Annotated in this window: 45 protein-coding genes and 2 pseudogenes (1 of these 47 running past the window's edge); 9 read left to right on the top strand and 38 right to left on the bottom strand. The window is 72.9% G+C overall.

Going from position 1 to position 57,671, the window contains the following annotated elements; genetic code table 11:
• Together dnaJ and hrcA are read right to left on the bottom strand one after the other, a co-directional pair.
• Positions 1–604, bottom strand: the 5' portion of a protein-coding gene (gene dnaJ / locus FSY66_RS10220; RefSeq protein WP_144794548.1) for a molecular chaperone DnaJ. The gene continues 557 nt to the left of window position 1, outside the view; only the first 604 of its 1,161 coding nucleotides appear in the window; it begins with the start codon at positions 602–604; its stop codon lies off the left edge, out of view.
• A gap of 83 nt (positions 605–687) precedes the next feature.
• Complete coding sequence (hrcA, locus tag FSY66_RS10215) at positions 688–1,701, bottom strand: heat-inducible transcriptional repressor HrcA (protein ID WP_144794546.1); 1,014 nt, start codon at positions 1,699–1,701, stop codon at positions 688–690.
• A 222-nt stretch (positions 1,702–1,923) separates the two neighbouring features.
• On the opposite strand from hrcA, the gene FSY66_RS10210 reads away from it, so the two are divergent.
• On the top strand, positions 1,924–2,790 hold the full coding sequence (locus FSY66_RS10210) for a DUF3097 domain-containing protein (protein ID WP_144794544.1): 867 nt from the start codon (positions 1,924–1,926) through the stop codon (positions 2,788–2,790).
• Between the two features lie 160 nt (positions 2,791–2,950).
• Positions 2,951–3,550 (top strand): magnetosome magnetite crystal formation protein family, encoded by a 600-nt coding sequence (locus FSY66_RS10205; RefSeq protein WP_260853640.1) that lies wholly within the window; start codon positions 2,951–2,953, stop codon positions 3,548–3,550.
• 46 nt (positions 3,551–3,596) lie between these two features.
• Here FSY66_RS10205 and hemW read toward each other — a convergent pair whose 3' ends face one another.
• From hemW to lepA, 3 genes are all read right to left on the bottom strand, one after another.
• Positions 3,597–4,841: a radical SAM family heme chaperone HemW gene (gene hemW / locus FSY66_RS10195; RefSeq protein ID WP_144794542.1), complete on the bottom strand. Its 1,245-nt coding sequence runs from the start codon at positions 4,839–4,841 to the stop codon at positions 3,597–3,599.
• 89 nt (positions 4,842–4,930) lie between these two features.
• Entirely contained in the window at positions 4,931–5,788 is an 858-nt protein-coding gene (locus tag FSY66_RS10190; protein WP_144794540.1) for a hypothetical protein, read from the bottom strand.
• Between the two features lie 2 nt (positions 5,789–5,790).
• On the bottom strand, positions 5,791–7,638 hold the full coding sequence (gene lepA, locus FSY66_RS10185; protein ID WP_144794538.1) for a translation elongation factor 4: 1,848 nt from the start codon (positions 7,636–7,638) through the stop codon (positions 5,791–5,793).
• A 126-nt stretch (positions 7,639–7,764) separates the two neighbouring features.
• Between lepA and FSY66_RS10180 the strand changes: the two genes are divergently transcribed.
• Together FSY66_RS10180 and rpsT are read left to right on the top strand one after the other, a co-directional pair.
• The gene (locus FSY66_RS10180; protein WP_144794536.1) at positions 7,765–8,346 is read left to right on the top strand and encodes a type II toxin-antitoxin system PemK/MazF family toxin; all 582 of its coding nucleotides are present in this window, start codon (positions 7,765–7,767) and stop codon (positions 8,344–8,346) included.
• 155 nt (positions 8,347–8,501) lie between these two features.
• Positions 8,502–8,765, top strand: a complete 264-nt coding sequence (gene rpsT, locus FSY66_RS10175; RefSeq protein ID WP_144794534.1) for a 30S ribosomal protein S20 — start codon at positions 8,502–8,504, stop codon at positions 8,763–8,765.
• Positions 8,766–8,883: 118 nt separating this feature from the next.
• Here the strand turns inward: rpsT and holA are convergent, their stop codons facing one another.
• Both holA and FSY66_RS10165 read right to left on the bottom strand, forming a co-directional pair.
• Positions 8,884–9,888 carry a DNA polymerase III subunit delta gene (holA, locus tag FSY66_RS10170; RefSeq protein WP_144794532.1) on the bottom strand — a complete coding sequence of 335 codons (1,005 nt, stop codon included), beginning with the start codon at positions 9,886–9,888 and terminating at the stop codon, positions 8,884–8,886.
• A gap of 133 nt (positions 9,889–10,021) precedes the next feature.
• Entirely contained in the window at positions 10,022–12,616 is a 2,595-nt protein-coding gene (locus FSY66_RS10165; protein WP_186304543.1) for a ComEC/Rec2 family competence protein, read from the bottom strand.
• A gap of 554 nt (positions 12,617–13,170) precedes the next feature.
• On the opposite strand from FSY66_RS10165, the pseudogene FSY66_RS10160 reads away from it, so the two are divergent.
• Together FSY66_RS10160 and FSY66_RS13185 are read left to right on the top strand one after the other, a co-directional pair.
• Positions 13,171–14,478, top strand: a pseudogene (locus FSY66_RS10160) (metallophosphoesterase N-terminal domain-containing protein); the annotation flags it as partial.
• A gap of 53 nt (positions 14,479–14,531) precedes the next feature.
• The gene (locus FSY66_RS13185; RefSeq protein ID WP_472650221.1) at positions 14,532–14,798 is read left to right on the top strand and encodes a calcineurin-like phosphoesterase C-terminal domain-containing protein; all 267 of its coding nucleotides are present in this window, start codon (positions 14,532–14,534) and stop codon (positions 14,796–14,798) included.
• A 75-nt stretch (positions 14,799–14,873) separates the two neighbouring features.
• Here the strand turns inward: FSY66_RS13185 and FSY66_RS10155 are convergent, their stop codons facing one another.
• A complete protein-coding gene (locus FSY66_RS10155) occupies positions 14,874–15,842 on the bottom strand; it encodes a ComEA family DNA-binding protein (RefSeq protein ID WP_144794528.1) in 969 nt (322 codons plus the stop codon).
• A gap of 173 nt (positions 15,843–16,015) precedes the next feature.
• Positions 16,016–18,529, bottom strand: a complete 2,514-nt coding sequence (gene leuS / locus FSY66_RS10150) for a leucine--tRNA ligase (protein WP_144794526.1) — start codon at positions 18,527–18,529, stop codon at positions 16,016–16,018.
• Positions 18,530–18,794: 265 nt separating this feature from the next.
• Here leuS and FSY66_RS10145 point away from each other — a divergent pair, with 265 nt between their 5' ends.
• A complete protein-coding gene (locus FSY66_RS10145) occupies positions 18,795–19,796 on the top strand; it encodes an alpha/beta fold hydrolase (protein WP_260853638.1) in 1,002 nt (333 codons plus the stop codon).
• Positions 19,793–20,917: a glycosyltransferase family 4 protein gene (locus tag FSY66_RS10140; RefSeq protein WP_186304542.1), complete on the top strand. Its 1,125-nt coding sequence runs from the start codon at positions 19,793–19,795 to the stop codon at positions 20,915–20,917. Before FSY66_RS10145 ends, FSY66_RS10140 begins: the two co-directional genes overlap by 4 nt.
• 108 nt (positions 20,918–21,025) lie before the next feature.
• On the opposite strand, the gene FSY66_RS10135 is transcribed toward FSY66_RS10140, so the two are convergent.
• From FSY66_RS10135 to FSY66_RS13130, 24 genes and pseudogenes are all read right to left on the bottom strand, one after another.
• Positions 21,026–23,386, bottom strand: coding sequence for a primosomal protein N' family DNA-binding protein (locus FSY66_RS10135; protein ID WP_260853637.1), 2,361 nt, complete (start codon positions 23,384–23,386; stop codon positions 21,026–21,028).
• Positions 23,387–23,412: 26 nt separating this feature from the next.
• Complete coding sequence (gene metK, locus FSY66_RS10130) at positions 23,413–24,597, bottom strand: methionine adenosyltransferase (RefSeq protein WP_144794614.1); 1,185 nt, start codon at positions 24,595–24,597, stop codon at positions 23,413–23,415.
• A 113-nt stretch (positions 24,598–24,710) separates the two neighbouring features.
• Entirely contained in the window at positions 24,711–25,994 is a 1,284-nt protein-coding gene (coaBC, locus tag FSY66_RS10125) for a bifunctional phosphopantothenoylcysteine decarboxylase/phosphopantothenate--cysteine ligase CoaBC (protein ID WP_144794524.1), read from the bottom strand.
• Positions 25,995–26,078: 84 nt separating this feature from the next.
• A complete protein-coding gene (rpoZ, locus tag FSY66_RS10120) occupies positions 26,079–26,549 on the bottom strand; it encodes a DNA-directed RNA polymerase subunit omega (protein WP_144794522.1) in 471 nt (156 codons plus the stop codon).
• Between the two features lie 131 nt (positions 26,550–26,680).
• Complete coding sequence (gmk, locus tag FSY66_RS10115) at positions 26,681–27,280, bottom strand: guanylate kinase (protein ID WP_186304541.1); 600 nt, start codon at positions 27,278–27,280, stop codon at positions 26,681–26,683.
• A 219-nt stretch (positions 27,281–27,499) separates the two neighbouring features.
• On the bottom strand, positions 27,500–27,814 hold the full coding sequence (mihF, locus tag FSY66_RS10110) for an integration host factor, actinobacterial type (RefSeq protein ID WP_144794520.1): 315 nt from the start codon (positions 27,812–27,814) through the stop codon (positions 27,500–27,502).
• A gap of 192 nt (positions 27,815–28,006) precedes the next feature.
• Positions 28,007–28,975 carry an orotidine-5'-phosphate decarboxylase gene (pyrF, locus tag FSY66_RS10105; RefSeq protein WP_144794518.1) on the bottom strand — a complete coding sequence of 323 codons (969 nt, stop codon included), beginning with the start codon at positions 28,973–28,975 and terminating at the stop codon, positions 28,007–28,009.
• Positions 28,968–32,300 carry a carbamoyl-phosphate synthase large subunit gene (gene carB / locus FSY66_RS10100; protein WP_144794516.1) on the bottom strand — a complete coding sequence of 1,111 codons (3,333 nt, stop codon included), beginning with the start codon at positions 32,298–32,300 and terminating at the stop codon, positions 28,968–28,970. The genes pyrF and carB overlap by 8 nt, the downstream gene beginning before the upstream one ends.
• On the bottom strand, positions 32,300–33,532 hold the full coding sequence (gene carA / locus FSY66_RS10095; RefSeq protein ID WP_144794514.1) for a glutamine-hydrolyzing carbamoyl-phosphate synthase small subunit: 1,233 nt from the start codon (positions 33,530–33,532) through the stop codon (positions 32,300–32,302). The genes carB and carA overlap by 1 nt, the downstream gene beginning before the upstream one ends.
• Entirely contained in the window at positions 33,529–34,095 is a 567-nt protein-coding gene (locus FSY66_RS10090) for a PH-like domain-containing protein (RefSeq protein ID WP_144794512.1), read from the bottom strand. Before FSY66_RS10090 ends, carA begins: the two co-directional genes overlap by 4 nt.
• 5 nt (positions 34,096–34,100) lie before the next feature.
• Positions 34,101–35,492 (bottom strand): dihydroorotase, encoded by a 1,392-nt coding sequence (locus tag FSY66_RS10085; RefSeq protein WP_260853636.1) that lies wholly within the window; start codon positions 35,490–35,492, stop codon positions 34,101–34,103.
• Positions 35,489–36,502: an aspartate carbamoyltransferase catalytic subunit gene (locus FSY66_RS10080; RefSeq protein ID WP_144794510.1), complete on the bottom strand. Its 1,014-nt coding sequence runs from the start codon at positions 36,500–36,502 to the stop codon at positions 35,489–35,491. Before FSY66_RS10080 ends, FSY66_RS10085 begins: the two co-directional genes overlap by 4 nt.
• On the bottom strand, positions 36,499–37,125 hold the full coding sequence (gene pyrR / locus FSY66_RS10075; protein WP_144794508.1) for a bifunctional pyr operon transcriptional regulator/uracil phosphoribosyltransferase PyrR: 627 nt from the start codon (positions 37,123–37,125) through the stop codon (positions 36,499–36,501). The genes FSY66_RS10080 and pyrR overlap by 4 nt, the downstream gene beginning before the upstream one ends.
• Before the next feature lie 357 nt (positions 37,126–37,482).
• Positions 37,483–37,887, bottom strand: a pseudogene (nusB, locus tag FSY66_RS10070) (transcription antitermination factor NusB); the annotation flags it as partial.
• Positions 37,884–38,447 carry an elongation factor P gene (gene efp / locus FSY66_RS10065; protein ID WP_144794504.1) on the bottom strand — a complete coding sequence of 188 codons (564 nt, stop codon included), beginning with the start codon at positions 38,445–38,447 and terminating at the stop codon, positions 37,884–37,886. The pseudogene nusB and the gene efp, both read right to left, overlap by 4 nt.
• 88 nt (positions 38,448–38,535) lie before the next feature.
• Positions 38,536–39,621, bottom strand: coding sequence for a 3-dehydroquinate synthase (gene aroB / locus FSY66_RS10060; RefSeq protein WP_144794502.1), 1,086 nt, complete (start codon positions 39,619–39,621; stop codon positions 38,536–38,538).
• 56 nt (positions 39,622–39,677) lie between these two features.
• Positions 39,678–40,256: a shikimate kinase gene (locus FSY66_RS10055; protein ID WP_144794500.1), complete on the bottom strand. Its 579-nt coding sequence runs from the start codon at positions 40,254–40,256 to the stop codon at positions 39,678–39,680.
• Positions 40,253–41,500, bottom strand: a complete 1,248-nt coding sequence (aroC, locus tag FSY66_RS10050) for a chorismate synthase (RefSeq protein ID WP_144794498.1) — start codon at positions 41,498–41,500, stop codon at positions 40,253–40,255. Before aroC ends, FSY66_RS10055 begins: the two co-directional genes overlap by 4 nt.
• Before the next feature lie 96 nt (positions 41,501–41,596).
• Positions 41,597–42,487, bottom strand: coding sequence for a shikimate dehydrogenase (locus FSY66_RS10045; RefSeq protein WP_144794496.1), 891 nt, complete (start codon positions 42,485–42,487; stop codon positions 41,597–41,599).
• Positions 42,484–43,695, bottom strand: coding sequence for an endolytic transglycosylase MltG (mltG, locus tag FSY66_RS10040; RefSeq protein ID WP_144794494.1), 1,212 nt, complete (start codon positions 43,693–43,695; stop codon positions 42,484–42,486). The genes FSY66_RS10045 and mltG overlap by 4 nt, the downstream gene beginning before the upstream one ends.
• The gene (ruvX, locus tag FSY66_RS10035) at positions 43,692–44,300 is read right to left on the bottom strand and encodes a Holliday junction resolvase RuvX (protein WP_144794492.1); all 609 of its coding nucleotides are present in this window, start codon (positions 44,298–44,300) and stop codon (positions 43,692–43,694) included. Before ruvX ends, mltG begins: the two co-directional genes overlap by 4 nt.
• A gap of 4 nt (positions 44,301–44,304) precedes the next feature.
• Positions 44,305–46,992 (bottom strand): alanine--tRNA ligase, encoded by a 2,688-nt coding sequence (gene alaS / locus FSY66_RS10030; protein WP_144794490.1) that lies wholly within the window; start codon positions 46,990–46,992, stop codon positions 44,305–44,307.
• 79 nt (positions 46,993–47,071) lie between these two features.
• Positions 47,072–47,536 (bottom strand): hypothetical protein, encoded by a 465-nt coding sequence (locus FSY66_RS10025; protein WP_144794488.1) that lies wholly within the window; start codon positions 47,534–47,536, stop codon positions 47,072–47,074.
• Positions 47,533–48,213 carry a DUF948 domain-containing protein gene (locus FSY66_RS13130; RefSeq protein WP_144794484.1) on the bottom strand — a complete coding sequence of 227 codons (681 nt, stop codon included), beginning with the start codon at positions 48,211–48,213 and terminating at the stop codon, positions 47,533–47,535. Before FSY66_RS13130 ends, FSY66_RS10025 begins: the two co-directional genes overlap by 4 nt.
• A gap of 300 nt (positions 48,214–48,513) precedes the next feature.
• On the opposite strand from FSY66_RS13130, the gene FSY66_RS10015 reads away from it, so the two are divergent.
• Positions 48,514–50,319: a S8 family peptidase gene (locus FSY66_RS10015; RefSeq protein WP_144794482.1), complete on the top strand. Its 1,806-nt coding sequence runs from the start codon at positions 48,514–48,516 to the stop codon at positions 50,317–50,319.
• A gap of 157 nt (positions 50,320–50,476) precedes the next feature.
• Here FSY66_RS10015 and rpsD read toward each other — a convergent pair whose 3' ends face one another.
• From rpsD to FSY66_RS09990, 5 genes are all read right to left on the bottom strand, one after another.
• Entirely contained in the window at positions 50,477–51,112 is a 636-nt protein-coding gene (rpsD, locus tag FSY66_RS10010; protein WP_144794480.1) for a 30S ribosomal protein S4, read from the bottom strand.
• Positions 51,113–51,405: 293 nt separating this feature from the next.
• Positions 51,406–53,217 (bottom strand): glycerol kinase GlpK, encoded by a 1,812-nt coding sequence (glpK, locus tag FSY66_RS10005; protein WP_260853635.1) that lies wholly within the window; start codon positions 53,215–53,217, stop codon positions 51,406–51,408.
• Between the two features lie 96 nt (positions 53,218–53,313).
• Positions 53,314–54,072: an MIP/aquaporin family protein gene (locus tag FSY66_RS10000; protein ID WP_144794605.1), complete on the bottom strand. Its 759-nt coding sequence runs from the start codon at positions 54,070–54,072 to the stop codon at positions 53,314–53,316.
• Positions 54,073–54,096: 24 nt separating this feature from the next.
• Positions 54,097–55,953 carry a glycerol-3-phosphate dehydrogenase/oxidase gene (locus tag FSY66_RS09995; protein ID WP_144794478.1) on the bottom strand — a complete coding sequence of 619 codons (1,857 nt, stop codon included), beginning with the start codon at positions 55,951–55,953 and terminating at the stop codon, positions 54,097–54,099.
• Positions 55,954–56,063: 110 nt separating this feature from the next.
• The gene (locus FSY66_RS09990; RefSeq protein ID WP_260853633.1) at positions 56,064–57,599 is read right to left on the bottom strand and encodes a replication-associated recombination protein A; all 1,536 of its coding nucleotides are present in this window, start codon (positions 57,597–57,599) and stop codon (positions 56,064–56,066) included.
• Positions 57,600–57,671: the final 72 nt, after the last annotated feature.

The following is a 57,671-nucleotide window of genomic DNA, read 5'->3' as shown; positions in this document are numbered from 1 at the left end:
GGCACGGGGTCTTGATGACGTCGCCGTAGCCGCGGCAGGTCGGGCACTCCGCCACGGTCATGACCGTGCCCAGGGGCGAGCGGATCGGCTGGCGCACCTGGCCCTGGCCGCCGCAGTCGGCGCACTGCTCCGGGTGAGTGCCCGGCTGGCAGCAGGTGCCCTGGCACTCCGGGCACACGACGGCGGTGTCCACCGTGATGCTCTTCTGCGTGCCGAAGACGGCCTCCTGCAGCGAGACGTCCACGGTGATCAGCGCGTCCTGGCCCTGTCGGGTGCGGGACTTGGGGCCCTGCGAGCCGCCGCCCTGGAAGAAGGCGTCGAAGATGTCGCCGAAGCCGCCGAAGCCCTGACCGCCGAAGCCGCCCCCGCCGAAGCCCCCGAAGCCCGACTCGCCGTTCTCGTTGCCCGTGGCGTCGTAGATGCGGCGCTTCTCGGGATCGGAGAGGACATCGTTGGCGTGGGACACGCGCTTGAACTCCTCGGCGGCATCCGGGGACGGGTTGACGTCCGGGTGCAGCTTGCGCGCCTTCTTGCGGTAGGCGCGCTTGATCTCCTCGGCGGACGCGTCCCGGGACACGCCCAGGGTCTCGTAGTGATCGCTCAAGAATCGTTCCGTTCTCGTTCGCGGTGGTTCGTGCTGGTTCGTGGTCTGCGCTCCGGCCCGGCCTGCGGCCCGTCCGGGGCCCGTCAGGTCGGCAGGGACCTGGAGAGGTAGCGGGCCACGGCGCGCACGGCGGCCATGGTCTGCGGGTAGTCCATGCGGGTGGGGCCGAGCACGCCGAGCTTCGCGCGCCGCTCCGGACCGTACCCCGTGGCGACGACGGACGTCTCCATCAGCGGATCCGAGGCGTCGTCGGCGCCGATGCGCACGGCGATGCCCCGCTCGTCCTGCTCCATCTCCGAGAGCAGCTGCAGCAGGGTCACCTGCTCCTCGAGGGCCTCGAGGACGGGGCCGATGCTGCGGCGGAAGTCGTCGGTGGACTGCGCGAGGTTCGCGGTGCCCGCCAGGAGCATGCGCTGGCCCGCGGCGCCGTCCAGCAGGGCGGACACCGACGAGGCCACGGCCTCGAGCAGCGGGCGCTCGGCCGGCGGCGCCTGCTGGGCGCCTGCTGCGATCGCCGCCCCGGCACCGGCCAGGGGGTGCCCGACGACGGCGCCCAGGACCCGGGAGCGGACGTCGAGCACGACCGATTCCGCCGTCGGCTCGGGCATCCGCAGCATGCGCTGGGACACGCGGCCGTCGGTGGGGATCACGACGAGCAGCACCTGGTGCTCGTCCATGCGCACGAGCTCGAGGTGGCGCAGCGAGGCCGAGCTGACCGACGGGTACTGCACCACGGCGACCTGGTGCGTCAGCTGCGCCAGCAGGCGCACCGTGCGCTCCATGACGTCGTCGATGTCCTCCGCGCCCTCCAGGAGGGTCTGGATGGCCCGGCGGCGCGCAGGGGTCAGGGGCTGGACGGCCGCGATCCGGTCGACGAACTCGCGATAGCCCTTGGCCGTGGGGATCCGGCCCGAGGAGGTGTGCGGGGCCATGATGAGCCCCTCGTCCTCGAGCACGCCCATGTCGTTGCGGACGGTCGCCGAGGAGACGCCCAGTGCGTGGCGCTCGACGAGAGCCTGGGAGCCGACCGGCTCCCTGGAGTGGACGTAGTCCTCCACGATCGCCTGCAGGATCTGCAGCCTCCGGGGATGGTCCATGGTCCGCTCCTTCCTGCCTCTCGTCGGTGCGCCCGCCCATTCTGGCACTCGTCGTCTCACACTGCTAAGCCAGTGTAGGCGGACTCACCCGCAGGGCTCCCGGGCTCGGGCCCTTGGTACGCTCACCGCTGATCCGCCCCGGGTCGGCGCGCGCCGGGGTCCGCGCCGCCGTCCGCGGCGGTCCGCGCGCCGCCGATCCGCCGACCCGCACAGGAGGCCGCCATGTCCGGAGCGTCCTGGGGCCCCCGCCCCCTGAGCGATCTCTCCGCCTCGAACCGCCCGCCGGAGCCGCGCAGGCTCCCGGTGGCCCGCGGGATGGTGCTCGAGGAGTTCGAGACCGGGTGGGTCGGCGCGGTCGTGCGCCTGGAGACGATCGGCGGCATGCGGGTCATGAGCCTCGAGGACCGGCACGGGCGGGTGCGCGCCTTCCCCCTGGGACCCGGCTTCCTCTTCGAGGGCGAGCCCGTCGTCGCGGCCGAGCCCCAGCGGGCGCCGCGGCCGGCGAAGCCGGCCCGCACGCGCTCCGGATCCGTCGAGGTCGAGGGCTTCCGCGCCCGCACCGCCCGGGCCTCCCGCATCTGGGTCGAGGGCAAGCACGACGCAGAGCTCGTGGCCAAGGTCTGGGGCCACGACCTGGCGGTCGAGGGCATCGTGGTCGAGCCGCTGCACGGCGTCGACGACCTGGCCTCCGCGGTCGCGGAGTTCTCCCCCGGCCCGGAGCGGCGCCTGGGCATCCTGGTGGACCACCTCGTCGAGGGCTCGAAGGAGTCGCGGATCGCCGCGCAGGCCATGCGCGTGCCGTCGGCCCGCGGGAACGTGGCGATCCTCGGCCACCCGTACATCGACATCTGGCAGGCCGTGAAGCCCTCGGCGATGGGCATCCCCGCCTGGCCGGAGGTTCCGCGCGGCACCGACTGGAAGACCGGCATCTGCCGCGGCCTGGGCTGGGCGCACGAGACGCCCGAGGACATCGGCCGGGCCTGGGGCGCGATCCTCTCCCGCGTGGACACCTACGCCGATCTCGAGCCGGCGCTGCTCGGGCGGGTCGAGGAGCTGATCGACTTCGTGACGGTGCCCGCTGCGCGCTGAGCCGCCCGTCACACGCAGGCCTCCGTCGGTGTGGCCGCCGCCGCGCCCCGCTAGACTGTGGCCTGCCCGAGCGCCCTCCTCGCCGCAGCGCGTCCCGCAGCGGAGCCGACGGCGCCCGCACGACCGGCGATCCCCGGTCTCCCGATCTCGAAGGTGGACAGTGGCCGTCTCCAGCAGCAGCTCCCAGGGACTCGGCAGCGCCGAGGCCGAGCCCCGCGACCCGGACTCCCAGGGCGGATCGCACACCGCGCGGGCGACCAACGAGTACGAGGGCGTCAGCGCCGAGGCCGGCCCCGTCTCGGTCTCCGACGACCAGCAGCTCGCCACGCTGTCGCACATGCTCGGCGTCGTCGGGTGCGTCCCCAGCATCCTCATCCACCGCTGGTCCCGAGGTCGGGCCCGGTTCACGGAGCAGGAGTCGCTCGAGGCGGCGAACTTCACCCTGCTGCCCACGCTCGTGATCGTCGCCGGCATCGTCCTGGCCTTCATCCCGTGGATCGGCTGGATCTTCGCGATCCTCGCCGCGGCGGCGTGGCTGCTGCTGGCGATCTCCTCGGTGGCCGCGGCCGTGGCCGCCAACTCGGGGCGCCCCTACCGGTACCGCCTCAACTGGTACCTCTACGACACCCTGGCCAGCCGCCGCGCCGAGCGGCGCCGGGAGCGCGAGACCTCGAACCCGGTGACCGCGCAGGGCCAGGTCGTGCCCCCCAGCGGCCGCACGGACGGCGCGACCGAGACCGGCTCCGCGGCCGGGGCCTGAGACCGGGGGCGCACGGCGGCAGCACCGCGACGGGCGCGCGAACGGGTCAGTCGGCCAGCAGCCGGCGCACGACGGCATCTCCCAGCAGGCGGCCCCGGAGCGTGAGCACGAGCTCGCCGCGCAGCGCCCGGCGGCCGTCGATCAGCTCATCGGCCACGAGCTGCGCGATCCCGCGCCTGCCCGCCGGGCGCAGCATCTCGATCGGCATGCCGTCGGCGATCCGCGATTCGAGCATGACGCGCTCGAGATAGCGGGTGTCGTCGTCGAGCAGCTCCCTGCCCACGGCCGGGGACTGCCCACGGCGGACCGCGTTGACGTACGGCAGGGGGTGCTTGCGGTTCCACCAGCGCACGCCCCCGACGTGGCTGTGCGCGCCGGGGCCCACGCCCCACCAGTCCTGGTTCCGCCAGTAGGCGAGGTTGTGCGCCGAGCGGTTCTGCTCGGCAGTGCGTCCGCGAGCCGCGCGCGACCAGTTGGAGATCTCGTACCACTCGAAGCCGGCCTCCCCCAGCATCGTCGCGGCGATCTCGTACTTCTCCGCCTGGTCGTCCGGATCGATCGGCGCGACCTCGCCGCGGCGCATCTGCGCGGCCATCCGGGTGCCGTCCTCGACGATCAGGGAGTAGGCGGAGAGGTGATCGGGCTGCATCCCGATCGCCTGACGCAGGGACTCGCGCCAGTCCTCGAGCGACTCCCCCGGCGTGCCGTAGATCAGGTCGGTGCTCACCGACAGTCCCGCGTCCTTCGCCCACTGCACCGCTCTCGGGACGTTCGCGGGATCGTGCGTGCGGTCCAGGGTGCGCAGCACGTGCGGGACCGCCGACTGCATGCCGAAGGAGACCCGCGTGAAGCCGCCGTCGGCCAGGATCCTCAGGCCCACGGCGGTCACGGAATCCGGATTCGCCTCCGTGGTGACCTCCGCGCCCTCGGCCAGGCCGAAGGCCTCGCGGGCGGTGTCCAGGATCTCGACGAGCGCGGGGGCCGCCAGGCGCGTGGGCGTCCCGCCCCCGAAGAAGACGCTGTGCAGCTCGCGGGCGGCCACGCCCGAGGCGTCGAGGACCTGGCGGCCGAAGCGCACCTCCTGGGCCGCATCCCGGTGATAGGCCTCCTGCGAGACGCCCGGCCCGAGCTCGAGGGCCGTGTAGGTGTTGAAGTCGCAGTAGCCGCAGCGCACCGCGCAGAACGGCACGTGGACGTAGAGGCTCAGGGTCCGCCGATCGGCTCCGGCGGCGGCGGAGCCGGGCAGCAGGCCGTCCTCGGGGGGCGTCTCGCCCTCGGGCAGTGCAGGCATCTCAATCCTTCATCCTCGGGTGGAGCGTCAGGGTCTGCGCAGCGCAGTGAGTCTCCGGCTGAACGGGAGGGTCGGAGCATCGCTGCTGGTCAGAGCGCGATGGCCAGGCCAGTGACATCGTCGTGGGGCCTCAGGCGCGGACAGCGCAGGCACAGGGCGTCCTGACGCTCGAGGCGGCGCAGCCGCTGGACCAGCGGGCCGGCCCGCCCCTCCTGCAGGGCGGTGAAGAGGCCCTCCCGGTCGGTCAGACCGAACGGGGAGACCACGCGCTCGAGGCCGTCCGAGAGCAGGCACACCCGCCGTTCGGCAGGGCCCGGGAGCAGCTGCACCGCTGCGTGCTCGGCCGCCCGGGGACTGCTCCCCAGGATCCGCACCCCGTCATCGACGTCGCGCCGACGGCGGGAGCGCACCTGCGCCTCGATCAGCTCGGCGTAGGCCCGGGCGGCGCAGAGCCCTGCTGCGCGCAGGTCGTGCCAGTGCCGGATCAGGCGCTGCTCGGCGCCGTCGAACCGGGGGTCGCGGACCTCGACCGGCTCGTCGCCGTCCTCGATCCACAGCGGGGAGTCGCCCAGGACGAAGGCCTCCAGGCCCGCCGGGATGCGGCGGACCAGCGACAGCGTGGCGGTCGGGGTCTGCGCACCCGGCCAGCCGCGCTCGACGGAGCCCTGAGCGGCGGCCCGTGCGGACTCGACGTGCTGCGCGATCGGCACCGCTCCCTCCGCGTCGTCGGCCAGGGCACGGCGCAGGCCGCCCGACAGGGCCCAGGCGAACCGGGACACCCGGTCGTCGGCAGCGCGCGGATCCGCCGCCCCCAGAGGGGTGGCGCCGTCGATGACCCAGGCGGCGCGCACGGCGCGCGCATCGTCCTCGTCCGCGCGCAGCACGCCCCAGGCGTCCTGCGTGCGCCTCTTGAGCGAGACGGCCACGACCGCGGGGCCGGAGGGCACGGCTACTTCTTCTTCTCCGGCTCGTCCGCGGACAGCGCGGCGACGAAGGCCTCCTGCGGGACCTCGACGCGCCCGACCATCTTCATGCGCTTCTTGCCCTCCTTCTGCTTCTCGAGCAGCTTGCGCTTGCGGGTGATGTCGCCGCCGTAGCACTTGGAGAGCACGTCCTTGCGGATCGCGCGGATGTTCTCTCGCGCGATGATCCGGGAGCCGATCGCCGCCTGGACCGGCACCTCGAACTGCTGACGCGGGATGAGCTCGCGCAGCTTGTTCGCCATCGAGGTGCCGTACGAGTAGGCCTTGTCCTTGTGGGTGATCGCGGAGAACGCGTCCACGCGCTCGCCCTGCAGGAGCAGATCGACCTTGACCAGCTCGGCGGCCTCGTCCCCGTCGGGCTTCCAGTCGAGCGAGGCGTATCCGCGGGTCTTGGACTTGAGCTGATCGAAGAAGCCCACCACGATCTCGGCCAGCGGCAGGCGGTAGCGCAGCTCGACGCGGTCCTCGGAGAGGTAGTCCATGCCGGCCATCTGGCCGCGCTTGGACTGCGAGAGCTCCATGATCGTGCCCACGAACTCCGACGGCGCCAGGATCGTGGCCGAGACCATCGGCTCGCGGATCTCCTTGATCTTGCCCTCGGGGAACTCCGACGGGTTGGTGACCACGATCTCGGTGCCGTCCTCGGTCGTCACGTCGTAGGACACCGACGGGGCCGTCGCGATCAGATCCAGGTTGTACTCGCGCTCGAGGCGCTCGCGGGTGATCTCCAGGTGCAGCAGGCCCAGGAAGCCGCAGCGGAATCCGAAGCCCAGCGCCGTCGAGGTCTCGGGCTCCCAGACCAGCGCGGCGTCGTTGAGCTGCAGCTTCTCAAGCGCATCGCGCAGCACGGGGTAGTCCGAGCCGTCGATCGGGAACAGCCCGGAGAACACCATGGGCTTGGGATCCTCGTAGCCGCCGAGCTCCTGCTCCGCGCCCTTCTGCGCGGTCGTCACGGTGTCGCCCACGCGGGACTGGCGGACGTCCTTCACACCGGTGATCAGGTAGCCGACCTCGCCTGCGCGCAGGCCCTCGGTGGGCTGCGGCTCGGGGGAGATCGCGCCGATCTCGAGCAGCTCGTGCTGAGCGCCGGTGGACATCATCTGGATCCGCTCGCGCGGGGACAGGCCGCCGTCGAACAGCCGGACGTAGGTGACGACGCCGCGGTAGGTGTCGAAGACCGAGTCGAAGATCATGGCCCGGGCCGGGGCGTCGGGATCGCCGCTCGGCGGCGGGATCTCCTCGACGATGCGGTCCAGCAGCGCCTCGACGCCCTCGCCCGTCTTGCCGGAGACCCGCAGCACGCGCTCGGGGTCCTCGCCGATCAGGCTGCCGATCTCCTCGGCGTACTTGTCCGGCTGGGCGGCCGGCAGGTCGATCTTGTTGAGCACCGGGATGATCGTGAGGTCGTTCTCCATGGCCAGGTACAGGTTGGCCAGGGTCTGCGCCTCGATGCCCTGGGCGGCGTCGACCAGCAGGAGCGCGCCCTCGCAGGCCGCCAGGGAGCGCGAGACCTCGTACGTGAAGTCGACGTGCCCCGGGGTGTCGATCATGTTCAGCACGTGGTCGGTGCCGTCGACGCCCCACGGCATGCGCACCGCCTGCGACTTGATGGTGATGCCGCGCTCGCGCTCGATGTCCATCCGGTCCAGGTACTGGGCCTTCATCTGGCGCGGCGTGACCACCCCGGTCGCCTGCAGCATGCGGTCGGCCAGGGTCGACTTCCCGTGGTCGATGTGCGCGATGATGCAGAAGTTGCGCAGGACCGATTGGTCGGTGCGCGACGGCACCGGCGGATGGACGGCCAGTGGGGACAAGGCGAGCCTCTCAGGGGTCGGAACGGGCGCACGGCGGTGCTCTGGGGACCAGCGGCGGGGCGGATCAGTGCCCCAGTCTCTCATGACCGCCCGGCGGGGCCATCCGATGCCTGGTTCAATGGCGGCATGAACATCAGCCTCCAGCAGGTCGCCCGCGGACTGCGGCGCGGCTACCGCGTGGTCCAGCAGCTCCAGCGCAGCCGGGATCGCGCCGGATCCGGCGCCCCGTCGACGTCGACCGCCCCGCGGGATCGTCGCTCGACCCGCCCCGCCTCCTCGGCCCCGTCGGCCGGTTCCGGCGGCATCGGCGGAGCCGGCGGCTACGCGGGCGACTACCGGGGACGGGTGCGGGCGAGCTATGCCCCGGACCCCGACGGCGCCCCCGATCCGGGAGAGATCGTGTGGACGTGGGTGCCCTACGAGGAGGACCGCACCCGCGGCAAGGATCGTCCCGTGCTCATCGTCGGCCGCGAGGGTGCGCACCTGCTGACGCTCATGCTGACGACGAAGGACCGCAGCAGCGCGGCGTCGCCGGACCCCGACTACATCGACATCGGCACCGGCCCGTGGGACCGCCGGGGACGGCCCTCGGAGGTCAAGGTGGACCGGGTCATCCGCGTCCGGCCGGAGGACGTGCGCCGGGAGGGCGCGGTGCTGCCCCGCGACCGGTTCGACGATGTGGCCCGCGCGCTCGCGGACCGCCGCTGATCCGGGCGGCTCTGGTACACTGTTCCGCTGTGTGTCCGCGCTGATCGCCGGGCACTGCGGCCGGCTGTTGCGAGCGTCCCCACTCTCATGTCTCAGTCAGAGCCGGTCGTCTGCCCTCACCGAACCGATCATCGTGAACCTGTGAAGGAGTACCTGTGGCTAACATCAAGTCCCAGAAGAAGCGCATCCTGACGAACGAGAAGTCGCGCCTGCGCAACAACGCGTACAAGTCGGAGCTCAAGACCTACGTGCGCCGTCTCGACTCGGCCGTCGCCTCCGGCGACAAGGCCGCCGCCGAGGCCGCCCTGCGCGATGTCTCCCGCAAGTACGACAAGGCCGTCTCCAAGGGCGTCCTGCACAAGAACAACGCGGCCAACAAGAAGTCCGGCTTCGCCAAGCGCGTCGCCGCGATGGCCTGATCCCGCGTCCTCGCGGCATCGGCGCCGCGGCCGCGGCGCTTCCGACAGGGCCCCGCTCCCCTTCGTGGGAGCGGGGCCCTGTCGCGTCCTCGGGCGACAGCGAGAGCAACTGCCCGCCTCAGCGGCGGCCGGACAGCGCGATCGCGGTGATGGCCTTCTCCACCGCATAGGGCGCGCTGCGGGACTCGCCCTTGACCTGGGCATCGGCCTCGGCGAGCACGCGCAGGGCCCTGACCATGTCGTCCTCCGTGAAGCGCCGCGCCTCCTGCTGGGCGCGCTCCACCTGCCACGGCGCTCCCCCGACCTGGCCCGCGAGCTGGTTCGCGCTGCCGCGGACCCCGTGGACCGCCGCCACCAGCCGGACCTTGGAGGCCAGAGCGGCGACCATCGGAACGGGATCGGTGCCCGTGTCCAGCGCCTGCCGCCACAGCTTGAGCGCGGCCTCGGGCCGACCGGCCAGCGCCGCGTCGGCGACCTTGAAGGCCGTGGCCTCGACGCGGCCGCCGTAGTAGGTCTCCACGACGTCGAAGGTGATGTGATCCGGCCCGTCGGAGAGCAGCTGGGAGCAGGCCGAGGCCAGCTCCGAGGTGGAGGTGCCCACGGCCTGCGTCAGGGCGCGCGCCGCGTCGGGGTCGATCGTGCGCTGGTGGGAGCGGAACTCGTGGCGCACGAACTCGACCTTGTCCCGGTCGTTCTTCAGCGGCGCGGCGTCGACGACGACCGCCTTGGCCTTCAGCGCATCGAGCAGCTTCTTGCCGCGATTGCCGCCGGAGTGGACGAAGACCACCACGACCTCGGGATCCGCCTGGCCGACGTAGTCGAGACCGTCCTTGAGCATCTCCTCGTTCATCTGCGCGAGGTCCTCGACCACGATCAGCTTGGGGTCCTCGAACAGCGACGGGCTGGCCAGGACCTGCAGCTGACCCGGCGGGCAGCTCGACGCATCGATGCGCGAGACCTCGATCGAGCCGCGGGACTCCTTGAGCAGCCCCCGCAGCCGGTCGACCGCCCGGGCGATCAGGTAGCTCTCCTTGCCCGTGATGAGGATCAGCGGCGCGGGCTCGACATCGCGCCAGGAGGTCTCCGGAGCAGCGGCGGCGGTTCGACGGCGAGGCGGGGTCATGCCGGCAAGGATGTCATGGGCGGCCGACAGCCGACCTCGCCGATCAGGCTGCCCGTCGCCGCCGCTGCCGTCTCTGCCGGGCACATGCCTCCCGGCAGGCTGCGGTGGAGCCCGGGCCGCCCGGCGAGGCCGATCAGCCGAGCGGCACGGCGACCAGCGCTCCTTCCTCGCGGCGGATCGCCGCGGCGCCGTGCTGATCGGTGCGGGCCACGGGGACGCCGGCCCGGCCCAGGTGCTGGATGATCGACGGATGGGGATGCCCGTAGTCGTTGTCCTCCCCCACCGACACGAGCGCCAGACCCGGTGAGGCGGCGTCGATGAGCGCCGTGCCGCCGTTGCGAGCTCCGTGGTGGGAGACCTTGAGCAGGTCGACGTCCAGCAGCGTGGGTTCTCCTCGCAGGACCGGCCCCGCGCCCGATTCCTCCAGGTCGCCGGCGGCCAGCATCGAGAACCGGTCCCGGCCGTCCGCGACCTCGGCCCTCAGCACGAGAGAGGCGTTGTTCTCGTCCTCCGACTCGGGGCTGATCGCCGCGCGAGCGGGGTCCGGGCCCAGCACGCGCAGCGTGAGGCCCGCACCGGTGTAGAGCTCATCCACGGCCGGGCGGCGGCCGGCGGCGCCCAGATCGGCCAGCTCGTCGGGAGCACGCCCGGTCGCCGAGGACCACCAGACCTCGTCGATGCGCACGACCGCGCCCAGGCCTGCGGCCCCGGCGACGTGATCCGCGTGATCGTGGGTCAGGACCAGCAGATCCAGGTGATCGACCCCGGCGTCGGCCAGGCATGTGCGCACCGCCTCCGGCTCCGGCCCGGCGTCGATCAGCACCGTGGTCTCCTTCCCGGCCTCCCTGCCCCGCACGAGCACCGCGTCTCCCTGGCCGACATCGCAGGCGAGCACGGACCAGTCCTCGTCCGTCGGCCCGGGCCACCGCAGCACGGCCACCAGCGCGACGGCGCCGACCGCGGCAGCGGCGACGGCCGCGCTGCGCCACAGCCGCTCGCGTCGTCGGGCTCGCAGCCAGGCGCGCTCATCGACGGGACCGGGCGCCGTGCCCGCCGCCTCCCCGGACACGGCATGGCGCAGCCATCGCGCGTCCAGCCGATGCACGGCCACGACGAGCACCGCGCTGAGCACGAGCATGAGCACCGGTCCCATCGGCGGCGGCAGCCAGGGAGCGGTGGAGCCGGGAAGCCCCGCGAAGAACCGGGCAGTGCGCGCGATGAGCCCCGCGCACCAGGATCCGGGGTGCAGCAGCAGCTGGCCCAGCCACGTCCCCACGGGCCCGCCGATCCCCAGCAGGACCAGCGCCGCGAGCCCGATCACGGTCACGAGCGGGACCACGGGTGCTGCCAGCGCGTTCGCGGGGACGGCGTACGTGGCCACGGTCGGCGTCAGCATGGCCATGACGGGCCCGCACCACAGCTGGGCGACCAGGGGGATCGCCACCGCGAGCGCCAGGACGGGAGGCAGCGCGCGCTCCAGGACGCGTGTCATGGCTCGTCCCGTGACCACGATCCCGGCCGTGGCGCACACCGACAGCGCGAAGCCGTACTCGCTGCCGAGGCTCGGATCGATCACCAGCAGCGCGCACATGGCCGTGCTCAGCGCCGCCAGCGACACGGGTCCGCGACCCGACAGGACCGCGAGCGCCGCCACCGACCCCATGACCGCGGCCCGCAGCACCGATGGATCCGGTCCGACCAGCGCGACGAACAGGCCCAGGGCCGCCAGTCCCGCCAGGAGGCACATGCGCCGACGCAGTCCCAGCCCGAGCGCGAGCCGGCCCGCCAGAGCCATGACCAGCGCGCAGTTGGAGCCCGAGACCGCGGTCAGGTGCGTGAGCCCCGTGACCTTCATGGCCTTCTCGAGCGCCTGGTCCAGGCCGCCGCGATCGCCGTACGTCATGCCGGGCAGCAGCCCGGCGGCATCCGGTCCGCGAGCCGAGGCGGCGAGAGCGAAACGCTGCGTGGCGGTGCCCAGAGGCGAGGGCTTCCGCTGCGTGACGGCAGGAGAAGGCGGGCTCGATGAGCACAGCCGCAGCTCTGCGGCCAGGCCCTGCGACGACCCGACGACCGCGTCGTAGCGCTCCCCCGTCCGCACGGCGGCCCAGCGCGGGTCCTCGGCGAACAGCGCGGCCTCCGCACCGCTGTCCAGACGCACGGGCACGACGACGCCGCTCGCGGCCTCGCCCGTCTGCTCCGGGGCAGGACCGAACGCGGAATCCGGAGTGCTGTGCCACTCGACGGGCCGGTCGACGACCTCGAGCGTCACCCGCTCGGCACCTGCTCCGAGACCTCGCATCTCCTGCGCCGTCGTCGCCTGCTGGGCCCCGGTCCGCAGGACGACCGCTGCGACGATCAGAGCACAGAGCAGCACCGTGGGCAGGACGTCCCGGGCGATGCTCGCGACGGACCGCTGCGGCGGCCTCGCACCCCGGGGCCGTCTCCGAGAGGCCGTGCGCGTCCCGGCGGCTCGGCGCCCCGGCCGCCCCCTGCCGGCCGTCCTGATGACCAGCGCCGCCAGCAGCATCGCCAGCACCCCTGCAGGGAGGACCGGTCGCCGGATCAGCACCTCCAGGGCGGCGTCGACGATCCCCGGCTGCACCGCCCCGGTCACCGCCGCGCCCCAGGCGCTGATCGCAACCGGGACCAGGCGCAGGTCCCACGTGGGCCGCGGAGCCCTCCGGGCGGCCTCCAGACGGTCCTCGCGCTTCTGCGCCTGTGCTCGCACCAGGTCCTCCGGCAGCTGCCGCGAGCGCTCCCAGAGCCGGCCCAGCGACCCGGCCTGACCTGCAGCCCTGGGCCCACCGGTCGCCGAGGACCCACCGGTCCAGCGCGGCCCACCGCGAGGCCGACCTGATCGCGGGGACGGACGAGGAATGGAGCTCACCATCTCATCCCACCTGCTCCGACGCCCGTCGCTCTGCCCCGTCCGCCGTGCAGGAACCGCGGCGCACGCCCACGGCCCCTCCCTGAGGCGGTGGAGCCCCGTACGCGGGCACGGAGGCGTCTGCGGCCCGCACTCGAAGTTCGCCAGGGCGTCGCCCAGGTGACGCCCAGATGTCGGACGCCGGCGGTCCCCGGGTCGAACGGAGGTCATCTCCCCAGGTCAGCTTGGATGCAGCCGCGCACTCAGGCGGCCGAGGGCCTGTTCGCGGCCCTCGTCGGAGCTGCCCATCCGAACATCCGAGGAGCATCATGTCCCAGCCCGCCTCCCACCGAATCCCCCTTCACCCCTGATCCACGAGCGCTCGCACCCGACGCACGGCCTGCGGCGCCGTGGCCATGGGTCTGTCCCTCGCCCTGCTCGCACCGATCTCCCCGGCCGCCGCGGAGGAGCGCCCCTCCCGGTCCTCGACGAGCGCCGACGATTGGAACGGCAAGGCCTTCCGCGGCCAGGTGGACGTCACAGCCGGTCCCGGCGAGGACCAGGACGTCCTGGACGGCGCCGTCTTCGACGACCGGAACCGCAACTCCCAGCAGGATGCCGGCGAGCGCGGCATCGCGGGTGTCGACGTCTCGAACGGGAGGGAGATCGTGACGACCGATCGACAGGGCCGCTACGAGATCCCGCTCCGCGACGGCGAGACCGTCTTCCTCACCCAGCCGGCCGGCTATCAGGTGCCCGTCGACGACGACAACGTGGCTCAGTTCTTCTACAACCACGCCCCGACGGGCTCCCCCGAGCTCGACTTCGGCGGCATCGAGGCCACCGGCCCGCTCCCGGACGCCGTCGACTTCCCCCTGGCCAGGACGACCGACACGCTCAGCCGCGACCAGAACTGCCTGATCGGCGGAGACATCCAGACCTACACCGAGCAGGAGGCGGAGTTCGCCCGCAGCGGCGCCTTCGCGGACCTGGCGCAGCGCACCGACCACACCGGCTGCGGCGCCCTGTTCATCGGCGACGTCGTGGGCGATGACCTCGACGTGTACGCCGAGACCCGCGAGCTGTCCTCGATGCTCAACGGCCCTGCCCGATTCCTGCCCGGCAACCATGATCTGGACCTCGATGCCGACGACGAGCACCGCTTCGACACCTACCGCTCGCAGTTCGGCCCCGACTACTACTCCTACGAAGCCGGCGACGTGCACGTGGTCTCGCTCAACACCGTCCAGTACTCGCAGGGCGCGCCCTACGCCGGCACGTACAACGGGGGCATCGACGACGAGCAGCTCGAATGGCTGCGCGACGACATCGCACGCACCCCCGAGGACAAGCTCATCGTGCTGGCCACGCACATTCCGCTGCTGAACTGGCATGACCAGGGCTCGGATCGGCACCAGGTGGATCAGGTCCGGCAGATCCACGACATCATCGGCGACCGCCCGGCAGTGGCCTTCGGCGGCCACAGCCACACCCTGGAGGTCATGCGCGAGGGCGATTCGATGGAGGGCTGGACCCGGCTCTACGGCGTGGACGAGCTCCCGTTCGACCACATCACCGCCGGGGCGATCTCCGGCGACTGGTACACGGGGCGCATGACCGGAGCCGGCTACCCGACGGCCCCGCAGCGCGACGGAGCCGTGCCGGGGGTCTTCACCCTGCAGGCCCACGGCAGCCGCTATCAGGACATCTTCACCGGGACCGGCCGGGGGCAGGGCGATCAGATGTCGCTGGGCCTCAGCAGCCCGGCATACCGGGAGTGGTTCGACGCCCACCGCAGCAGCCCCGGCAGCGCACCCAGCAGCTGCAGGGCGAGGGCAAGCGCGTGGGCGCGGAGTTCTCCGATCCTGCGGCCGCCCAGGAGCAGCTCGTCCACGGCGGTTCGGTGGCCGAGGGCACCGGTCACCTGTGGCGGCTGGACCTCCCCGAGGATCTGGCACCCGGCGAGCACACCGCGACCGTGACGCAGACCGATCGGTACGGGACGGCCACGACCGAGGAGATCGTCTTCACGGTGACCGGCTGACGGCGTCGCCGTCGGCCCCGCCCGACCGGGGCGGGGCCGACGGCCCCAGCAGCATCGCCTGATGCTGCCGGGGCCTCAGACCCTCACGAGCGGGGCGATCGCGGCCATCATGGCGGGACCGATCCCCGAGACGTCGTCGAGCTCCTCCACGGCGCGGAAGCCCCCGATCTGCTCCCGGTGATCGACGATGCGCTGAGCGAGCACCGGACCCACCTCGGGCAGCTCCTCGAGCTGAGCGGCCGTCGCCTGATTGAGGTCGATCGCGGCCCCGGACTCCCCTGCCCCGTCCGGCTCCGACGCAGGTCCGGAGCCGGGCGCGGCCGAGGGAGCGGCCCCCGCGGGGGCCGCTCCCGGTGTCGACCCGGCAGATGCCGCGGGCCCGCCCGGCGGGGCCGCGGCCTCCCACGACTCGGACAGCGCCCGGTCCGGGATCACGATCTGCGCTCCGTCGGCCGCGGGAGCGGCCATGTTCACCGCATCCACCACGGCGGTCTCGCTGAGCCCCCCGGCGGCCTCCACGGCGTCGGCCACCCGGGCACCGCCGGGGACCTCGACGACCCCCGGGCGGCGCACCTCGCCGACGACGTGGACGGTGACGGGGCCGGCCGACGCTTCCGCGGCCCCGGCAGGCTCGGCGGGCCCTGGCGTCGCGGACCCGGTGCCCTCAGCCGCACCGCCTGCCGCGGCGCCAGGTTCCGGGGACGCGGCGGCCCCGGCTCCCGCGGGATCTCCCCCGACGATGACCGGCTCCCGCTCGCCGCGCAGCACGAGGGACAGCACCACGGCGGCGAGCACCAGCCCGGCGATCACGATCGTGACCCAGGGGATGCGGGCGCGGACCGGGGAGGCCCATGCCTGCTCCTCCTCGGGGTCGGGCGGGGCGATCGGGCCCCCGGGCGCGGCGTCGTCGACGCCCGGGGGTGCGCCGCCCTCCGGCAGGTCGTGCCCGGAGGCCCGCAGATCGTCGTCGAGCAGTCCGCGCAGCCGCTCGACGGGGAGGTCGCGGTCCAGCCGTCTCCTGCCGCGGTGGGTCACAGGGCTCATGGACCCACTCCAGCCCGCCGACTGCAGCCGTGGAACGGGGGTGCCGAGAATCGGGAGGGGTCGCCCCAGTACGAGCCGTCAGGGCAGGCTGTGGAGGCCTCGGCCCGGGCGGCGCCGGCCACGGTCGGCGCGCCGAGCTCGGCACGCAGGGCCCGCCGACCCGGCCCGCCGTCTCAGACCACGATGTTCACGAGCTTGGGCGCCCGCACGATCACCTTCCGGATCTCGGCGTCGCCGATCGTCCGACGGATCGTCTCCGAGGCCAGCGCCCGCTCGCGCAGGTCGTCCTCGGAGATGTCGGCGGCGACCTCCAGGCGGTCCCTGACCTTGCCCTTGACCTGGACGACCGCCGTGACGGTGTCGTCCACCAGCAGGGACGGGTCGACGACCGGCCAGCCCGCGTCGATCACGGCGCTGTCGCGGCCCATGGCGTGCCACATGTCCTCGGCGGTGTAGGGCGCCACGAGCGAGAGCAGCACGGCCACGGCCTCGGCGCCCTCGCGCACTGCCGGATCGGCGGCCCCGGGGCCGGAGTCGACGGCCTTGCGCAGGGCGTTGACCAGCTCCATGGCCTTGGCGATGACGACGTTGAACTTCCGGTGCTCGAGCGCGTTCTCGGCCTCGGAGACCGCGCGGTGGGCGGCCCGTCGGACCGCGGCATCGCCGGTCGACGGGTCGGCACCGACCGGGCTGCCGGAGGCCGCGACGTCCTGGGCCACGCGCCAGGCGCGGGCCAGGAACTTCTGCGAGCCGGCCGGGGAGACGTCGGCCCAGTCGATGTCGTCCTCGGGCGGGGAGGCGAAGACCATGGTCAGGCGCACGGCGTCGACGCCGAAGGCATCGAGCTGCTGGCCCAGGTCCACGCCGTTGCCCAGCGACTTGGACATGGCCCTGCCCTGGTTGAGCACCTGGCCCTGGTTGAGCAGCCGGGCGAAGGGCTCGTCGTGATCGATCATCTCCAGGTCGTGCAGGACCTTGGTGTAGAACCGCGCGTAGAGCAGGTGCAGGATCGCGTGCTCGACGCCTCCCACGTACTGATCGACCTGACCCCAGCGGCGAACGGCCTCGGGGTCGAAGGGCTCGGACTCGTCCTGCGGGGAGACGTAGCGGTAGTAGTACCAGGAGGAGTCCACGAACGTGTCCATGGTGTCGGTGTCGCGGGTCGCGGCGCCCCCGCACGACGGGCACGCGACATCGACCCACGACGAGGCCGAGGCCAGCGGCGACTGCCCCTTGGGCGCGAGCTGCTCGCCCTTCAGGTCGTCCGGCAGGCGCACGGGCAGCTGGTCCTCGGGGACGGGGACCTCGCCGCAGTCCGGGCAGTGGATGATCGGGATCGGGGCGCCCCAGAAGCGCTGCCGGGACAGCAGCCAGTCGCGCAGCCGGTAGTTGATGTGCCGCCGGCCGGCATCGCGGGCCTCGAGCAGCTCGATCGCCCGCTCGATCGCCCGGTCCTTGGGCAGCCCGTCGAGCTCGCCGGAGTTCATCAGGACGCCGTCGCCGCCGGTGGCCACGCCGGTCTCGGCCGGGTCCTCGCCGCCGGTGTCGACGACGGCGCGCACGGGCAGCCCGAAGGCCCGGGCGAAGTCGAGGTCGCGCTGGTCGTGGGCGGGCACGCCCATGACGGCGCCCGTGCCGTAGTCGGCCAGCACGTAGTCCGTGGCATAGACGGGCAGGCGCTCGCCGGTCAGGGGGTTGACGGCCCAGCGGCCCAGGAACACGCCCGTCTTGGTGCGATCCGTGGCCTGGCGCTCGATGTCGGAGACGGCCTTGAGGCTCTCGCGGTACTCGTCGAGCTCCTGGACGTGGTCCTCGGTCACGAGCTCCTGGGCCAGCTGCGCGTCGGCGGCCACGACGAAGAACGTGGCCCCGTGGATCGTGTCCGGTCGGGTGGAGAACACGGTCAGCGAGCGCTCGACGGCGGCGTCGTCGCTGTCCTGCCCCACGATCCCGAAGGTGATGTGGGCGCCCTGCGAGCGGCCGATCCAGTTGCGCTGCATGGACAGCACGCGCTCGGGCCAGGCGCCCTCGAGCTGGTCCATGTCGTCGAGGAGCCGGTCCGCGTAGTCGGTGATGCGGAAGTACCACTGGTTCAGCGACTTCTTGGTGACCGGGGTATGGCAGCGCTCACAGGCGCCGTCGACGACCTGCTCGTTGGCCAGCACGGTCTGGTCCTTGGGGCACCAGTTGACCGGCGAGTCCTTCCGGTAGGCCAGTCCGCGCTGCCAGAACTGCAGGAACAGCCACTGGGTCCAGCGGTAGTACTCGGGATCCGAGGTGTGCAGCTCGCGCGACCAGTCCACGGCGATCGCGTAGCGCTGGAAGGAGGCCTTCTGCGTCTCGATGTTGCGGTAGGTCCACTCCGCGGGATGCGCGTCGTTCTTGATCGCGGCGTTCTCTGCGGGAAGCCCGAAGGAGTCCCAGCCGATCGGGTGCAGGACGTCGAAGCCCTTCTGCCGCCAGTAGCGGGCGACGACGTCGCCCATGGCGAAGGCCTCCGCGTGGCCCATGTGCAGGTCGCCCGAGGGGTACGGGAACATGTCGAGCACGTAGCGCCGCGGCCTGGAGCCGTCGTCGAGGGGGCGGAAGACGTCGTTGCGCTCCCACCAGCCCTGCCAGCGGGCCTCGAGCTCGTGGGCGTCCCAGACCTGACCGGTCTCTTCCTGGCCTTGCTGCTGCGTGCTCACGTGCCTCGCCTTCGTCCGCCGGCCCGCGCCGGCCTCTCGCTGTCGACTGCTCTGCTGGTGCGGGGCGCGGTGCGAGCGCCCCGGATGCGCCACCCGGTGCCGGGAGCCCGCTCGCCAGGCTGCGACCGACGCACCGATGACCCGGCCATCCTAGCCGTGCCCGGCCCCGCGCATGTCCGCCGCCGCCCGTAGACTCGCCCCCGGGGCGCCACGACCGATCCGAGCCCCGCAGACTCCGATCGGCACCCCGACGGGAGAGGAACGCGTGCAGCAGAATCCGCAGGCCGAGCAGCGCAGCATGAGATTCGACGGGTACAAGACCCGCTACTGGTTCTACGACGTCGACACCCGCCGCAAGCCGCTGATCGTGATGGTCCACGGGTTCCGGGGTGATCATCACGGGCTCCAGCTGATCGCCGATCGGCTGCGCGAGCGCTACCACGTGGTGATCCCCGATCTGCCGGGCTTCGGACGCTCCGAGCCCTTCCCGGAGGCTCCGCACGACATCGCCCACTACGTCGGCTTCCTCCGCAGGTTCATCACCGAGCTGACCGACGGGGCCGTGCATCCCGACGGCGACCGCGGGATCATCCTGCTGGGCCACTCCTTCGGCTCGGTGATCGCCTCCCACCTGGCCGCCGACTCCCCGTCGATGGTCGAGCAGCTGCTGCTGCTCAATCCCATCTGCGAGCCGGCGCTCAGCGGCGAGAACGCGGCCGCCTCCCGCGTGGCCGATGCCTACTACTCCGTGTCCACGCGCCTGCCCCGCGCCCTGGGCGAGCGCCTGCTGCGCAGCACCGCGGTCAGCGACCTCATGAGCCGCGGGATGACCGCGTCCGAGGACCCGGAGCTGCGCCGCTACGTGGAGAACCAGCACCGGGCCTACTTCGGGACCTTCGCGGACCGCAGGGTCATCCGGGAGGCCTACCGCGCCTCGATCTCCCGCACCGTGGCGGAGGTCGCCCCGCTGCTGAGCATGCCGGTGCTGCTCGTCGTGGGCGCGCGGGATCAGCTCGGCTCGGTCGAGGCGCAGGAGCGCATGGCCGGCTGGATCCGGCGCCGTCGCATCGAGATCCTCGACGACGTCGGGCACCTGATCCACTACGAGAAGCCGGTCGAGACCGCCGAGCTGATCGACGAGTTCCTCAACGCTCCGGCCCCGGAGCCGATCGAGGTCCACGACGAGCTGCCGCCCATCGACCGGGCCCAGCCCAACACGTCGCAGTTCACGCAGCTGCTGCCCGTCGTGGGCCGCCGCCGGCGATGAGCGGCGATCTGCACCTGGTCCTGGACGCCCGCTACGTGCGCGTGGGCCCGCACGACGGGATCTCGCGCTACAGCGCGGGCATCGCCGTCGGGCTCGCGCGGCTCGCGGCGCAGGACCCGTCCCTTCGCGTCGAGCTGATGGTCTCCGACGAGGCCCAGCGGGCGCACCTGCCCGAGCTGCCCTGGTTCCGCGGGCCGGATCCCGTGTCCGCAGGAGAGGTCCTCACCGGCCAGGTGCTCAACCGGCGCTGTCCCGACGTGGTCTTCTCCCCCATGCAGACCATGGGGGCCCTGCGCCGCCGCTTCGGACTGATCCTGACCCTGCACGACCTGATCTACTACGACCACCCCGCGCCGCCTCCCGAGCTGCCGGCGCCCGTGCGCCTGGGCTGGCGCGCGTTCCACCGGGCCTCGTGGCCGCAGCGGCTGGCACTGGACCGGGCCGATGCCGTGGCCACCGTGTCCGAGACCTCCGCGCGGCTGATCCGGGATCGGCGCCTGACGAGCCGGCCCGTGCACGTGATCCCCAACGCGGCTTCCCAGGACCGGATCCTCGCCGCCGAGGAGGCGCTGCGCCGCCTGCCCGAGCGCGGCCGATCGATGGTCTACCTGGGGTCGTTCATGCCCTACAAGGACGTCGACACGCTGGCGCGCACGGCCGCACGGCTGCCCGAGCGCGAGCTGCACCTGCTCTCCCGGGTCACGGACCGGCAGCGGGAGCACCTGCTCGAGGTCGCCGGGCCCGGAGCGCACCTGGTGTTCCACGGCGGGGTCTCGGAGCAGGAGCACTCCCGGCTGCTGCGGGAGGCCGGCGTCCTGGTCCATGCCTCGCGCGCCGAGGGCTACGGCCTGCCCCTGATGGAGGCCTTCTGCGCCGGGACCCCGGTGGTCTGCACCGACATCCCGATCTTCCACGAGGTCTGCGGCGACGCGGCAGCCTACTGCCCGCCGGGCGACGATGCCGCCTTCGCCCGCGCGGTGGCCGAACTGGACGACCCGCAGACCGCTCGCGGACGCGTGCTGGCCGGGCTCGAGCGGGCATCGAGCTGGACGTGGGGCGATTCCGCGGCCCGCCTCGTCGATCTGGCCGCGGGCGTCGCGCAGGGACGGCGCGCCTCCTGAACCCGCAGCGCTCCGGCTGAGCCGGCATCGCACCGACCCCACCCGCCAGGGGCCGGGTGCTGCGCGGCCGAGGCCCGATGGAGGCCGCACCCCGCCGGGCCGGCGGACTCAGAGCAGGTCCGCCACATCGCAGCGGACATTGACCGGCGCGTGCTTGCGCAGGGCCGACGCCTCGGCCCGGGCCGAGCGCAGCCGGCGTGTGACGTCGGCGGCGATCGAGTAGGAGAAGAAGAGCAGCGCCCGGTGGCTCGGCTCGGGAGCCGCGGCGGATCCGCCGCCCGTTCCGGCGAGGGCCCCGTCCGGCTCCGCTGCGGCCTCGTCCCAGTGCTCCTCGACCGGCGCCGGCCCCACCCGGCGCACCGCCTCGGGCAGATCCGCGATCTCCAGGAAGGCCTCGAGAGCCGGCAGGGGGCCGGTGAGCGCCGCGCAGCGCACGGCCGGCGGCAGCTGCAGCGTCCTCCGCTCGGCGAGCTCGCGCGCCGCATGGCCGCGCACGTCCCAGCGCACGAGCGAGGCGACCGCGCGCTCGTGCTCGGAGGTCACCACGACCACACCGCCCTCGGCCGCGCGGCGCACGAGGGCGGCTGCCCCGACCCAGCGGCGCAGCACGTCCTCCTCCACCCGCAGCCCGGGCCGGGCGAGCATCCGATCGCCGTCGAGCAGCAGGGCCGCCGCGTACCGGCCCTCGGCCTCCGGCTCCGCGCCGGGGGTGGCCACGACGAGCGCGGGCGCGGCCCCGACCCCGCGGCGGATCTGCTCCCCCGAGGACCAGATGACCGGGACCTGGGGGAAGGCCCGGCCCAGCTCCTCGGCGGTGCGCTCCGAGCCGACCGACGCGTACCGCCATCGGGTGTGCGAGCAGACCGGGCAGGACCAGCCCGCGGCCTGGCGGCCGCACCAGCCGCACTGGGGCAGCCGGCCCCGGCCCGGGACGGACAGCGGCCCGTCGCATTCCGCGCACCGGGCGGGTGCACGGCAGCGCTCGCACGACAGCACCGGCGCATAGCCCGCCCGCGCCACCTGGACCAGGACGGGGCCGTCCTCGAGCGCGCGTCGCGCGACCCGGAAGGCGGTCTCCGGCAGCCGGGCGCGCCCGGCCAGCGAGTCGCGGGCCTCGTGCCAGGAGTCCGATGTGGCCACCACCCGCGGCATGTGCTCGCGCAGCACCGGACGCGGCGCAGCGATCGAGCGCGCCCACCCGGTCTCCACGAGCCGCTCGGCCTCCGGAGTGACGGCGTGCCCGGCGATCAGCAGGGACAGATCCGCGTGCTGCGCGCGCAGCAGGGCGACGTCGCGGGCATGGTGGTACGGCGCGCGCGGCTCCACCAGGCTGTGGTCGCCGTCGTCGATCACCGCGATCATCCCCAGATCCTGCACCGGTGCCCAGACCGCCGGCCGGGTGCCGATGACGATCCGATGCCGCCCCTCGAGCGTCTGCACGAAGGCCCGGTAGCGCGGTGTCGGCTTGTCCTCGCTGTGCAGGCGGGCGATCAGCCCCGGGTCCACCCGCCGCTGCAGCGCGCGCTGCATCCGCTCCATCGTCTTGTGGTCGGGGACGACGACGACGGTCCCGTGCCCGGCCGCCAGCGCGGCCGCGGCGGCCTCCGCGATCAGATCGTGGACGTCGTGGCCGGGATGCGACGGCAGCGCCTGGACCACGGCTCGGACCTGCTCGCCGGCGCGCAGGGCCTCGAGGGCGGCGTCCCCGCCCTCGTACTCCGACCATCCGGAGCGGGCAGGGCCGTCGAAGGGATCGGGCTCGTCCGCCGCATCTGCGGCGTCTGCAGGGTCGTCGTCCGCGTCGAGACCGTCGGGCTCGTCGCTCGTGCCGGAGGCGCCGGCGGCCTCTGCGGACTCGGCGGACTCGGCGGCCTGCGCGGCCTCGGCACGGGCGGCGAGAGCCGCCTTCTCGACCGAGGCGACCCGCGGCGGGACGGCCGAGCGCAGCACGTCCGGGACCGTTCCGGCGCACCGCCGGGCCACCTGCTCCGCGACGGCCAGCACGGACGGGGTCAGCACCGGCAGAGCCGACTGCACCGACAGGATCGGCTGCAGGCGGTCGAAGGCCACCTCGGACTCGGCGGTGCGCTCGACGACCCAGCCGCGCATCCGCTGCCCGCCGAAGCGCACACGGATGCGCGTACCGGGCCGGACCCCCTCGGAGAGGTCCTGGGGCACGCCGTAGTCGAAGAGACGATCAAGATGCGGGACGTGCGACTCCAGGCGCACCCGGGCCACGGGATCGGACTCGGCCAGGTAGGCCGGCTCGAGCGGTCCGGCGCGCCGCGCGGCGGCGCCCCGGCCGCTCCTGCGGCCCGGCGACGCCGCCCGGCCGGGCCGAGCCGGCTCCGCGATCAGGGCGAGCTGCTCGAGCCCTCCCTCGAGCTCCTGCTCCTCCGGCGCTGCGCTCGACGAGGCGGCCGTCGGCCGGTCCTTCCCCGACGGATCCGCGGCATCGCCGGTGCTCACGGCGCGCTCCGGACCCGGGTCCGGGCTCAGGCCCCGGCCGCCGAGCGCAGGGCGTCGGCGCGATCCGTGCGCTCCCACGTGAAGTCCGGGTCCTCGCGGCCGAAGTGGCCTCCGGCCGACGTCTTGGCGTAGATCGGGCGCTTGAGATCGAGGTCCTCGATGATGGCCAGGGGGCGCAGGTCGAAGACCTCGTCGACCGCGGCCTCGATGCGGTCCGGGTCCACGGACTCGGTCCCGAACGTGTCGACGTACACGCCCACCGGGTGCGCCTTGCCGATCGCGTAGGCCACCTGGACCTCGGCGCGCTCGGCCAGCCCCGCGGCCACGATGTTCTTGGCCACCCAGCGCATGGCGTAGGCCGCCGAGCGATCGACCTTGGACGGGTCCTTGCCGGAGAACGCGCCGCCCCCGTGCCGGGCCATGCCGCCGTAGGTGTCCACGATGATCTTGCGGCCGGTCAGCCCCGCGTCGCCGACCGGGCCGCCGGTGATGAAGTCGCCGGCGGGGTTGACGATGACCGTGAGCTCGGAGAGGTCCAGGCCCGAGTCCTCGAGGACCGGATCGATGACCGAGGCGCGGATGTCGCTGCGCAGCTGCTCGAGCTCGTAGTCCTCGGCGTGCTGGGAGGAGACCACCACGGTGTCCACGGCCACCGGCGTGATGCCGTCGTAGCGCAGCGTCACCTGGGTCTTGCCGTCCGGACGCAGATGCGGCAGGACGGCAGACTTGCGGACCCGCGTGAGCTGCTCCGAGAGCCGGTGGGCGTAGTGGATGGGAGCGGGCATGAGCACGTCGGTCTCGTTGGAGGCGTAGCCGAACATGATGCCCTGATCGCCGGCCCCCTGGGCATCGCGGGGGTCCGCCGCGGTCCCTTCGCGGGATTCCAGCGAGTTGAAGACGCCCTCGTAGATCTCCGGGGACTGCTCCCCCACGGAGATGGACACGCCGCAGTACTTGCCGTCGAAGCCCTGGACCGAGGAGTTGTAGCCGATGTCCAGGATGCTGCGGCGCACGATCGAGGGGATCTCGACATAGGCCTCGGACTTCACCTCGCCGGCCACGTGGACCAGCCCGGTGGTGGCCATGGTCTCCACGGCCACGGAGGAGTGCGGGTCGGTGGCGATCAGGGCATCGAGGATCGAGTCCGAGATCCGGTCGCAGATCTTGTCCGGGTGGCCCTCGGTCACCGATTCCGAGGTGAACAGGCTCATGCGGCCCGGGGCCTGCGCGCGGCGGGAGCTGCTGGCGGACGAGGTGCCGGGGGAGGTGGGGGTCGAAGTCACGCCTGTCAGGGTACCGCCAGGCCGCGACGACGCAGCACCGCTCAGGCGCCGCGTCCCAGGCGTCGCGCGATCCGGCGCACGAGCGCGGCGGCGACATCGTCCTTGGCGCCCTCGACGATCTCGTCCTCGACCTCGCCCTCCGCACCGGGCGCCTCCAGGATCGTGACCCGGGTGGTGTCCTGCCCGAAGACCAGGTCGGTGCCGACCTGGTTCACGCACAGCAGGTCGCATCCCTTGCGCTCGAGCTTGGCCCGGCCGAACTCGAGCGGGTCCGTCCGCCCGTCTCCCGTCTCGGCGGCGAAGCCCACGATGAGCTGCGACCGCCCCAGCTCCTCGCGGTGCTGCACGAGCCCCCGGAGGATGTCGGGATTGCGGGTGAGCACGATCGTGGGAGCGTCCTGCTCGTCGTCGGTCTTCTTGATCTTGGCCTCGGCGACCTCGGCCGGGCGGAAGTCCGCGACGGCCGCGGTCATGACCACGACGTCCGCCTGGCCCGCGGCGGCCTCCATGACCTCCTGGAGCTCGAGGGCGGTGCCGATGCGGCTCACGCCGATCCCCTCCGCCTGGTCGGGCAGCGGGGCCTCGACGTGCCCGGCCACCAGCTCGACCTCCGCTCCGGCGGCCCGCAGCGCCCGCGCCACCGCGATCCCCTGCTTGCCGGAGGAGCGATTGCCCAGGAAGCGCACCGGGTCCAGGGGCTCCTGCGTGCCGCCGGCGGAGACCACGGCGCTCAGCCCGCGCAGCGGCGCGGCTCCGGGGGGCTCCTGCGCCGCGGGACCGGTCGACGCGTCCGGCGCGCCGCCGTCCACGAGGGCCAGGGCGGCATCTCGGATCGCCTCGGGATCCGGGAGCCGACCGGGCCCGGTGTCGGCTCCGGTGAGCCGCCCGGAGGCCGGCTCAAGCACGTGGCGGCCCTGGCGGCGCAGCGCCAGGACGTTGTCCTGCACCGCGGGGTTCTGCCACATCTGCGTGTGCATGGCCGGGGCCAGGAGCACCGGGGCCTCGGTGGCCAGCAGGGTGGTCGTGAGCAGGTCGTCGGCGTGGCCGTGGGCGGCCTTGGCCAGCAGGTCGGCGGTGGCCGGGGCGACGATGACCAGATCAGCCCGCTGGCCCTGCATCACGTGGTTGACGTCCTCCACCCGGTCGAAGACGTCGGTGGTGACCGGCTCCCCCGACAGCGCCTCCCAGGTGGGTGCCCCGACGAACTCGAGGGCGGCGCGCGTGGGCATGGGCACCACGTGATGGCCGGCCTCGCTCAGCAGCCGCAACAGCGCAGCGGACTTGTACGCGGCGATCCCGCCGCCGATGCCCAGGACGATGCGCACGATCCGGTCTCCGTTCCGCGTGAGGTATGGGCCCCGCTGCCCGCGCCGCAGTCGTGTCTCAGCCGGCCGGGCGCTCGCGCCGGCTCAGTTCTCGGACGGCTCGTCCGAGGGGACCTCGGCCTGCTCCTCGGAGGCCTCCGCCTCGGGGGTGAGCTGATCGGCCCCGCGGTCCTCGGCGCCCTCCGAGAAGACCATCGAGGAGTCGAGCTCGCCGCCCTGCTGCTCGCCGAAGTAGTCGCTGTAGAAGTCCTCGACGCCGAGCTCGCGCTCGGTGTTGAGCTGGCCGTTCTCGGAGAAGCCGGCGTGGTCGACCTCGGTCGATTCGATGAGGTTCTCGTCGATCTCGCGCATGGCCACCGAGAGGCTCTTCTCGTTCGGCTGGACGTCCACGAGCGGGCCGACGTACTCGAACAGGCCCTCGTGCAGCTGCGAGTAGTACGCATTGATCTGCCGAGCGCGGCGGGCCGAGAAGATCACGAGCCCGTACTTGGAGTCGGCCTTGGTCAGCAGGCGGTCGACGGGCGGCTCGATGATGCCCTGATGATGAGTGGACAAGGAGATTCTCCTGACGCTGTGCGTTGTCCGTCCGCCGCCGATGCCCTCGGATGGCGGGGCGCTGGGCGAGCGGACGCTGTGCTGTGCGGGAGGTCCCGCACCGAGTCTGCGGTGCCGGCGCGGCGGCTCTCTCAGTGATCGAGGCGGGGCTCCAGCCCCATCAGCTCGACGAGCCTCTGCGCGGCCGACTCGACCCGGTCGTTGACGACCGTGTGATCGAACTCCGGCTCTGCGGCGAGCTCCATCCTAGCGGTTTCCAGCCGCACCCGCTGCTCCTCGGGGCTCTCGGTGCCCCGGCCGGTCAGCCGGGCGACCAGCTCGTCCCAGGTCGGAGGGGCCAGGAAGACCAGCTGCGCCTCGGGCATGGACCGCCGGACCTGGCGCGCGCCCGCGAGGTCGATCTCCAGCAGGACGCGCCGACCGGCGGCGACGGCCTCCATGACCTTCTCGCGAGGCGTCCCGTAGCGGCTGCGGTTGTGCACGACGGCCCATTCGAGCATCTGGCCGTCGTCCACCATGCGCTGGAACTCGGCATCGTCCACGAAGTAGTAGTGGACGCCCTCCTCCTCCCCCGGGCGCGGCGCCCGCGTGGTGGCCGACACCGAGAGCCAGACGTCCGGGTAGTGATCCCGGACGTAGGAGGACACCGTGCCCTTGCCCACGGCCGTGGGCCCCGCCAGCACCGTGACGTGCTCCGGTGCGATGCTCGGTCCGGACTGCTCCTGCGGCACTGCTGCTCCTCGGGTCCTCGGCGGGTCGACGGCCGGCGCCGACGGGCGGGCCTGCCCGATCCGCCGCCCGGTCGTGCGGTGAGCGGCCAGGATACCCGCAGACGACGACGGCGCCGCTTCCGTCCCGCACGGGGAGGCAGGGGCGCCGTCGCGGCGGAGGCCTCCGCGCCCACGGCCTCGTCGGCGCCACGTCGGACGACGGGCGGCAGCGCACCCGCCTCAGCGGTCGAGCTGCTCGATCAGCGCCTTGCGCTGGTGCACGCCCAGGCCCCGCACGCGACGGGTCCTGGCGATGCCGATGTCCTCCATGATGGCCGCGGAGCGGACCTTCCCGATGCCCGGAGCGGACTCCAGCAGGTCGGAGACCTTCATCCGGCTGAGGGCCTCGTCATCGGCCGCGCGGTCGAGGATCTCGGCCACCGTGATGCTGCGGTCCTTGAGCTTCGCCTTCACCTCCGCGCGGGCCGCTCGTGCCGCGGTCGCCTTGTCGCGAGCCGCGGCCCGCTCTTCATCTGTCAGCAGGCGCAATGCCATGGCCGGTTCCTCCCTTGAACGGCAGCTGTCGCGCGCCGCGCACCTGTGGTCCGGCCGGGACCGAGGTCGGCGCGCTCGCGCAACTGTATGCACATTCGTTGGAATGGAGATAGCGGCACACCCCCTCGACCTGCGCCGACGCCCCGTCCTGCCCCTCCTCCGACGGCGGGATCGGCCGCAGCGCGCCGCGCGTCAGGCGCCCAGGGCCCCGCGCAGCTCGGCGTTCGCGGCCTCGGCGGCCTCGCGCAGTCCGGAGGCCTCCGGCCCGGCAGCGAGGATCCCGCGCGAGGAGTTGACCAGGACCCTCCCCCTGACCTGGGAGAACATCCGCCCCAGGTCCTGGGCCGTCGCGCCCTGCGCCCCGTACCCCGGCGCCAGCACGAGTCCGCCCGTCGCGGGGAGGTCGACGCCGACCCGCGTGATGGCCTCCCCGGTCGTGGCCCCTATCACGAGTCCGTGCGATCCCGTCATCTGAGCGTCACAATGTGCACCGGAGCCGTGTGCGACCTGCGTCGATGCTGGGAGGGCCCGGGCATTGCGCTGCGCGACCGCGGCGCTGACCCCGGCGGCGACGGAGGCGCCTCCCCCGACGTGCTGGACCGAGGCGCCCTCGGGATTGGAGGTCAGTGCGAGCACGAAGGTCCCGCGCCCGGTGCGCTCCGCCAGCTCGAAGGCCGGTCGCAGCGCACCGGCGCCCAGATAGGGGCTCAGGGTGACGGCATCGGCGGCCAGCGCGGAGTCGTCGGAGAGCCAGGTGCGCGCATAGGCCTCCATGGTCGAGCCGATGTCGCCGCGCTTGGCGTCGGCGATCGCGAGGATCCCGGCCTCGCGGCAGGCCTCGAGGGTCTGCTCGAGCGCGGCCATCCCCGCGGAGCCGAAGGCCTCGTACCACGCGACCTGCGGCTTGATCGCGGCCACCCGCCCCTCGAGCGCCTCGACCGTCCGCAGGGAGAAGCGCAGCAGCCCCGCCGGGGTCGCGGGCAGTCCCCAGGCCTGGAGCAGCGACGGGTGGGCGTCGATCCCCGCGCACAGCGGGCCGTGCTCGGCGATCGCCGCGCGCGCCCGCTCCCCGAAGCCCTCGCGCGCCGCCGACCCGGGCGCCTCGGCGCCCTCGGCCGGCTGCTGCGACGGCTCCCCTGCCGATCCCCCCGCCTCAGGCACGGGAGGCCTCCGCCGCCTCGGCCCGTTCCGCCACGGAGCCGCGCAGGTTCTCCTGGTGGACCTGCAGGGGCGTCACGTCCCACGAGTGCTCGCGCATCGCGGTGATCGCCTGCACGACGGCGCCGAGCTGCGCCACGGTCGTCACGATCGGCATCCCGACCGAGGTGGCCGCGGCGCGGATCTCGTAGCCGTCCCCGCGCGACGTCCCGCCGCTGGAGGGGGTGTTGAAGACCAGGTCGATCTCCCCCGCCTCGATCAGGTCCACGACCGTGCGCTCCTCGGAGCCGCGATCGGAGATCTTGGCCACGACGGTGGAGTCGATGCCGTTGCGGCGCAGCACCTGGGCCGTGCCGCCGGTGCTCACGATCTCGAACCCGAGCTCGCGGAACATCCGCACATAGGCCACGGCGGCGCGCTTGTCCCGGTTGGCGACCGAGACGAAGACCCGGCCCCGGGTCGGCAGGGCGACGCCCACCCCGGCCTGGGCCTTGGCGAACGCGGTGTCGTAGTGCGCGTCGAAGCCCATGACCTCGCCCGTGGAGCGCATCTCCGGGCCGAGCAGGGAGTCCACGGCGTGCCCGTCCGCGGTGCGGAAGCGCGCGAACGGCAGCACGGCCTCCTTGACCGCGACGGCCGCGTCCAGCGGCAGGTGCGAGCCGTCGCCCTCGGGCAGCAGCATGCCCGAGGCGCGCAGCTCGGCGATGCTCGATCCGGTCCCGATCAGGGCGGCGGCCTTGGCCAGCTGGACGCCCGTGGCCTTGGAGACGAACGGCACCGTGCGCGAGGCCCGCGGATTGGCCTCGATGACGTAGAGGATGTCCGAGGCCAGGGCGAACTGGATGTTGATCAGGCCCCTGACGCCCACGCCGGCGGCGATCGCCCCGGTGGCCGCGCGCACCCGCTCCAGGACGTCGGGCCCCAGCGTGATCGGGGGCAGGGTGCACGCCGAGTCGCCGGAGTGGATGCCGGCCTCCTCGAGGTGCTCCATGATCCCGCCCACGTACAGGCTGTGCCCATCATGGAGGGCGTCCACGTCGATCTCGATCGCGTCCTCGAGGAACTTGTCGATCAGCGCCGGGCGCCGCGCGGAGACCTCGGTCGCGTTGTCCAGATAGGTGCGCAGCTGCTCGTCGCCGTAGACGATCTCCATGCCGCGCCCGCCGAGAACGTACGACGGGCGCACGAGCACCGGGTAGCCGATCTCGGCGGCGATCGCCCGGGCGTCCTCGAAGGTCGAGGCGGTGCCGTTGCGCGGCTGCAGCAGCTGCGCCTCCTTGAGCACCCGGGCGAACTCGCCGCGGTCCTCGGCCAGGTCGATCGCCTCGGGCGCCGTGCCCAGGATCGGCACGCCCGCCGCCTTGAGCTGCGCGGCCAGCTTGAGCGGGGTCTGACCGCCGAGCTGGACGAACACGCCCAGCAGGCCGCCCGTGGCCCGCTCGGCCGCGATGACCTCCATGACGTCCTCGAAGGTCAGCGGCTCGAAGTACAGGCGCGTGGAGATGTCGTAGTCGGTCGAGACCGTCTCCGGATTGCAGTTGAGCATCACGGTCTCGTAGCCGGCCTCGCGCAGGGCCATCGAGGCATGCACGCACGAGTAGTCGAACTCGATGCCCTGCCCGATGCGGTTCGGACCCGAGCCCAGGATCAGCACCGACTGCCCGCCGTGCTGCCCGACCTCGGTCTCCTCGTCGTAGGACGAGTAGTGGTACGGCGTGTAGGCCTCGAACTCGGCCGCGCAGGTGTCCACGGTCTTGAACACCGGGCGCACGCCCAGGGCATGGCGCACGCCGCGCACGACCTCCTCGGAGGTCATGGCCAGTGCGGCGATCTGCTCGTCCGAGAAGCCGTGGCGCTTGGCCGCGCGCAGCGTCTGCGCCGTCAGGTCGGGATCCCGGCGCACGGTCTCGGCCACCTCGTTCAGCAGCGCGATCTGGTCCAGGAACCAGGGGTCGATCCGCGTGGTCGCGTGGACCTGCTCGACCGAGGCCCCGTGGAGCAGGGCCTGCTGGACGGCGTGGATGCGCCCGGTGGTCGTGGCCCGCGTGGCCTCCACGAGCCGCTCGACGTCCTGCTCGCCGGCCTCGGACCGGCGGGTGAAGTCGAAGCTCGAGCCCTGCTGCTCGAGGGAGCGCATGGCCTTCTGCAGCGCCTCGGTGAAGTTCCGTCCGATGGCCATGGCCTCGCCGACCGACTTCATGGTCGTGGTGAGCGTGGGGTCGGCGGCGGGGAACTTCTCGAAGGCGAAGCGCGGGCACTTGACCACGACGTAGTCGAGCGTCGGCTCGAACGAGGCCGGGGTCTTCCGGGTGATGTCGTTCGGGATCTCGTCGAGCGTGTACCCGAGCGAGAGCTTGGTCGCGATCTTGGCGATCGGGAAGCCCGTGGCCTTGGAGGCCAGGGCCGAGGAGCGCGAGACGCGCGGGTTCATCTCGATGACGACGACCCGCCCGGTCTCGGGCTCGATCGCGAACTGGATGTTGCACCCGCCGGTGTCCACGCCGACCTCGCGGATGACCGCGATCGCGATGTCGCGCAGCCTCTGGTACTCGCGATCGGTCAGCGTGAGCGCCGGGGCCACGGTGATCGAGTCGCCGGTGTGCACGCCCACGGGGTCGAAGTTCTCGATCGAGCAGACCACGACGACGTTGTCGCTGCGGTCGCGCATCATCTCGAGCTCGTACTCCTTCCAGCCGAGGATGGACTCCTCGAGCAGGACCTCGGAGGTCGGGCTGTACTGGATGCCGGCTCCGGCGATGCGGCGCAGGTCCTGCTCGTCGTAGGCCAGCCCGGAGCCGAGGCCGCCCATCGTGAACGACGGCCGCACGACCATCGGGTAGCCGAGCTCGTCGGCGGCGGCCAGGGCCTCGTCCATCGAGTGCACGATGATCGACCGGGCCGACTCGGCGCCGCAGCGCTCGACGACGCCCTTGAAGGCCTCGCGGTCCTCCCCGAGGTTGATCGCCGCGATGTTGGCGCCGATCAACTCGACGTCGTACTTCTCGAGCACGCCGGCGGCGTCCAGGGCGATCGCGGTGTTGAGCGCGGTCTGCCCGCCCAGGGTGGGCAGCACGGCGTCCGGGCGCTCCTGGGCGATGATCTTCTCGACCACCTCGGGCGTGATGGGCTCGACGTAGGTGGCATCGGCGAACTCCGGGTCGGTCATGATCGTGGCCGGATTCGAGTTCACGAGGATGACGCGCAGGCCCTCCTCCTTGAGCACCCGCAGGGCCTGGGTCCCCGAGTAGTCGAACTCGGCGGCCTGCCCGATCACGATCGGGCCGGAGCCGATGACCAGGACGCTGTTCAGATCGTTCCTGCGCGGCATCAGTTCGTGGCCTCCTGGCTGGCGGTGTGCGGGGTGGTCTGCGCGGCCTCGTCGCCCGCCGGGCCCCCGGTGAAGGGCCGGCGGGTGCGCAGCATGTCGACGAAGCGGTCGAAGAGGTAGGCGGCGTCGTGGGGCCCGGCCGCGGCCTCGGGGTGGTACTGGACGGAGAACGCCGGGATGTCGAGGCAGTTCAGCCCCTCGACCACCCGGTCGTTGAGCCCGATGTGGCTGACCTCGACGCGGCCGAAGCCCCCGGCCGGCGCCTCGACGGGTCCGTCGAGCGGAGCGTCGACGGCGAAGCCGTGGTTGTGCGCGGTGATCTCGACCTTCCCGGTGCGGCGGTCCAGCACGGGCTGGTTGATGCCGCGGTGGCCGAAGGGCAGCTTGTACGTGCCGAAGCCCAGGGCCCGGCCCAGCAGCTGATTGCCGAAGCAGATCCCGAAGAACGGGGTGCCCGAGCGCAGGACGTCGCGCAGGACCTCGATCTGGGGCTCGGCCGTCTCCGGGTCGCCGGGCCCGTTGGACATGAAGACGCCGTCCGGGCCGAGCTCGCGGATCTGCTGCGCGGTGGTCGACGCCGGCAGCACGTGCACCCGCAGGCCGCGCTCGGCCATGCGGGTGGGCGTCATGGCCTTGAGCCCGAGGTCGATCGCGGCCACGTCTGCCAGGACCTCGCCGTCCCAGCCGTGGTCGGCCGGCTCGACCGTGTAGGCCTGCTCGGCGGTCACGGTCTCGGCGAGCTGCCGGCCCGCCATCGGGGGCTGCGCGCGGACCTCCTCGAGCAGCTCGTCGGCGTGCCGGCCCTCCAGGGCCTGCCCGGAGAAGATGCCGGCGCGCATGGCCCCGGCATCGCGCAGGTGCCGGGTGACGGCGCGGGTGTCGATGTCGCGGATGCCCACGACGCCCTGCTCGGCCAGCAGGTCGTCCAGGGTCTTCTCGCTGCGCCAGTTGGAGGCCACCCGGGAGGAGTCGCGCACGGCGTAGCCGGCGACCCAGATCCGGCGGGACTCGTCGTCCTGCAGGTTGGTGCCGGTGTTGCCGACGTGCGGGGCGGTCATGACGACGATCTGCCCGGCGTACGACGGGTCCGTGAGCGTCTCCTGGTAGCCGGTCATGCCGGTCGAGAAGACCGCCTCGCCGAGGGTGCGGCCTTCGGCGCCCCAGGCGCGGCCGCGGAAGGTGCGCCCGTCCTCGAGCACGAGGACCGCCGGGGTGTGGGAGTGATGGGTCACGGAGCTGTCTCCTCGTTCTGCGCTGTGGAGGAGATGCCCTCGCCGGGCACCTCCGACGTCTGGGCGGAGGACCCGCCGAACGCGGCCAGGGCCTCGAGCAGGCGCGGCCTGTCCTGGGCCTGCTGGGGTCGGAAGCCCGTGTCGACGCTCTGGCCCGCGTGGCTCCAGGTCACCATGACGAGCCCGCCGGGCTCGACGAACTTGCCGACCATGCCCGAGCCGGTGCCGAAGTCGGTGATCCGGGAGGCCGCGATCCACAGGGGCTCGGCGCCCGCGCGGTCGCAGAGGATCCCGTCCTCGTAGAGGAAGATCCGCGCCCGGGTGCGGATGCCCAGGCCGTGGCCGACCACGCGGTCCATCGCGTTGCCGTGATGCACGGTGGCGACGTACATGCCGTCGACGTGGCCGCGCGGGTCGCGCTGCTCGATGTCGGCCGGCAGCTCGGGCAGGGGCGCCCGGGACTCGTCGCGGCGGCGGCGGCGCGACCAGCCGATCGCGGCCGGGATCAGCACGACCGCGATGACGAGCAGCCCGATCAGGGCGGTCTGCAGCCTGTAGTCCACCTCGATCACCGGCTCTCGTGCGCGGAACCGGCGCTGCGCGCCGCGGCCGGATGCGGAGTGGCGATCTCGCCATCGAGGACCACGGGGTGGCCGTGCAGCAGCGTGGCCCGCACGGCCCCGGGCAGGGTCAGCCCCCGGTAGGGGCTGTTGCGGCCCTTGCTGGCGTGGGCCTCGGGATCCACGACGGTCTGCGCCGCCGGGTCGAAGAGCACGATGTTGGCCGGCTCCCCCTCCTCGAGCGGGCGCCCCTGATCGGCGAGCCCCCCGATCCGCGCCGGGGTCTCGGAGAGGATCCGCGCCACGTCGGCCCACGTGATCAGCCCGGTGTCCACGAGCGTGTGCTGGGCGATCGACAGCGCGGTCTCGAGCCCGGTCATGCCGTGGGCCGCCCCCGACCACTCGCACTCCTTGTCCTGGCGCGGGTGCGGGGCGTGGTCGGTGCCGATGACGTCGATCGTGCCGTCGGCCACGGCCCGGCGCACGGCCTGGACGTCCTCCTCCGTGCGCAGCGGCGGGTTCACCTTGTAGACGGGGTCGAACGTGCGCACGAGCTCGTCGGTGAGCAGCAGGTGGTGGGGGGTGACCTCCGCGGTCACGTCGATCCCGCGCTCCTTGGCCCAGCGCACGAGCTCGACGGAGCCCTTGGTGGACAGGTGGCAGATGTGCAGGCGCGAGCCGACGTGCTGGGCGAGCAGCACGTCGCGGGCGATGATCGCCTCCTCGGCCACGGCCGGCCAGCCGGCCAGGCCCAGATCGGCCGAGACCGCGCCCTCGTTCATCTGCGCCCCCTCGGTCAGCCGGGGATCCTGGGCGTGCTGGGCGACGACGCCGTCGAAGGTCCGGACGTACTCGAGCGCCCGGCGCATGAGCAGCGGGTCGTGGACGCACCGTCCGTCGTCCGAGAACACGCGCACCCGTGCCCTCGACTGCGCCATGGCCCCGATCTCGGACAGCCGCTCCCCCGCCAGGCCGACGGTCACGGCCCCGATGGGCTGGACCTGGGACCAGCCGGCGTCGCGGCCCAGGCCCCAGACCTGCTCGACGACCCCTGCCGTGTCGGCCACGGGGTCGGAGTTGGCCATGGCGAACACGGCGGTGAAGCCGCCGCGGGCCGCGGCCCGGGTCCCGGTCTCGACCGTCTCGGCGTCCTCCCGGCCCGGCTCGCGCAGATGGGTGTGGATGTCCACGAGCCCCGGCAGGGCGATCTGGCCCTCGGCCTCGATGACGTGCGCCTGATCGTCCCGGAGGTCCTCGCCGATGCGCTCGATGCGCCCGTCGGCCACGAGGATGTCGGCGGTGCGCTGCCCGAGCAGCTCGGCGCGTCGGATCAGCCAGCGCCCGGCGGCGCGCGGGTCCTGGCCCGCGGGGGTCTCGGCGTGATCGGGGGCGGGGCTCATCGGGTCTCCTCGGGGCTGGCAGGGGCGGTGTCGATGGCGGCTGCGTCGTCGGCCCCGTCGCCGGTGAGCAGCAGGTAGAGCGCGGCCATGCGCACGGAGACGCCGTTGGCGACCTGGCGCAGCACGGTCGAGCGCGGCGAGTCGGCGGCCTCGGAGGAGATCTCCAGACCGCGGTTCATCGGCCCGGGGTGCATGATCGCGGTCTCGAGCCCGGCGCGGTCGAGCTGCTGGAGCCGCTCGTGGGTCAGGCCCCAGGTGCGGGCGTACTCGGCCTCGGAGGGGAAGAAGGCCGCGCGCATGCGCTCGCGCTGCACGCGCAGCATCATCACGGCGTCGGGGCCCTCGGCCAGGGCGGCATCGAGGTCGAAGCGGATCTCGGCGGGCCAGTGCTCGACCCCGACCGGGATCAGGGTGGGCGGAGCCACCAGGGTGACGCGGGCGCCCAGCGTGGTCAGCAGCCACATGTTCGAGCGGACCACCCGGGAGTGCAGGACGTCGCCGACGATGACCACGTGCATCCCGGCCAGATCCGTGCCGGTCGCATCCGTGCCCGCGAGCCGGGCCCGGTGCTGGCGCAGCGTCATGGCGTCGAGCAGCGCCTGGGTGGGGTGCTCGTGGGTGCCGTCGCCCGCGTTGAGCACGGCGGCGTCGATCCAGCCGGCCGTGGCCAGCTGCTGGGCGGCCCCCGAGGCGCCGTGGCGGATCACGACGGCGTCGGCGTTCATGGCCATGAGCGTCTGGGCGGTGTCCTTGAGCGACTCCCCCTTGGACACCGAGGAGCCCTTGGGCGAGAAGTTCAGGACGTCCGCGGACAGGCGCTTGGCGGCCGTCTCGAACGAGATGCGCGTGCGGGTCGAGTCCTCGAAGAAGAGGTTGACGACGGTCCGCCCGCGCAGCGCGGGCAGCTTGCGCACGCTCTGCTGCCCCAGCTCCCCCATCCGCTCGGCGGTGTCGAGGATCTGGAGGGCGTCGTCGCGGGAGAGGTCCCGGGTCGAGAGCAGGTGCTTCATCCCTCGATCACCACCTGGTCGATCTCGCCGGCCGGGTCGGCCTCGGCGCCGTCGATCTCCGCCAGGCGCACGCGCACGCGCTCCTGGGAGGACGTGGGGAGGTTCTTGCCCACGAAGTCGGCGCGGATCGGCAGCTGGCGGTGGCCGCGGTCGACCAGGACGGCCAGGCGGACGACCTCGGGGCGGCCGAGCTCGGTGAGCGCGTCCAGGGCGGCGCGGATGGTGCGCCCGGAGTACAGGACGTCGTCGACCAGCACGACGGTGCGCCCGTCGATGCCGTCCTCTGGGAGGCGGGTGGGCCACGGGACCCGCGAGCCGCTCGTGCGCAGGTCGTCGCGGTACATCGTGACGTCGAGCTGGCCGAGCCCGGTCTGCGGGTCGAAGTCGTCGAAGGCGGAGAGCTTGGCGGCCAGCCGCTGGGCGAGCGGGTAGCCGCGGCGCGGGATGCCCATGAGCACGAGGTCGCGGGCACCGCGGTTCGACTCGAGGATCTCGTGGGCGATGCGGGTCAGCGCCCGATCGATGTCCGCCGCCGACAGGATCCGGCGGGCGCCCGCGGCGCCCGCGTCCTGCTCGCGGCTCGTGCTCTGCGTCGCCGAGCGGGACTGCCTGTCCTCTGCCACGGTGCCGCCTCCTTCCCCGCCTCTCCGGACGGACTTAAAGGGTGCTTGCCGTTGGGAACCCTAGCACCGGGCTCGCCGCCCGCGTGCCTGTCGCGCTTCCCGGGACGGCGCACGTGCCGCTGCCGCTGCGGCCGCAGCGGCTCAGGCGCTCTCGCCGCGTCCCTGAGCGGTCCCGGCAGCCGCGTCGGGGCGCTCGGCCGCGTCCTCGTCCTCGGGGGCCACCACCTGGGCGTCGTCGAAGGACTCCGCGGCGAAGTCGGGCAGGGCCACGCCCTGCTCCTGCTCGGCCGCCTCCGCCAGCACCGCGGCCGCCGAGGTCTGCCCGGGATCGCCGTCGAGGTCGCTGCGCTGGGCCTCCAGCAGCGTCGGCTTGATCCTCTGCAGGCGCCCGAGCAGGCCGTTGACGAAGCCCGGCGAGCCGTCCGTGGACAGCTCGCGGGCCAGCCCGACGGCCTCGGCCACGGCGACGGCGTCGGGGACGTCGTCGTTGTAGAGCAGCTCCCAGGCGCCCACGCGCAGCAGCGTGCGGTCCACGGCAGGCATGCGCTCGATGGTCCAGCCGCGCGACCAGGTCTGCACGGCCTCGTCGATCTCGGCGCGGCGCAGCAGCACGCCGCGGATGATCTCCTCGGTGTAGGCGCCGATCAGCTTGTCGTCGTGCGCGCGGCGCCGCGTCATGACCTCCAGGGCCGGCTCGTCGCGCTGCTCGGCCTCGAAGAGGACCTCGACGGCCCGCGTGCGTGCCCTTCCCCGTGCGCTCATTCGGAGACGCGGCCCAGGTACTCGCCGGTGCGGGTGTCGACCTTGACGCGCGTGCCCGCCTCGACGAACAGCGGGACCTGGATCTGGTAGCCGGTCTCGACGGTCGCGGGCTTGGTGCCGCCCGTGGAGCGGTCGCCCTGCAGGCCCGGCGCCGACTCGGTGATCTCCAGCACGACCGACGGGGGCAGCTCGATGTACAGCGGGGTGCCCTCGTGGAAGGCGATAGTGGCGCTGGAGGCCTCGAGCATGAAGTTCTCGGCGTCGCCGACCACGGAGGCCGGGACCATGACCTGGTCGTAGGTGTCCGTGTCCATGAACACGAAGTCCGCGCCGTCCTTGTACAGGTACTGGTACTCGGAGCGGTCCACCGTGGCGGTGTCGACCTTGGCGCCGGCGTTGAAGGTCTTGTCGACCACCTTGCCGGAGGTGATGTTGCGCATCTTGGTGCGCACGAACGCGCCGCCCTTGCCGGGCTTGACGTGCTGGAACTCGATGACGCTCCAGAGGCTGCCGTCGATCTTCAGGACGGTTCCGTTCTTGATGTCGTTCGAGGTGGCCATGGTGCTCTCTCTCGTCGGCGGGGCGTTCCGGGTCCGGACCGCGGGACATCCTAGCAAGGCGGGCGCGCGGTCCCGTCCGGGCGTCAGCTCAGTCCGCGACCTCCTGGTACACGGCGTAGAGGATCGTCTGGTCCGGGACCTCCATGATGCGCGGGCGCGCGATGTCGTCGAGCACCACGAAGCGCAGCAGGCCGCCGCGGGTCTTCTTGTCCCGCTTCATCACCTCGAGCAGCTTGGGCCACTGGTCGAAGCGGTACGACGTGGGCAGCCCGAGCGACTCCAGGACGGATCGGTGGCGCTCGACGACGTCGTCGGACAGCGTCCCGCTGGTGCGCGCGAGCTCGGCGGCGAACATCATGCCGACCGAGACGGCGGCCCCGTGGCGCCACTGGAAGCGCTCGTTCTGCTCGATCGCGTGGCCCAGGGTGTGGCCGTAGTTGAGCATCTCGCGGCCGCCGGCCTCGCGGAGATCGGCGGAGACGACGCCGGCCTTGACCCGCACGGAGCGCTCGACCAGCTCGCGCAGCACCGCCGACGACGGGTCGCGGGCCTCCTCGGGGTGCTGCTCGATGAGCTCGAGGATGCGCTCGTCGGCGATGAAGCCGCACTTGACGGTCTCGGCCATGCCCGTGAGCAGCTCGTGGGGCGGCAGCGTGGACAGGACGTCCAGATCGCACACGACCCCGGCCGGCGGGTGGAAGGAGCCCACGAGGTTCTTGCCCTCGGAGGTGTTGATCGCCGTCTTCCCGCCCACGGCGGCATCGACCATGCCCAGGAAGGTCGTGGGCACGTGCACCACGCGGATGCCGCGCAGCCAGGTGGCCGCCACGAAGCCGGCCACGTCGGTCACGGCCCCGCCGCCGACCGCCACGATGGCATCGGTGCGGGTGAAGTCGGCCTGCCCGAGCGCCTGCCAGCAGAAGCCGGCCACCTCGAGGCGCTTGCCCTCCTCGGCGTCGGGGATCACGGCCTGGAAGACCTGGTAGCCCTCGCCCTGCAGCTGCTCGACGACGAGCTGTCCGTTGGCCTCGAGCGCCTGCGGGTGCACCACGAGGACCTTCTGCACGCGCGAGCCCAGGATCGGGGCGAGCTCTCCCATCAGCCCGGTGCCGACGAGGACCTCGTACTGCTCCTCGGGGCGGGATCCGGTCACGGGGATGCGGGTGGTGGTCATGGCTCTCCTTCGCGGGTCCGGGGCGGCCTCGCGCCCGGGCTCGGTGGTGGTCTCGGTCAGTGCAGTCGGCGCAGGGCCTGGATCTCGTCGTGCAGCTCCGCGGCGATCTTGGCGATCGGGCGGTTGCCGCCGGCCTGCAGGCGGATGTCCGCCAGCTCCTCGTAGGTCGTGTGCCGCTGCTCGAAGAGATCCCGCCAGCGCTGCACCGGATCTCCCTCCAGCATGGGCCGGTTGCCCGTGCGCCGCAGGCGGCCTCGCACGGTGCGCTCGTCGATCTCCAGGTAGGCGACCATGTGCCGTTGCAGCAGGTCGCGCACCGCCGGGGTCATGGGGGCTCCGCCGCCCAGGGAGACGATGGAGTCGCGGTGGGCGGGATCGCCCAGCAGCTCCTCGATGGTCCGGGCCTCGATGCGGCGGAATCCCTCCTCCCCCTGCGATGCGAAGACCGCCGGGATCTGCCCGTGGCGCCGCACGATCACGGCGTCGGAGTCCACGTAGCCGTAGCCGAAGCGCCTGGCCATGTACTTGGCCAGGTGGGACTTGCCGGCGGCCATCGGCCCGATGAGCACGATCGGCCCGGTCGAGGGCCCCAGGTCGGCGTCCGGGTCGGGGGCGGCCGAGGGACGGCGGCTCATGCGCCGGGCTCCTGCCAGGGGCCCTCCGCGTCGTCGAAGCCGCCCAGCTCGCCCGAGGAGCGCAGCGCCTCCGGGATCGCGGCCAGGTAGGCGTCCTTGTTGCGCACGGTCTCGGCGATCGAGTCGCCGCCGAACTTCTCCAGGGCGGCCTCGGCCAGCACGAGCGCGACCATGGCCTCGGCCACCACGCCGGCGGCGGGCACGGCGCAGACGTCGGAGCGCTGGTGATGCGCGCGGGCGGCCTCGCGGGTCGCGACGTCGACGGTGCGCAGGGCCTTGGGCACCGTGGCGATCGGCTTCATGGCCGCGCGCACGCGCAGGACGTCGCCGATCGACATGCCGCCCTCGATCCCTCCGGCGCGGTTCGACACGCGGTGCACGCGGCCGTCGTCGCCGATCGCGATCTCGTCGTGGGCGGCCGTGCCGGGACGGGCCGCGGTCAGGAAGCCGTCGCCGACCTCGACCCCTTTGATGGCCTGGATGCCCATGAGGGCCCCGGCCAGGCGCGCGTCCAGGCGGCGGTCCCAGTGCACGTACGAGCCCAGCCCGGGGGCCAGGCCGTAGGCGAGCACCTCCACGACGCCGCCGAGGGTCTCGCCGTCCTTGTGGGCGGCGTCGACGGCCTCGGCCATCCGCGCGGAAGTCTCGGCGTGGTGGCAGCGCAGCGGATCGGCGTCCAGGGACTCGACGTCGCCGGGCGCCGGACGATCGGCGTCGACCGGGGACTCGACCCCGCCGACGGCGGTCGTGTGCGAGACGAGCTCCACGCCCAGGGCCTCGAGGATCGCCGCGGCCACGGTCCCGAGAGCCACGCGCGTGGCGGTCTCGCGGGCGGAGGCGCGCTCGAGGACGGGACGGGCCTCGTCGTGGCCGTACTTCTGCATGCCGGTGAGGTCCGCGTGGCCGGGCCGCGGGCGGGTCAGGGCAGCATTGCGGGCCAGGCCCTCGAGGTCGGCGGGATCCACGGGGTCGGCGGACATGACCGTCTCCCACTTGGGCCATTCGGTGTTCGCGATCTCGATCGCCACCGGCCCCCCCTGCGTGATGCCGTGGCGGACGCCGCCGAGCAGCCGCACGCGGTCCTGCTCGAACTTCATCCGGGCGCCGCGGCCGTAGCCCAGGCGCCGCCGGGCCAGAGCGGCCTGGATGTCGCCCGAGGTCAGGCCGACCCCGGCGGGGACGCCCTCGATGATGCCCACGAGGGCCTCTCCGTGGGACTCACCAGCAGTCAGCCAGCGCAGCATGTTCAGCCTCTCGTCGTGTCGTCCTCCCGGCGTCGCGCGCCGGTGCGTCTGTCGTGCGGTCCGGTCCCGGCCGCTCCCGGCACGGCGACGGCCGCCTCAGTCGAGGCGGCGAGCCGCGGCGGCCAGCTCGGGCCGCCCGGCGGCCGCGCACAGGGCCTCGATCACGGCGGGCTGATCCGGCAGCAGCTGCCCGATCTGCCTGCCGGTGAACAGCCGGATCTGGTCCAGGGCCTGCAGCACGAGCATATCCAGCCCGGGGACCACCGCTCCCCCGCCGGCCGTCCAGGCGCGTGCGAGGGCCGAGGGCCACGGATCGTAGGCGGCGTCCAGCAGCGTCCCGCCGGTGCGGCGCCCGCGCACCGCGGCGAGGGCCGCCGCGAGCTCGTCGGCGCCGTTGGGCGGCAGCGTGCAGACCACCAGGTCATAGCCGGCCAGGTGCTCGGCGGCCTCGTCCCAGGGCCGGATCCGCAGCTCGAGCCCGAGCCGATCCGCGGCGTCGATCGCGCGCTGCGCCCGGGACGCGGAACGCACCCACAGATCCGCCCGGGGCGCGCCGAGCTGCTGCAGGGCCGCCAGCGCGGCCGTGGCGGTCCCGCCGCCGCCGAGGACGGCTGCGCGAGGGGCCGGGGGGCACGGCCCCGCCGCGCGCAGGGCCGCCGCGATCCCCGAGACGTCCGAGTTGTGGCCCAGCACGGCCCCGTCGGGGCCCGGGACCAGGGTGTTCACCGTGCCGACGGCGCGGGCGACGTCCGTGAGCTCGTCGGCCAGCTCGGCCGCCTCCGACTTCAGCGGCATGGTGACCGACAGGCCCCGCCACTGCGGGTCCTGCCGCAGGAGGGCGACCTCCCCGGTCAGCTCGCCCTCCTCGAGGTCGAGGGTGCGGTAGTCGATCCGCTCGCCCAGGACCTCGTACGCGGCGGCGTGCAGCCGCGGCGAGAGCGAATGCCCGATCGGATGCCCCGCCACTGCGGCGTGGGCCCCGGTCACTGGCACTTGCCCTCGTTCTCCGAGCACCACTGCTGGTACTCGTCGACGTTGGCCGCGTGCTCCTCGAGCGTGGCCGCGAACTTGGTCTCCCCGGTGTCCAGGTTGACCGTGACCCAGTAGTAGTAGTCGTTCTCGGCCGGGTTGGCCGCCGCGTCGATGGCCTCCGTGCTCGGGGAGCCGATCGGGCCGGCCGGCAGGCCGGGGTTGGCGTACGTGTTGTACTCGTTCGACTCGTCGTCCTTCTCCTCCTCGGAGATGTGGACGGTCGTCTCCCCCAGGCCGTAGGCCACCGAGGCGTCGGACTGGATCAGCCCGTTGGTGCCCTCGTCCGGGTTGTCCAGGCGGTTGTAGATCGCGCCGGCGACGTCGTCGTAGATGTCCGGGACGCCCTCGAACTCGACGATCGAGGCGACCGTGAGGATCTCGAACTCGTCCTCCTCGGCCACACCGGCCTCCTGCAGCGCGGAGTCGGTCGAGTCCACCATCTCCTGGAGGATCTCCTCCGGGGTGGCGTCCAGCGGGAAGCGGTACTCGCCCGGATGCAGGTAGCCCTCGATCGTCGGGAACTCGTCGGAGATGCCGTACTGCGAGGGGTCCTCGGCGGCGGACTCGAAGTCCTCGACCGAGTGGCCGGTGGCATCGGCGAGGATCTGGAAGGTCTCGTCCATGCGGATCGTGCGGGGCACGGCCGCGTAGTCGGTCTCCTCCTCGTCCTGCATGAGCAGCTCGACGGCGTGCTCGGAGCTCATCTGGCGGTTGAGCTGGTACTCCCCCGGCTGCACGTAGTTGCCCGCGTGGTCCTCGTTGAAGACCGTCATGAACCGCTCGCCGTTGGCGATGATGTCCTCCTCCTGCAGAGCGGCGGCGACCTGGTCGACGGTCGCGCCCTCCTCCACGGTGAAGGTCACCGGCTCGTCGCCCTCGCCGCGGTAGTCCTTGCGCTCGAACCAGCCGAAGGTCGAGCCCAGGGCGGTGACGGTGAGGATGACGGCCACGAGGAACAGGCCGATGGCGCCCAGCAGCGAGAGGTTGTGCTTGTGCTGGAGGCGGCGCAGCTGGCTCGGCGAGCGGTTCTCCGCCTCGAAGGCCCCGGCGATCTCCTGCGGATCGCGCCGCTGGGACTCGCCGCCGGCGGGCGCGATCAGGCTCTCCGAGCCGGTGCTGCGGTCTCCGGTGTGCGCGTCTGGGCGCGGGTCCTGGTCGCTCACGACAGGTCTCCCTCCGAGTGGGCGCCGGTCTCCGAGGAGGCCGCCGGGGTCGGGTGGTCTGCGGAGCCGGCCTCGGCTCCGTCGATGGGGGGAACCTCCACTCCGGCCGGCCCGCCGGAACGATGGATCATGCTCAGGGCGGCCTCGAGGATGGTGACCGCGGCCTGGCGGTCGATCTTGTCCCGGTGCTCGCGCCGCGAGACGCCGGCCTCGAGCAGGCTCCGGTGGGACTCCGACGAGGTCCATCTCTCGTCGATCATCCGCACGGGCACGGACCACCCCTTGGCCGCCAGGCGCCGCTGCAGGCCCTGGGCCCACGATACGGCAGACCGGGTCGAGTCCGTGGTGCGCCCCGACAGGGCCAGCGGCAGGCCGACGACGACCTCGACCACCTCGTGCTCGTGGACCAGGTTGGCCGCGAGCTTGATGTCGAAGCCCTTGCGGGGGTCCCGCTCCAGGGTGGTCAGCGGCGAGGCCAGGATCCCCTCGGGATCGCTCAGGGCCACTCCGACGCGCACGGCGCCGACGTCGACGCCGAGCCGGCGGCCGCGCCGCACCGCGCCGGGCGCCTGTGCACCGGCCGTCTGCGCTTCTCGGGCGTGCAAGGCCTCAGGCCCCCGCCGCGGCGCTCAGCTCGGACACGACGGCCTCGAGCGCAGCACCCGTCCTGGCCGGGTCCTGCCCGCCGCCCTGGGCCAGGTCGTCCTTGCCTCCCCCGCCGCCGCCGAGCACGCCGGCGGCGACGCGCACGAGGGCGCCGGCCTTGGCCCCCGCGGCGCGACCGGCCTCGGTCGTGGCCACGAGCACGAGCGGGCGTCCGCCGGACACGCCGGTCACGGCCACGACGGCTGCGCGATCGCTCATGCGGCCGCGCAGGTCGAGGGCCAGGGAGCGCAGGTCGTCGGCGCCGGAGACCTCGCCCATGTCATGGGCCAGCACCGACAGCTCGCCGATCTGCCGGGTCCGCTCGAGCAGCGAGCCGGCCTGGGCCTGCAGCTTCTCGCGCCGCAGGTCGCCCAGCTCCTTCTCGGTCTCCTTGAGCCGGTCCAGGGTCGACTGGAGCCGCTCGGGCAGCTCGGCGGAGGACTGCACCTTGAGCATGTCGGTCAGCTGGCTCACGAGGGTGCGCTCGGCGGCCAGGTGGTGGAACGAGTCCAGCCCGACGAGGGCCTCGACGCGGCGGTTGCCGGAGCCGACGGAGCCCTCGGAGATCAGCGACAGCGACCCGATCTGCGCCGTGTCGTCGACGTGGGTGCCGCCGCACAGCTCGCGGGACCACTCGCCGTTCATCTCGACCACGCGCACGACGTCGCCGTACTTCTCGCCGAACAGGCTCATGGCGCCCAGGGCGCGGGCCTCGTCCAGCGGCATCTCGCGGGTCAGGACCTCGTGGTCGTCGTGGATGACGGAGTTCGCCAGCCCCTCGACCTCCTGCTTCTGCCCCTGCGTCAGGCCCTCGCCCCAGCTGAAGTCGAAGCGCAGGTAGCCCTCCTTGTTGAACGAGCCGCGCTGGACGGCCTCCGGGCTGAGCACCTCGTGCAGGGCCGCGTGGACGATGTGGGTGGCCGAGTGCGCCATCTCGCCGTCGCGGCGCCGGCGGACGTCGATCGCGGCGGTGACCTCCGAGCCTGCGGCGGCCTCTCCGGAGACGACCGTCGCGCGGTGCACCGACAGCCCCTTGACCGGCTGCTGGACGTCCGAGACGCGCAGGACGAAGCCGTCGCCGGCGATCGTGCCCGTGTCGGCGGCCTGGCCGCCGGACTCGGCGTAGAACGGGGTCGAATCGAGCACGACCTCGATCTCCTGCCCCTCCGAGACGGCCGGCACGGTCTGGCCGTCGACCAGCAGCGCCCGGATCGCGGTGGCGGTCGAGGCCTCGTCGTAGCCGGTGAAGATCGAGCTGCGCTGCTCCTGCAGGGCGCGCAGCACCGACAGGTCCTCGAAGCCGCCCTTCTTCGCCTTGGCATCGGCGCGAGCGCGCTGGCGCTGCTCCTCCATGAGCGAGCGGAAGGCGGTCTCGTCGACCGCGACCCCCGCCTCGGCGGCCATCTCGAGCGTCAGGTCGATCGGGAAGCCGTAGGTGTCGTGCAGCGCGAACGCGTCCGCGCCGCCGACCGCCCCGCCCTGGGAGCGGGCGGTCGAGACGGCCAGCTCCAGGCGGGCCGTGCCCGACTCGATGGTCTTCAGGAACGCCTTCTCCTCGTTGTAGGCGATGCGGGAGATGCGCTCGAACTCGTCCTTGACGTTCGGGTAGACCCGGCCCATGACCTCCGAGGAGGCGGGCAGCAGGGTCGGCAGGCAGGGCTCGGTGACGCCGAGCAGGCGCATGGCGCGGATCGCCCGGCGCAGGAGCCGGCGCAGGATGTAGCCGCGGCCCTCGTTGCCCGGGACCACGCCGTCGCCGATCAGCATGAGCGAGGAGCGGATGTGATCGGCGACCACGCGCATCCGCACGTCGTCGTCGTAGCCGTCGTCGCCGGGGTTCTCGGAGCCGTGGTACGTGCGCCCGGAGAGCCGCTGCGCGGCGTCCAGGACCGGACGGACCTGATCGGTCTCGTAGAAGTTCTCGACCCCCTGCAGGAGCATGGCCATGCGCTCGACGCCCATGCCGGTGTCGATGTTCTGCTGCGGCAGATCGCCCAGGATCTCGTAGTCCTTGCCGCTGCCCTCGCCGCGCTGGTACTGCATGAACACGAGATTCCAGATCTCGATGTAGCGGTCGTCGTCGGCGGCCGGGCCGCCCTCCTTGCCGTAGCGAGGGCCGCGGTCGTAGAAGATCTCCGAGTCGGGGCCGGCCGGGCCGGGCTGGCCCGTGTCCCAGTAGTTCTCCTCCTTGGGCATGCGCTGGATGCGCTCGTCCGGCACGCCCACGGTCTTCGACCAGAGCTCGTAGGACTCCTCGTCGTGCTCGTAGATCGTGATCCACAGCCGCTGCGGATCCAGGCCGAAGCCGCCGTCCTCGACGGAGCTGGTCAGCAGCTCCCACGCGAACGGGATGGCCTGCTCCTTGAAGTAGTCGCCGAAGGAGAAGTTGCCGGCCATCTGGAAGAAGGTGCCGTGGCGGGCGGTCTTGCCGACCTCGTCGATGTCCAGGGTGCGGATGCACTTCTGGACCGAGGTCGCGCGGTCGTACGGCGCCTGCTCCTGCCCCAGGAAGTACGGGATGAACGGGACCATTCCCGCGATGGTGAACATCGAGCCGGGCTGGGCGGAGACCAGGGAGGCCGAGGGGACGACCGTGTGGCCCTTCTTCTCGAAGAAGCTCAGCCAGCGCTCGGTGATCTCGTGGGTCAGCATGTGTACCTCGTGGTCCTGTGTGGTTCGGTTCGGTCTCGGCTGCCGCCCGGGTCTGCCGGGCGGGTGGGCTGCCCCGGGGTCAGCGCCCGGGGCCGTCCGAGCCGTCGACGGCGGCGCGCGGCCGCTCGTCGTGGTCGATGACGGTGGGCTCCGCGGCCAGGTCCTGGCCGGGCAGCCCGGTGCCGTGCCCCTCGAGGCCGGGCGCCTCGGCGTGGGGCGGCTCGGCCCCGGAGCGCGATGCGACCCCGGCCGGACCCGGCCGCCGCCCGGCACCCGCGGGCCGGCTCAGCTGCCCTCGCAGCTCGGCCTCGGCCTGGTCCATGCCCGAGCGGATGTCCTGGGCGATGCGCAGCACGCGGCTGCCCAGGCGGTTCTCCCGGACCGGCTGATCGTCGCCGCCGGGGGCGGGCTCGATCGCGGCGCGGCTGCGACGGACGGCCTGGCCGAGCGCGCGGCGGCCCTCGTCGCCTCCGGCGGCGCGGCCCGCGGCCGCACCGACCGCGGCGCCCGCGGCAAGCACGGCGATCCTGCTCAAGGCGCTCATGCTCCGCGCCCCTCGGCCGGATCGGCGGCATCCGTCGCCGGGCCGCCGGGCTCGGTGTCCCATTCGGTGCCCTTCCACCACGGGCCGTCCGAGCCGTCGTCGGAGGGCTCGCTCCTCGTCTGCGCGGCGGCCGAGGATCCCTCGGCGGCCGTGCGCTTCGGCGGGTCCTGCCGCTCCGGGGAAGCGCTCGGGGCCGGCGCCTGCTCCGCGGCCGGCACATCGCCGTCGAGGCGGCTGTCGCCCGGCGCCTCCTCGGGAGCCCCGGCCGACGATGCCGCAGCCCGCTCCTCGGCCTCGCGGGCGCGCCGGCGCTCCTCGCGGCGGGCCCGGACGGCGTCGCCGCTGAAGGCCCGTCGCACGCCCGAGGAGAAGGCCGCGGTCTTGATGATCGGCTGGCCGACCGTCGAGGCCACGAGCGAGGTCATGGCCGACATGTTGGCCGACGCGTCCGAGACGCTGTCCGTGATGACGTCGACCTTCTCGAGCTGCGTGTTGGTCGTGGCGACGGTGCGCGTGACCTCCTCGAGCAGGGGCTCGGTCTCGTCGTTCAGATCGCGGATCAGCACCCGCAGCTCGTCGAAGACCCGCCCCAGCTTCAGCAAGGGGACCGCCATCAGCGCGACGAGCACTGCGAACACGCCGGCTGCGATCAGCCCGGCGACATCTCCTCCGGTCATGTGCTTCGGGTGCTCCTTGCTCGGCGGCGGCAGCGATCGGGAGAACCTGCCCTGACCCCGCAGCCCGCGTCGACGGGCAGGGTCGGCGATGGGCGTGCAGTGCGGGGTCAACTGTAACAACAAGGTCACGAACTGCGCGGTCCGCTGTGATGCGGACTTCGTGCCGTCCGCTCGCCTCCCCCGCGGCGGCGGTTCCGTCCGGAGGCCGTCCCCGTGCCTCTGACCAGCGAGGACGACGCTGTACTGTGATCTGCACCACATCAATGCATCGGTGTGTCCACTCTCGATCCAGGGGGATCCATGCACTCCACATCAGCTGCGCCCGCGCCGTCGTCCCGTCGGGGCGGGACGACGTCCTCCGGGCGCCCTGCCCGCCGCCCCAGCAGACTCGCGGCCCTGGCCGTGACCTCGGCGCTGGCCATCACCTCCGCGGGCGGCCTCGACCCGGCCCTCGCCCAGCCGGCGGACGACGAGCATCAGCAGCGCCGGCTCGTCCTCTCGGCGGAGGGCGCCGGCGCGGATCAGGCCGCCGCCGCGATCGAGGCGGCCGGCGGCGAGATCGCCGAGCGCAACGACGCGATCGGCCTGTTCACCGTGACCGGGCCCACCGATCTCGATCAGCGGCTCGACGCATCGCCCGCGATCGCCGGGACGATGGACGACCGGGTCATCGGCCGCACGCCGGACGCCCAGGCGCAGGAGCACCGCAAGGATACGGAGGACGTCGAGCGCGCCCGCGCGGACCGCCCTGCCGCGAAGGCGGCGCCGAGCAATGAGCGCGTCCCGCCGGGGCAGGCGAAGAAGCGCCGGGCTCCCGCGGCGGCCGACGACCCGCTGCGGGATCGGCAGTGGAACCTCGACATGATCGACGCCGACGAGGCCCATCGCACGCAGACCGGCGAGGGAGTGCGCGTGGGCGTCATGGACACCGGCGTGGACGGCACCCACCCCGATATCGCGCCGAATCTGAACGCGGGGCTCTCCCGGAACTTCACGACCGACATCCCGGAGATCGACGGGGCGTGCGAGGAGGAGCCCGACCGCTCGTGCGAGGACGGCGACACGGTCGACGAGGGCGGCCACGGCACGCACGTGGCCAGCACGATCGCCTCCCCCGTCAACGGCCTCGGGATCGAGGGTGTGGCCCCGGAGGCCGAGATCGTGAACCTGCGCGTGGGCCAGGACAGCGGCTACTTCTTCCTGGCGCCTACGCTCGAGGCCCTGACCTACGCCCCCACGGCGGGCATCGACGTGGTCAACATGAGCTACTACCTGGATCCGTGGGCCTTCAACTGCGCGGACAACCCGGCCGACAGCCCGGAGGAGCAGGCCGAGCAGCGGCTCACGATCGAGGCCGCCAACCGGGCCCTGGGCTACGCGCAGGACCGCGGGGTCACCCTCATCGCGGCCATGGGCAACTCCAACATGGATCTCGGGGACCCGCGGCTCGACACCTCGAGCCCCGACTTCCCCGAGGGCCGGGCCCGCGATCGCGTGGTCGACAACTCCTGCCTGGACATGCCGACCGAGGGCGACGGTGTGCTGAGCATCTCGTCCGTCGGCCCCTCGGGCCTCAAGGCGGACTACTCGAACTACGGCACCGAGCAGACCGCCGTGGCCGCCCCCGGCGGCTACTTCCGCGACTTCGACGGCACGCGGCGCAGCCGTCAGCCGGGGAACATGATCCTGGCGGCGGTCCCGGCGGCCGTCGTGCGCGAGATGGGCATCCTGGACGAGGACGGCGAGTCCACCGATCCGTTCGTGGTCAGCGAGTGCGATGCGCAGGGGCAGTGCGCCTACTACGAGCACATGCAGGGCACCTCGATGGCGGCCCCGCATGCGACCGGGGTGGCCGCCCTGATCATCGGCAGCAAGGGACAGCCCGACCGCGCTCTCGGGGGCGTGCGGATGCAGCCGCACCGCGTCGAGCAGGTGCTCACGGTCTCGGCCCACGAGAAGGCGTGCGACGCGCCCGTCGTGAGCTATCCGGGCCGCGACGACTCCTACACCGCGCCGTGCGAGGGAACGCCGGAGTTCAACGGGTTCTACGGCCACGGCATCGTCAACGCCGCCAGCGCGGTGAGCCGCACGCCGCACAAGCACTGAGCGCAGCCGGCGGCGATGCAGGGCCCGCCGCCGGGACGGACCCCGGCGCCAGGAACGGCCCCGATGCGAAGAGGGCCCGCACCGTCCGACGACGGTGCGGGCCCCTCCTGCGGCCGGGTCGGCTCCGCGAGCGGAGCCGACCCGGCCGCGTCCTGGATCAGGACATGCGGGCGTAGTACTCGACCACGAGCTGCTCCTCGCAGGTCACGGGGACCTCGGAGCGCTCGGGCAGGCGGGTGTAGGTCGCCTGCAGCTTGTCGATCGCCACGTCCAGGTACGGCGGGGTGTCCGGCAGGACATCCTGGTGCGCACCGGTGGCGGCGACCTGGAACGGGGCCATCTTCTCCGAGCGCGAGTGCACGTGGATCATCTGGCCCGGCTTGACGATGTACGACGGGCGGTCGACGCGCTGCCCGTCGACCATGATGTGGCGGTGCACGACCAGCTGGCGAGCCTGGGACATGGTGCGGGCGAAGCCGGCACGCAGGACCAGGGCGTCCAGGCGCGACTCGAGCAGGCGGACCAGGTTCTCACCGGTCATGCCCTCGCGGCGCTTGGCCTCGACGTAGGCGCGGTGCATCTGCTTCTCGCGGATGTTGTACTGCGCGCGCAGACGCTGCTTCTCGAGCAGTCGGACCTTGTAGTCCGAGTCCTGCTTGCGACGGGCGCGCCCGTGCTCGCCGGGGCCGTACGGACGACGCTCGAAGTACTTCTCGGCCTTCGGGGTCAGCGCGATCCCGAGGGCGCGCGACTTGCGCACCTGACGGCGCGCGCGGTTGGCGTTGTTGGACACAGGGGTCCCCTTTCATGCGGGGCGCTCCGCGCGCAGAGCGCACATGTGCTCTGCGGGCGGACCGCGTTCTGTTCGGCTCGGCCTCCGTCACGGCATCTGTCCCGTGCGGAGAGCTGGGGATCAGCCGCAATCCCGCTCACGCTGCAGGTCACCTGCTCTGACTCCCGGGTCCGTGCGGTTGGGACACGTCCGAGGAGTCGGAGTCAGGGCCTTGCCGGCCGACGGGTGAGCCTATCAGCTCGGACGCCCGGCGTCAGGGACGTCCGAGCCGAGGCGCACCGGAGCCACGCGGATCACAGCACGTCGTCGTCCATCCAGCCCAGCGTGCGCTCGACGGCCTTGTCCCAGTTCCGGGCCAGTCGCTCGCGCTCCTTCTTCTTCATGGAGGGCTCCCAGCGCTTGTCCTCCTCCCAGGCGGCCGCGACGTCGTCGAGGCCGTCCCAGAAGCCGACCGTGATGCCCGCGGCGTAGGCCGCCCCCAGCGCCGTGGTCTCGATGTTCTTGGGCCGGATCACGGTGGTGTTCAGGATGTCCGCCTGGAACTGCATGAGCAGGTCGTTGGCGCTCATGCCCCCGTCGACGCGGATCTCCTTGACCGGCGCATCCGCATCCGTGTCCATGGTCAGGACCACCTCGCGGGACTGGAAGGCCGCAGCCTCGAGGGCGGCCCGGGCGATGTGCCCCTTGTCCACGTAGCGGGTCAGGCCCGCGATGACCCCGCGGGCATCGGGCCGCCAGTGCGGCGCGTAGAGACCGGAGAACGCCGGGACGATGTACGCCCCCCCGTTGTCCTCGACCGTCTGGGCGAGCTTCTCGGTCTCCTTCGCCGTCTTGATCAGCCCCAGGTTGTCGCGCAGCCACTGCACCAGGGAGCCCGTGACCGCGATCGAGCCCTCGAGCGCGTACACGGGGTCCTGGCCCTCGCACTGATAGGCGACCGTGGTGATCAGGCCGTTGTCCGAGCGGGTGAGCTCCGTGCCGGTGTTCATGAGCACGAAGTTGCCGGTCCCGTAGGTGTTCTTGATCATGCCGGGCTCGAAGACGGCCTGCCCGAACGTCGCCGCCTGCTGATCGCCCAGGATGCCCGCGATCGGCACGCCGTGCAGCAGGCCGCGGCGGCGGACCTCTCCGTAGACCTCCAGCGAGGAGCGGATCTCCGGGAGCATCTGACGGGGCACCCCGACCTTGCGGCACAGATCCTCGTTCCAGTCGAGGGTGTCGATGTTCATCAGCAGCGTGCGCGAGGCGTTGGTGACGTCGGTGATGTGCACCGAATCCGGCTTGCCCCCGGTCATGTTCCACACCAGCCAGGAGTCGATCGTCCCGGCCAGCAGCTCGCCCTTCTCGGCCCGCTTGCGCGCGCCCTTCACCTCATCGAGGATCCAGGCGATCTTGGGCCCGGCGAAGTAGCTGGCCAGCGGCAGGCCGGTCCGCTCGCGGAAGAGCTCCTCGCCGTGCTGGTCGGCGAGCTTCTCCACGGCCTTCTGGGTGCGGGTGTCCTGCCAGACAATCGCATTGTGGATCGGCTTGCCGGTCTCCTTCTCCCAGACCACGGTCGTCTCGCGCTGATTCGTGATGCCCACGCCGGCGATCTGGTCGGAGGAGATGTCCGCGTCGGCCAGCGCGTCCGCGACCACCTTGCGGACGTTGCGCCAGATCTCCTTGGCGTCGTGCTCGACCCAGCCGGCGCGCGGGAAGATCTGCCGGTGCTCGAGCTGGGCCGAGGCCACGGGGCCGCCCTTCTCGTCGTAGACGACCGCCCGCGTGCTCGTGGTCCCCTGGTCGATCGAGATCACGTGCGTCTTCTCCGGGCTGGAGCGCTTCGAGGACGCGGTGCCGCTCTTCGCCTTGCTCTTCGACGCGGCAGACGTCTTCGACTTGGCGGCCTTGGACGTCGTCTCGGCCTTCTTCTTCCGGCCCTTCGCCTTCGCCGAGACATCGGCCCGCTGGGGCGCCGGGCTCGTCCCCTTGGCGGCGGTCTTCGCGCCGCCGGACTTCCTGCCGGCCTCGGCCTTGGAATCCTCGGCCGTGGAATCCGAGGCCCGGCTCTTCTGCTCGGACCCGGAGCCGGCCTTGCCGGCGGGCTTCTTGCTGCTCTGGGACATCGTCGTCTCCTCGAGTCGGCTCCCGGCCGGGGGCCGGAGCGGGGTGGATGGGGCTGCGGACCCGGAGGCCGCGGTGGGATCGGCGGTGCGGCCCGATCAGGCCAGCATGCGGGTCAGCAGGCCGGCGAGCACGGCACCGAGCAGCGGCCCGGCGATCGGCACCCACGCGTACGCCCAGTCGGAGCCGCCCTTGCCCGGGATGGGCAGCACGGCGTGCGCGATGCGGGGACCGAGGTCGCGCGCGGGGTTGATGGCGTAGCCGGTCGGCCCGCCCAGGCCTGCGCCGATGCCGACCACCAGCAGGGCCACCGCCAGCGGGCCGAGGCCCGACGGGGTGTTGCCGAAGCTGAGGATCACGGCCACGAGCACGAAGGTCGCGATGACCTCGGTGACCATGTTCCACAGGGGCGAGCGGATCTCCGGCCCCGTCGAGAACGTCCCCAGGATCGCGTCCGGGTCGTCCGCGAGATCGTAGTGCTTCTTGTGCGCGAGCCACACCAGGACCGCACCCAGGAAGGCGCCCAGGACGGTCGCGACGAGGTACACGATCGTGGAGGCGGGGGTGATCGCCACGCCCGGGGCGTACTCGGCCTCCCCGGCGAAGAGCAGGCCCGTGGTGACCGCGGGATTCAGGTGGGCCCCCGAGGCCGCAGCCAGGTAGACGCCGGCGAAGACGCCCAGACCCCAGCCGAAGTTGATCAGCAGCCACCCGCCGTCGTGGCCCTTGGTCCGCGGCAGCAGCACGTTCGCCACCACGCCGCCGCCCAGGAGGATCAGCACCGCGGTGCCGAGGACCTCGGAGACGAGCACCTGCCCGAGGCCGACCTCGGCGGCCTCCTGGGCGGCGGGCAGCATCAGCTGCGTGGGAAGGTCCATGGCTCAGTCTCCCATCGGATCGGCCTCGCGGTCGCGAGCGCCCTGTCGTCCCTCCTGATGGACCGAGCGGACGCTCAGCCCCTCCACCACCGGCTCGGCGGCGTCGCGCGCCTGCTCGGCCGACTGCTCGTCCTCGGTGCGGGCGGCCGCGTCCTCCGCGGCGCTGCGGGACCGGTAGGCCTCGACCTCGCGATCGCGGCGCTGCCCGTCCCAGCCGAGCTCGGCGGCCGCCAGGTCCGCGATCTCGTCGACCGCGGCGTCGCCGTGGTTCGGCGCCGCGTAGGTCAGCCGGGTGCGCGTGTCGAGGAGGTCCTCGAGGTGCAGCGCGCCCTCCGCGCGGCACGCGTGCACGATCTCCGCGCGCAGGTGGACGGGAGCGCCCTCGAGCGGGCGGCCGAGCGAGGGGTCCTCCTCGATCAGCGCCAGGACGGTGTGCAGCTCCGAGCCGTAGCGGGCGATCAGGTCGCGCAGGCGCTGCTCGGTCCAGACCTCGGGATCCGGGGCGGCCTGGCGCAGCTCCTCGAGCAGCAGCGGGATCCGCGCCCGCAGCGCATGGACCCCGTCGGCGCCGAGCAGCATGGTCCGGTCGGTGATGGACGGCCGCCGGGCGGCCTCCTGCTCGCCGAGCGCCAGGTCCACGGCGTCCTGGGCCATGATGCGGTAGGTCGTCAGCTTGCCGCCCGCGATGGTCACGAGTCCCGGCACGGGCTCCATGACGGTGTGCTCGCGCGAGACCTTGGTGGACGCGGTCTCCTGGCCGTCGCGGGTCACGGGCTGCAGCAGCGGGCGCAGGCCGGCGTAGGTGCCGATGACGTCGTCGCGGGTCAGGGGGTCGTCGAGCACCTCGTTCGCGTGGGCGATGACGTAGTCGATGTCGGCCGCCGTGGCGGTCGGGGTGTCCAGCGAGTGCTCGTACGGAGTGTCCGTGGTCCCGATGATCCAGTGATGCGCCCACGGGATCACGAACAGCACGGACTTCTCCGTCTGCAGGATCAGGCCGACCTCGCCGCGGATGCGCTCGCGCGGCACGACGATGTGGACGCCCTTGGAGGCCAGCACCTTGAGCCCTGCATCGGAGGGGGCCAGCTCCTGGACGCCCTCGGTCCACACTCCCGCGGCCGAGATGACCGAGGAGGCGCGCACGGGGAACTCGCGGCCGGTCTCCTTGTCGCGCACCCGGGCGCCGACGACGTTGCTGCCGTCCTGGAACTCGTCCTCCTCGTGGAGCAGATCGACGACCTCGGTGCGGTTGGCGGCCAGGGCGCCGTTGCGGGCGGCCGTGCGCACGAGGGTGACGACCAGGCGGGCGTCGTCGACCTTGGCGTCCCAGTACTTGAAGGCGCCGACCGAGGCGTCCTCCCGGAAGTCGGGGAACTGCTCCAGGACCTCCTTGGTGCTCAGATGCTGGCGCTTGGGCAGCGAGGTCACCTTGGAGTTCAGGTGGGCCAGCGTGTCGTACAGGCCGATGCCCGTGCCCACGTAGGGCCGCTCCCATCCCTTCTGGAGCGGGTAGAGGAACGGGACGGGCTCCACGAGGTGGGGCGCCAGCGTGTAGAGCAGGCGCTCGCGCTCCCCCAGGGCCTCGGCCACGAGCTTGACGTCGAGCTGCTGGAGGTAGCGCAGGCCGCCGTGGACCAGCTTGGACGAGGAGCGCGAGGTGGCTCCGGCCCAGTCCTGCCCCTCCACGATGCCCACGCGCAGTCCGCGCGTGGCGGCATCCAGTGCGATGCCGGCGCCGGTGATGCCGCCGCCCACCACCAGGACGTCGAGCTGGGGGCCGTTCTCCATCTGCTCGAGCGCGCGGGCGCGCGACTCGGGGTTCAGTGCGGATCGATCAGTGGTGAAGCCGGTGTTGGCCATGGGTTGTTCCTCTCCTCCGATCACCCGGATGACGACGGGCCCGATGTCCGGTACCCGGCGTCCCGAGTGACGATAGTCATGGTTGGCGTTCGTGTCGCGAGAAACGCCGATCAGGGTCCCGCGCGGATGATCTCGCGCAGGCGCCGGGTGCGCTCCTTCAGATCCCGGTCGCGGCCGTAGTCGGTGGCGCGGTAGTAGTCGCGCCCGATCAGGTCGTCCGGCGGGTACTGCTGGGCCGCCACGGCGCTCGGCGCGTCGTGGGCGTACTGATAGCCGCGGCCGTGGCCCATGGCGGCGGCTCCCGGGTAGTGGGAGTCGCGCAGATGCTCGGGCACGGGCCCCGCCTTCCCGGCCCGGACGTCGGCGATGGCCTCGTCGATGGCCAGGTAGGCGGCATTGGACTTGGGCGCGGTGGCCAGCAGCACGGTCGCCTCGGCCAGCGGGAGGCGGCCCTCCGGCATGCCGATCAGCTGGACGGCCTGGGCCGCGGCGACCGCGCTCTGCAGCGCCGAGGGGTCCGCGGTTCCGATGTCCTCGGCCGCGGAGATGATCAGCCGTCGCGCGATGAAGCGAGGGTCCTCCCCCGCCTCGATCATCCGCGCGAGGTAGTGCAGGGAGGCGTCCACGTCCGAGCCGCGGATGGACTTGATGAACGCGGAGATGACGTCGTAGTGCTGATCCCCGTCGCGGTCGTAGCGCAGCGCGGCCCGGTCCATGGCCTCGGTCGTGTGCTCGACGGTCACCTCCGGGACCGCCTCCCCGGCGGCGGCATCCTCCGCGGGGCCGGGCCCGTCGTCGGTCTCGCGCCGGTCGGCGGCACCGGGATCGGCCCCCCGGGCCTCGGACAGCGCCACGGCTGCCGCGGCCTCCAGGCCCGTGAGCGCCTTGCGGGCGTCGCCGCCGCACAGCTCCAGCAGGTGCTCGCGGGCCCTGGGCTGCAGCGTGACGGCTCCATCCAGGCCCCGCGGATCGACGAGCGCGCGGTCGATCAGCTCGCCGATGTCGGCGCGCTCGAGCGGCCGCAGGGTCAGCAGCAGCGATCGCGAGAGCAGGGGCGAGATCACCGAGAACGACGGGTTCTCCGTGGTCGCCGCGACCAGCACGACCCAGCCGCGCTCGACGCCCGGCAGCAGCGCGTCCTGCTGGGCCTTGGTGAAGCGGTGGATCTCGTCGAGGAACAGGACGGTGGTGCGCCCGTGCAGATCCCGGTCCTTGAGCGCCTGGTCCATGACGCGGCGGACGTCCTTGACGCCTGCCGTGATGGCCGAGAGCTCGACGAACCTCCGGTGCGGTCCGCGCGCGATGACATGGGCGATCGTGGTCTTGCCGGTGCCCGGCGGCCCCCACAGCATGATCGAGCTGGGTCCTGCCGGGCCCCGGTCCTCCCCCGCGAGCACGCACAGCGGGGACCCGGGACGCAGCAGGTGCTTCTGGCCGACCACCTCGTCCAGGCTCCGCGGCCGCATCCGCACGGCCAGCGGCGAGGGCGCGCGCCGCGACGACGCCGTGCGATGCGGGGCCCGCGACGTCGTGCTCGTGCTCTGCTCGGGGGACCCGCCCGCGGCGGCGATCTCCCCGTCCGGGGCGGCGAGGTCGTCGCGATCCGGGTCGAGGTCGAACAGCGAGGTGTCGTGCTGACTGGTCACCCCTACAGACTAGGTGTTGTGGGTCATGAGGTTCTTGGCGCGGGTGCGTCGATGAGATGAGGAACGGGCTCC

This window comes from Kocuria palustris (assembly GCF_007666205.1).
In the GTDB taxonomy this organism is placed as follows: domain Bacteria; phylum Actinomycetota; class Actinomycetes; order Actinomycetales; family Micrococcaceae; genus Kocuria; species Kocuria palustris_A.
The sequence above is the reverse complement of the archived record's forward strand: the minus strand, read 5'-3'. Positions and strand labels throughout refer to the sequence as shown.

What these genes read in the sequence shown, in the direction of transcription:
- hrcA (WP_144794546.1), bottom strand. Translation starts at nt 1,701, where the DNA reads ATGGACCATCCCCGGAGGCTGCAGATCCTGCAGGCGATCGTGGAGGAC.
- FSY66_RS10210 (WP_144794544.1), top strand. Translation starts at nt 1,924, where the DNA reads ATGTCCGGAGCGTCCTGGGGCCCCCGCCCCCTGAGCGATCTCTCCGCC.
- hemW (WP_144794542.1), bottom strand. Translation starts at nt 4,841, where the DNA reads ATGCCTGCACTGCCCGAGGGCGAGACGCCCCCCGAGGACGGCCTGCTG.
- FSY66_RS10180 (WP_144794536.1), top strand. Translation starts at nt 7,765, where the DNA reads ATGAACATCAGCCTCCAGCAGGTCGCCCGCGGACTGCGGCGCGGCTAC.
- holA (WP_144794532.1), bottom strand. Translation starts at nt 9,888, where the DNA reads ATGACCCCGCCTCGCCGTCGAACCGCCGCCGCTGCTCCGGAGACCTCC.
- FSY66_RS10155 (WP_144794528.1), bottom strand. Translation starts at nt 15,842, where the DNA reads ATGAGCCCTGTGACCCACCGCGGCAGGAGACGGCTGGACCGCGACCTC.
- FSY66_RS10140 (WP_186304542.1), top strand. Translation starts at nt 19,793, where the DNA reads ATGAGCGGCGATCTGCACCTGGTCCTGGACGCCCGCTACGTGCGCGTG.
- metK (WP_144794614.1), bottom strand. Translation starts at nt 24,597, where the DNA reads ATGAGCCTGTTCACCTCGGAATCGGTGACCGAGGGCCACCCGGACAAG.
- mihF (WP_144794520.1), bottom strand. Translation starts at nt 27,814, where the DNA reads ATGGCATTGCGCCTGCTGACAGATGAAGAGCGGGCCGCGGCTCGCGAC.
- carB (WP_144794516.1), bottom strand. Translation starts at nt 32,300, where the DNA reads ATGCCGCGCAGGAACGATCTGAACAGCGTCCTGGTCATCGGCTCCGGC.
- FSY66_RS10085 (WP_260853636.1), bottom strand. Translation starts at nt 35,492, where the DNA reads ATGAGCCCCGCCCCCGATCACGCCGAGACCCCCGCGGGCCAGGACCCG.
- FSY66_RS10080 (WP_144794510.1), bottom strand. Translation starts at nt 36,502, where the DNA reads ATGAAGCACCTGCTCTCGACCCGGGACCTCTCCCGCGACGACGCCCTC.
- efp (WP_144794504.1), bottom strand. Translation starts at nt 38,447, where the DNA reads ATGGCCACCTCGAACGACATCAAGAACGGAACCGTCCTGAAGATCGAC.
- aroB (WP_144794502.1), bottom strand. Translation starts at nt 39,621, where the DNA reads ATGACCACCACCCGCATCCCCGTGACCGGATCCCGCCCCGAGGAGCAG.
- FSY66_RS10055 (WP_144794500.1), bottom strand. Translation starts at nt 40,256, where the DNA reads ATGAGCCGCCGTCCCTCGGCCGCCCCCGACCCGGACGCCGACCTGGGG.
- aroC (WP_144794498.1), bottom strand. Translation starts at nt 41,500, where the DNA reads ATGCTGCGCTGGCTGACTGCTGGTGAGTCCCACGGAGAGGCCCTCGTG.
- alaS (WP_144794490.1), bottom strand. Translation starts at nt 46,992, where the DNA reads ATGCTGACCCACGAGATCACCGAGCGCTGGCTGAGCTTCTTCGAGAAG.
- FSY66_RS10025 (WP_144794488.1), bottom strand. Translation starts at nt 47,536, where the DNA reads ATGAGCGCCTTGAGCAGGATCGCCGTGCTTGCCGCGGGCGCCGCGGTC.
- FSY66_RS13130 (WP_144794484.1), bottom strand. Translation starts at nt 48,213, where the DNA reads ATGACCGGAGGAGATGTCGCCGGGCTGATCGCAGCCGGCGTGTTCGCA.
- FSY66_RS10015 (WP_144794482.1), top strand. Translation starts at nt 48,514, where the DNA reads ATGCACTCCACATCAGCTGCGCCCGCGCCGTCGTCCCGTCGGGGCGGG.
- glpK (WP_260853635.1), bottom strand. Translation starts at nt 53,217, where the DNA reads ATGTCCCAGAGCAGCAAGAAGCCCGCCGGCAAGGCCGGCTCCGGGTCC.
- FSY66_RS10000 (WP_144794605.1), bottom strand. Translation starts at nt 54,072, where the DNA reads ATGCTGCCCGCCGCCCAGGAGGCCGCCGAGGTCGGCCTCGGGCAGGTG.
- FSY66_RS09995 (WP_144794478.1), bottom strand. Translation starts at nt 55,953, where the DNA reads ATGGCCAACACCGGCTTCACCACTGATCGATCCGCACTGAACCCCGAG.